49 protein-coding genes, 4 tRNA genes and 1 pseudogene (1 of these 54 cut by a window edge) are annotated in these 55,620 nt (G+C 73.3%); 25 read left to right on the forward strand and 29 right to left on the reverse strand.

Features of this window, described 5'->3' with window-relative positions:
- The first annotated feature begins 438 nt into the window (after positions 1-438).
- Together AC3ET3_RS01320 and AC3ET3_RS01325 are read left to right on the forward strand one after the other, a co-directional pair.
- Entirely contained in the window at positions 439-1,098 is a 660-nt protein-coding gene (locus AC3ET3_RS01320; protein ID WP_432136623.1) for a bifunctional DNA primase/polymerase, read from the forward strand.
- Between the two features lie 54 nt (positions 1,099-1,152).
- A complete protein-coding gene (locus tag AC3ET3_RS01325) occupies positions 1,153-1,752 on the forward strand; it encodes a hypothetical protein (RefSeq protein ID WP_435611471.1) in 600 nt (199 codons plus the stop codon).
- 369 nt (positions 1,753-2,121) lie between these two features.
- On the opposite strand, the gene AC3ET3_RS01330 is transcribed toward AC3ET3_RS01325, so the two are convergent.
- The 3 genes from AC3ET3_RS01330 to AC3ET3_RS01340 all read right to left on the reverse strand — a co-directional run bounded on the left by AC3ET3_RS01330 (position 2,122) and on the right by AC3ET3_RS01340 (position 5,060).
- Positions 2,122-3,087 (reverse strand): DUF5926 family protein, encoded by a 966-nt coding sequence (locus AC3ET3_RS01330; protein ID WP_432136625.1) that lies wholly within the window; start codon positions 3,085-3,087, stop codon positions 2,122-2,124.
- A 202-nt stretch (positions 3,088-3,289) separates the two neighbouring features.
- A complete protein-coding gene (locus tag AC3ET3_RS01335; RefSeq protein ID WP_435611472.1) occupies positions 3,290-3,853 on the reverse strand; it encodes an ATP-binding protein in 564 nt (187 codons plus the stop codon).
- A gap of 376 nt (positions 3,854-4,229) precedes the next feature.
- Positions 4,230-5,060, reverse strand: a complete 831-nt coding sequence (locus tag AC3ET3_RS01340) for a glycerophosphodiester phosphodiesterase (protein WP_435611473.1) — start codon at positions 5,058-5,060, stop codon at positions 4,230-4,232.
- Positions 5,061-5,277: 217 nt separating this feature from the next.
- On the opposite strand from AC3ET3_RS01340, the gene AC3ET3_RS01345 reads away from it, so the two are divergent.
- A complete protein-coding gene (locus tag AC3ET3_RS01345; protein ID WP_435611474.1) occupies positions 5,278-6,912 on the forward strand; it encodes a S1C family serine protease in 1,635 nt (544 codons plus the stop codon).
- Between the two features lie 312 nt (positions 6,913-7,224).
- Positions 7,225-7,309, forward strand: a tRNA-Ser gene (locus AC3ET3_RS01350).
- A gap of 71 nt (positions 7,310-7,380) precedes the next feature.
- Here AC3ET3_RS01350 and AC3ET3_RS01355 read toward each other — a convergent pair.
- Complete coding sequence (locus AC3ET3_RS01355; RefSeq protein WP_432136629.1) at positions 7,381-8,397, reverse strand: bifunctional DNA primase/polymerase; 1,017 nt, start codon at positions 8,395-8,397, stop codon at positions 7,381-7,383.
- A gap of 407 nt (positions 8,398-8,804) precedes the next feature.
- Between AC3ET3_RS01355 and AC3ET3_RS01360 the strand changes: the two genes are divergently transcribed.
- The 6 genes from AC3ET3_RS01360 (at position 8,805) to AC3ET3_RS01385 (ending at position 14,805) form a co-directional block, all read left to right on the forward strand.
- Positions 8,805-9,119 (forward strand): hypothetical protein, encoded by a 315-nt coding sequence (locus tag AC3ET3_RS01360; protein WP_432136630.1) that lies wholly within the window; start codon positions 8,805-8,807, stop codon positions 9,117-9,119.
- A gap of 333 nt (positions 9,120-9,452) precedes the next feature.
- The gene (locus tag AC3ET3_RS01365; protein ID WP_435611475.1) at positions 9,453-10,424 is read left to right on the forward strand and encodes a bifunctional MaoC family dehydratase N-terminal/OB-fold nucleic acid binding domain-containing protein; all 972 of its coding nucleotides are present in this window, start codon (positions 9,453-9,455) and stop codon (positions 10,422-10,424) included.
- On the forward strand, positions 10,411-10,818 hold the full coding sequence (locus AC3ET3_RS01370; RefSeq protein WP_432136632.1) for a MaoC/PaaZ C-terminal domain-containing protein: 408 nt from the start codon (positions 10,411-10,413) through the stop codon (positions 10,816-10,818). Before AC3ET3_RS01365 ends, AC3ET3_RS01370 begins: the two co-directional genes overlap by 14 nt.
- On the forward strand, positions 10,815-11,996 hold the full coding sequence (locus tag AC3ET3_RS01375; protein WP_435611476.1) for a lipid-transfer protein: 1,182 nt from the start codon (positions 10,815-10,817) through the stop codon (positions 11,994-11,996). The genes AC3ET3_RS01370 and AC3ET3_RS01375 overlap by 4 nt, the downstream gene beginning before the upstream one ends.
- 396 nt (positions 11,997-12,392) lie before the next feature.
- On the forward strand, positions 12,393-12,986 hold the full coding sequence (locus tag AC3ET3_RS01380; RefSeq protein WP_432136634.1) for a SigE family RNA polymerase sigma factor: 594 nt from the start codon (positions 12,393-12,395) through the stop codon (positions 12,984-12,986).
- Between the two features lie 163 nt (positions 12,987-13,149).
- The gene (locus AC3ET3_RS01385) at positions 13,150-14,805 is read left to right on the forward strand and encodes a long-chain fatty acid--CoA ligase (protein WP_432156520.1); all 1,656 of its coding nucleotides are present in this window, start codon (positions 13,150-13,152) and stop codon (positions 14,803-14,805) included.
- On the opposite strand, the gene AC3ET3_RS01390 is transcribed toward AC3ET3_RS01385, so the two are convergent.
- Positions 14,792-15,181, reverse strand: a complete 390-nt coding sequence (locus tag AC3ET3_RS01390) for a VOC family protein (protein WP_432156519.1) — start codon at positions 15,179-15,181, stop codon at positions 14,792-14,794. The genes AC3ET3_RS01385 and AC3ET3_RS01390 overlap by 14 nt on opposite strands.
- Positions 15,182-15,471: 290 nt before the next feature.
- Complete coding sequence (locus AC3ET3_RS01395) at positions 15,472-16,695, reverse strand: MFS transporter (RefSeq protein ID WP_435611477.1); 1,224 nt, start codon at positions 16,693-16,695, stop codon at positions 15,472-15,474.
- A 123-nt stretch (positions 16,696-16,818) separates the two neighbouring features.
- Between AC3ET3_RS01395 and AC3ET3_RS01400 the strand changes: the two genes are divergently transcribed.
- On the forward strand, positions 16,819-17,403 hold the full coding sequence (locus AC3ET3_RS01400; protein WP_432136637.1) for a TetR/AcrR family transcriptional regulator: 585 nt from the start codon (positions 16,819-16,821) through the stop codon (positions 17,401-17,403).
- 266 nt (positions 17,404-17,669) lie between these two features.
- On the opposite strand, the gene AC3ET3_RS01405 is transcribed toward AC3ET3_RS01400, so the two are convergent.
- Together AC3ET3_RS01405 and AC3ET3_RS01410 are read right to left on the reverse strand one after the other, a co-directional pair.
- Entirely contained in the window at positions 17,670-22,589 is a 4,920-nt protein-coding gene (locus AC3ET3_RS01405) for a hybrid sensor histidine kinase/response regulator (RefSeq protein WP_435611478.1), read from the reverse strand.
- Positions 22,590-22,975: 386 nt separating this feature from the next.
- Positions 22,976-23,389 (reverse strand): SSI family serine proteinase inhibitor, encoded by a 414-nt coding sequence (locus tag AC3ET3_RS01410; RefSeq protein WP_432136639.1) that lies wholly within the window; start codon positions 23,387-23,389, stop codon positions 22,976-22,978.
- A 317-nt stretch (positions 23,390-23,706) separates the two neighbouring features.
- Here AC3ET3_RS01410 and AC3ET3_RS01415 point away from each other — a divergent pair.
- The 3 genes from AC3ET3_RS01415 (at position 23,707) to AC3ET3_RS01425 (ending at position 24,402) form a co-directional block, all read left to right on the forward strand.
- Positions 23,707-23,797: transfer RNA gene (locus AC3ET3_RS01415), tRNA-Ser, on the forward strand.
- 190 nt (positions 23,798-23,987) lie between these two features.
- Positions 23,988-24,060 (forward strand) — tRNA-Arg (locus AC3ET3_RS01420).
- A 120-nt stretch (positions 24,061-24,180) separates the two neighbouring features.
- The gene (locus AC3ET3_RS01425; RefSeq protein WP_432136651.1) at positions 24,181-24,402 is read left to right on the forward strand and encodes a hypothetical protein; all 222 of its coding nucleotides are present in this window, start codon (positions 24,181-24,183) and stop codon (positions 24,400-24,402) included.
- A gap of 282 nt (positions 24,403-24,684) precedes the next feature.
- On the opposite strand, the gene AC3ET3_RS01430 is transcribed toward AC3ET3_RS01425, so the two are convergent.
- The 6 genes from AC3ET3_RS01430 to AC3ET3_RS01455 form a co-directional block, all read right to left on the reverse strand.
- Positions 24,685-25,026, reverse strand: a complete 342-nt coding sequence (locus AC3ET3_RS01430; RefSeq protein ID WP_432136652.1) for a DUF5713 family protein — start codon at positions 25,024-25,026, stop codon at positions 24,685-24,687.
- Between the two features lie 103 nt (positions 25,027-25,129).
- Positions 25,130-25,837: a ferritin-like domain-containing protein gene (locus AC3ET3_RS01435; protein WP_432156506.1), complete on the reverse strand. Its 708-nt coding sequence runs from the start codon at positions 25,835-25,837 to the stop codon at positions 25,130-25,132.
- Positions 25,838-26,016: 179 nt separating this feature from the next.
- Positions 26,017-26,403, reverse strand: coding sequence for a hypothetical protein (locus AC3ET3_RS01440; RefSeq protein WP_432136654.1), 387 nt, complete (start codon positions 26,401-26,403; stop codon positions 26,017-26,019).
- Positions 26,404-26,690: 287 nt separating this feature from the next.
- Positions 26,691-27,578 carry a GvpL/GvpF family gas vesicle protein gene (locus AC3ET3_RS01445; protein ID WP_435611479.1) on the reverse strand — a complete coding sequence of 296 codons (888 nt, stop codon included), beginning with the start codon at positions 27,576-27,578 and terminating at the stop codon, positions 26,691-26,693.
- 212 nt (positions 27,579-27,790) lie between these two features.
- The gene (gene gvpJ, locus AC3ET3_RS01450; protein WP_432156504.1) at positions 27,791-28,180 is read right to left on the reverse strand and encodes a gas vesicle protein GvpJ; all 390 of its coding nucleotides are present in this window, start codon (positions 28,178-28,180) and stop codon (positions 27,791-27,793) included.
- A 285-nt stretch (positions 28,181-28,465) separates the two neighbouring features.
- Positions 28,466-28,729: a GlsB/YeaQ/YmgE family stress response membrane protein gene (locus tag AC3ET3_RS01455; RefSeq protein ID WP_432136657.1), complete on the reverse strand. Its 264-nt coding sequence runs from the start codon at positions 28,727-28,729 to the stop codon at positions 28,466-28,468.
- 182 nt (positions 28,730-28,911) lie between these two features.
- On the opposite strand from AC3ET3_RS01455, the gene AC3ET3_RS01460 reads away from it, so the two are divergent.
- Positions 28,912-29,718: an ASCH domain-containing protein gene (locus AC3ET3_RS01460; protein WP_432136658.1), complete on the forward strand. Its 807-nt coding sequence runs from the start codon at positions 28,912-28,914 to the stop codon at positions 29,716-29,718.
- A gap of 23 nt (positions 29,719-29,741) precedes the next feature.
- Here the strand turns inward: AC3ET3_RS01460 and AC3ET3_RS01465 are convergent, their stop codons facing one another.
- Together AC3ET3_RS01465 and AC3ET3_RS01470 are read right to left on the reverse strand one after the other, a co-directional pair.
- On the reverse strand, positions 29,742-31,145 hold the full coding sequence (locus AC3ET3_RS01465; RefSeq protein WP_432136659.1) for an FAD-binding oxidoreductase: 1,404 nt from the start codon (positions 31,143-31,145) through the stop codon (positions 29,742-29,744).
- 449 nt (positions 31,146-31,594) lie between these two features.
- Positions 31,595-33,115, reverse strand: coding sequence for an FAD-binding protein (locus AC3ET3_RS01470; RefSeq protein WP_435611480.1), 1,521 nt, complete (start codon positions 33,113-33,115; stop codon positions 31,595-31,597).
- Positions 33,116-33,287: 172 nt separating this feature from the next.
- Here AC3ET3_RS01470 and AC3ET3_RS01475 point away from each other — a divergent pair, with 172 nt between their 5' ends.
- From AC3ET3_RS01475 to AC3ET3_RS01505, 7 genes are all read left to right on the forward strand, one after another.
- On the forward strand, positions 33,288-34,190 hold the full coding sequence (locus tag AC3ET3_RS01475) for a DUF2797 domain-containing protein (RefSeq protein WP_435611481.1): 903 nt from the start codon (positions 33,288-33,290) through the stop codon (positions 34,188-34,190).
- 321 nt (positions 34,191-34,511) lie between these two features.
- Positions 34,512-35,252 carry a response regulator transcription factor gene (locus tag AC3ET3_RS01480; RefSeq protein WP_432136662.1) on the forward strand — a complete coding sequence of 247 codons (741 nt, stop codon included), beginning with the start codon at positions 34,512-34,514 and terminating at the stop codon, positions 35,250-35,252.
- On the forward strand, positions 35,249-36,952 hold the full coding sequence (locus tag AC3ET3_RS01485) for a sensor histidine kinase (protein WP_435611482.1): 1,704 nt from the start codon (positions 35,249-35,251) through the stop codon (positions 36,950-36,952). Before AC3ET3_RS01480 ends, AC3ET3_RS01485 begins: the two co-directional genes overlap by 4 nt.
- A gap of 14 nt (positions 36,953-36,966) precedes the next feature.
- Entirely contained in the window at positions 36,967-38,343 is a 1,377-nt protein-coding gene (locus tag AC3ET3_RS01490; RefSeq protein WP_432136664.1) for a bifunctional glycosyltransferase family 2/GtrA family protein, read from the forward strand.
- A complete protein-coding gene (locus tag AC3ET3_RS01495) occupies positions 38,340-40,532 on the forward strand; it encodes a glycosyltransferase family 39 protein (protein WP_435611483.1) in 2,193 nt (730 codons plus the stop codon). The genes AC3ET3_RS01490 and AC3ET3_RS01495 overlap by 4 nt, the downstream gene beginning before the upstream one ends.
- 126 nt (positions 40,533-40,658) lie before the next feature.
- On the forward strand, positions 40,659-42,068 hold the full coding sequence (locus AC3ET3_RS01500; protein WP_432136666.1) for an MFS transporter: 1,410 nt from the start codon (positions 40,659-40,661) through the stop codon (positions 42,066-42,068).
- 265 nt (positions 42,069-42,333) lie between these two features.
- Positions 42,334-43,098 (forward strand): TetR/AcrR family transcriptional regulator, encoded by a 765-nt coding sequence (locus AC3ET3_RS01505; protein ID WP_432136667.1) that lies wholly within the window; start codon positions 42,334-42,336, stop codon positions 43,096-43,098.
- 205 nt (positions 43,099-43,303) lie between these two features.
- Here the strand turns inward: AC3ET3_RS01505 and AC3ET3_RS01510 are convergent, their stop codons facing one another.
- From AC3ET3_RS01510 to AC3ET3_RS01525, 4 genes and pseudogenes are all read right to left on the reverse strand, one after another.
- The gene (locus tag AC3ET3_RS01510; RefSeq protein ID WP_432156497.1) at positions 43,304-43,777 is read right to left on the reverse strand and encodes a PPOX class F420-dependent oxidoreductase; all 474 of its coding nucleotides are present in this window, start codon (positions 43,775-43,777) and stop codon (positions 43,304-43,306) included.
- A gap of 180 nt (positions 43,778-43,957) precedes the next feature.
- Entirely contained in the window at positions 43,958-46,447 is a 2,490-nt protein-coding gene (locus AC3ET3_RS01515) for an MFS transporter (RefSeq protein ID WP_488191818.1), read from the reverse strand.
- A 263-nt stretch (positions 46,448-46,710) separates the two neighbouring features.
- Positions 46,711-47,241 (reverse strand): annotated as a pseudogene (locus AC3ET3_RS01520) (MarR family winged helix-turn-helix transcriptional regulator); the annotation flags it as partial.
- Between the two features lie 194 nt (positions 47,242-47,435).
- A complete protein-coding gene (locus AC3ET3_RS01525; protein ID WP_432156495.1) occupies positions 47,436-47,642 on the reverse strand; it encodes a hypothetical protein in 207 nt (68 codons plus the stop codon).
- A 109-nt stretch (positions 47,643-47,751) separates the two neighbouring features.
- Between AC3ET3_RS01525 and AC3ET3_RS01530 the strand changes: the two genes are divergently transcribed.
- On the forward strand, positions 47,752-47,949 hold the full coding sequence (locus AC3ET3_RS01530) for a hypothetical protein (protein ID WP_432156494.1): 198 nt from the start codon (positions 47,752-47,754) through the stop codon (positions 47,947-47,949).
- Between the two features lie 56 nt (positions 47,950-48,005).
- Here the strand turns inward: AC3ET3_RS01530 and AC3ET3_RS01535 are convergent, their stop codons facing one another.
- From AC3ET3_RS01535 to AC3ET3_RS01555, 5 genes are all read right to left on the reverse strand, one after another.
- Entirely contained in the window at positions 48,006-48,416 is a 411-nt protein-coding gene (locus tag AC3ET3_RS01535) for a hypothetical protein (RefSeq protein WP_435611485.1), read from the reverse strand.
- 532 nt (positions 48,417-48,948) lie between these two features.
- A complete protein-coding gene (locus AC3ET3_RS01540; RefSeq protein WP_432156493.1) occupies positions 48,949-49,851 on the reverse strand; it encodes an RNA polymerase sigma factor SigF in 903 nt (300 codons plus the stop codon).
- A 455-nt stretch (positions 49,852-50,306) separates the two neighbouring features.
- Positions 50,307-51,140: an RNA polymerase sigma factor SigF gene (locus tag AC3ET3_RS01545; RefSeq protein ID WP_432156492.1), complete on the reverse strand. Its 834-nt coding sequence runs from the start codon at positions 51,138-51,140 to the stop codon at positions 50,307-50,309.
- A 283-nt stretch (positions 51,141-51,423) separates the two neighbouring features.
- On the reverse strand, positions 51,424-51,717 hold the full coding sequence (locus tag AC3ET3_RS01550) for a Dabb family protein (protein ID WP_432156491.1): 294 nt from the start codon (positions 51,715-51,717) through the stop codon (positions 51,424-51,426).
- A gap of 64 nt (positions 51,718-51,781) precedes the next feature.
- Positions 51,782-51,958 carry a hypothetical protein gene (locus AC3ET3_RS01555; RefSeq protein WP_432156490.1) on the reverse strand — a complete coding sequence of 59 codons (177 nt, stop codon included), beginning with the start codon at positions 51,956-51,958 and terminating at the stop codon, positions 51,782-51,784.
- A 557-nt stretch (positions 51,959-52,515) separates the two neighbouring features.
- Between AC3ET3_RS01555 and AC3ET3_RS01560 the strand changes: the two genes are divergently transcribed.
- The gene (locus AC3ET3_RS01560; protein ID WP_432156489.1) at positions 52,516-52,920 is read left to right on the forward strand and encodes a hypothetical protein; all 405 of its coding nucleotides are present in this window, start codon (positions 52,516-52,518) and stop codon (positions 52,918-52,920) included.
- Positions 52,921-53,121: 201 nt separating this feature from the next.
- Here AC3ET3_RS01560 and AC3ET3_RS01565 read toward each other — a convergent pair.
- From AC3ET3_RS01565 to AC3ET3_RS01580, 4 genes are all read right to left on the reverse strand, one after another.
- Positions 53,122-53,206: transfer RNA gene (locus AC3ET3_RS01565), tRNA-Ser, on the reverse strand.
- A 68-nt stretch (positions 53,207-53,274) separates the two neighbouring features.
- Positions 53,275-53,706 (reverse strand): tRNA adenosine(34) deaminase TadA, encoded by a 432-nt coding sequence (gene tadA, locus AC3ET3_RS01570; protein WP_435611487.1) that lies wholly within the window; start codon positions 53,704-53,706, stop codon positions 53,275-53,277.
- 65 nt (positions 53,707-53,771) lie between these two features.
- On the reverse strand, positions 53,772-54,299 hold the full coding sequence (locus tag AC3ET3_RS01575; protein WP_432156568.1) for a tRNA adenosine deaminase-associated protein: 528 nt from the start codon (positions 54,297-54,299) through the stop codon (positions 53,772-53,774).
- 355 nt (positions 54,300-54,654) lie between these two features.
- Positions 54,655-54,843 (reverse strand): hypothetical protein, encoded by a 189-nt coding sequence (locus AC3ET3_RS01580; RefSeq protein ID WP_435611488.1) that lies wholly within the window; start codon positions 54,841-54,843, stop codon positions 54,655-54,657.
- A 158-nt stretch (positions 54,844-55,001) separates the two neighbouring features.
- Between AC3ET3_RS01580 and upp the strand changes: the two genes are divergently transcribed.
- Positions 55,002-55,620, forward strand: partial view of a uracil phosphoribosyltransferase gene (gene upp, locus AC3ET3_RS01585; protein ID WP_432156486.1) — the 5' portion only. It continues 17 nt past the right edge of the window; only the first 619 of its 636 coding nucleotides appear in the window; the start codon lies at positions 55,002-55,004; its stop codon lies off the right edge, out of view.

A 55,620-nucleotide genomic window follows, 5' to 3' on the forward strand; every position in this document is an offset into this window, starting at 1 on the left:
ATGGCAAAGTTGGCTTGAAACTGCCTCGGGTGAGGCCTTATTGCGGTCGACTGGCCTTGCTCCACGGAGCGTCACAGCGGTCGTGATGGGTACGTACTCGGAGAAGGCCAGGGGCGGTTGACGTTCGCCCGGAACCTGGTGACGGACCCGGGCGTCATAGCCACCGACGACCGTGCCCCATCCTCCCGCGGCGGAGTCGGAAGAAATACGCGCGACGGCAAAACGCCAGACTTCGCCACCCTGCGCCACGCCCATGCTTTTGATAGACGCGTATGGACGGGGCCGCGGCAGAGGCAGCCAACGCTCGACCCATAGGGGTTCTCCCTGTCCGTGACAGGGGTGTGATGCGCCAACAGGTACGCACAGTGAAGTGATCGACACATGGTGTGATGTGGCCCACGGTGTTGCCAGCGGTGCAACGGAAAGGAACGAGCGCTCATGCGCGAGATCCTCAGAAGGCGACGCAGGCTCCTGCGCGGTGACGGGAAGCCTGAGTTGATCAGCGCGGCCCTGACCTATGCGACGGAATGGCGATGGCCCGTGCTCCCGGGCGTGGCGGCGGACCCGCAGGGCCGCTCCCGCTGCGGCTGCCCGGACCCGGAATGCACGGTGCCCGGCGCTCATCCCTTCGACCCCGGCCTGCTCGCGGCGACCACCGACGCCCGCATGGTGCGCTGGTGGTGGACCAACCGGCCGACGGCTCCGATCGTCCTGGCCACCGGTGGCACGGCGCCCTGCGCCGTCAGCCTCCCCGCCGCCCCGGCCTCCCGCGCGCTCGTGGCGCTGGACCGCCGGGGCCTGCGCCTCGGTCCGGTGGTGGCCGCGCCGACCCGCTGGTCCATCCTGGTCAAGCCGTACTCCATGGAGCAGTTGGGCGAACTGCTGTACGCCAAGGACTTCGTCCCCGGCTCGCTGCGCTTCCACGGCGAGGGCGGCTATCTCGCCCTGCCGCCCTCCGAGACCGGCCAGGGTGGCGTCCGCTGGGAGCGCGCCCCGCTGCCCGGCTCGGCCTCGCCCTGGGTGCCCGATGTGGAGGCCGTGGTGGACGCGGTCGTCGACGCCCTCACTCGTACGGGTGTGAGCGCGCCCGAGTTGTAGGGCTGTCCGGCGCGCGCGGGCGGGGGGCGCGGGCCGGCTGGCTATCGTCCGCCTATGCACCCTCGTCTGCCGGTCCTGCCGGCCGTGGTGGTCCTGGCCGTCGTGGCGGTCCTCGTACCGCTGGCGGCGGCGTCCCCCGTACCGGCGGACGCCGCGGGCGCGGGTCCTGCCGTCCGGACCCTCAGGGTGCCCTCCGGCTCCACCGCACTCGCGTCCGGCGGCGGGGTCTCCCCGGCGACCGATGCCGGGGCGGCCCCGGTGCCGGGCGGCGCCCCGCCGGATTCCGGCGACCGGGCGCGGGCGGCCGGTGGCCCGTCGGCCGACGGCACGGCGTCCCGCCCCGGACCCGGCCGCACCTCCGTCACGCCGGGCCTCGGTCCGGTGACCGCTATGCCGGGCCTCGGTCCGGTGACCGCCATGCCGGGTCCCGGTCCGGTGACCGCTGCCCGCTGCGGCCCCGAACTCACTTCGCCCGACGGCGTCGAGGCGCAGACCTGTGTGCTCATCCGGGGCGGCGAGACCTGGGCCCGGACCTACTATCGCAACGCCACCGGCCGCCCCCTCGACGCCGCGCTGGCCCTCCTGGCGCCCGGTGGACGCACGGTGCAGATGTGGTGCGTGGTGAGCGCCGACGAACGAACCGGCGAGCTGTGAGACCCCCCGAGAGCCGACGCGGGGAGCGCCGGAGCGGTACTCGGCGGTGACGGAGTTCGCCGACCCGGGCGCAGACACCCCGCTGCTGCTGCGTACAGGGAGCAACTCTGCGCCGGATGCGCGCAGTTGACATCCGGACCCGCTCTGTACACCGGCCCGGGCACGGAAAAACCCGGTTGCTGGCGACGGGGGATGCACCAGCAACCGGGCTACTGAAAAGGTAACAAGAGATCGGCCTCAGGCAAATTCGATCCCGCGTTTTCCGTCGGCTTTCCGGACACCCGCTGAGCGGCGCTTTCTGGCTCCGACTCACCTTGTGCGCCCGGGAGTTGTGAGCGGAGTCACCCCACCCGGTGCCTCCGGAGCGGATCAGCTGAGGGTGACCTGCCGATTGGTCAGACCCCCGCGCGCCCGGCGCTCGTCGGGCGTCAGCGGCGCCTGTGACGCCAGCGCGGCGGAAAGACGCTCCGCGAACTCGGCGGCGGGCTTCTCGATGTCGTCCGCAGACACCCCGGTCGGCAGGTCCCAGACCGGCACGGTCAGGCCGTGCGCCCGGAAGGAACCCACCAGGCGGGTGCCCTCGCCGAGGCCGGACCGCCCCGCCGCGTGCAGCCGCGCGAGAGCGTCCAGAAGTCGCTCCTCGGGGTGCGGCATGACCCAGCGCAGGTGGTTCTTCTCCGTGGTCTCGCACCAGTACGCGGCGTCCACACCGGCCAGTTTGACCGTCGGGATCGCGGCTGCGTTGGCCCGCTCCAGGGAAGCCGCCACCTCCGGCGACGCGTTCTCCGAGTCCGGCACCCAGAACTCGAAACCACTGTGCACGACCGGCTCGAAAACGCCCTCCGGGTCGAGCAGGTCCTGCAGCCGGGGACCGTCGGCGGGTGCCCGGCGCGCCTGCACCGGCGTGCCCGGCTCGGCGGTGAGGGCGCGCTGCAGCGTGTCGGCGAGGTCGCGGCTGATGTCGCCGGACGAGGTGTCGTTCTGCAGGCCGAGCAGGACCGAGCCGTCGTCGCGGCGCAGCGCCGGCCAGGCCATCGGCAGGACGGTGGCGAGGGTGACCGAGGGGACGCCCTCGGGCAGGCCCTCCTTGAGCGGCAGTTCGGCCGTGGCCGCCGGGACCAGCTCGCGCATGGCCACCCAGTCGCACTCGCCCGGCAGCCCCTCGAACGGACGCTGCACCAGCTCGGTCACCGCGTGCGCGGCCGCCCGCCCGTGGCACGCCTTGTAGCGCCGGCCGCTTCCGCAGGGGCAGGGCTCACGGGCGCCGACGACCGGGATCTCTCCGTCCGTGGTCCGCGGCCGCTGGGCCTTGGTCTGGGATCGCTTCTTGGCCATCTGGGTGTCTCCCGGGTACGGCTCGTCTGGTACGCCGGGAGCCTAGCCGCTCGAACGGAAGCCCACCGGTACCCGTGGCGGAGCCGCCCCCGGCCGGGTCTCGGCCGAGGCGGGGTGCGGGGTTCGGGCCGAAGCCGTGGTGCGGGGCTGCCGAGGCGCCGGCCGGGTGTCGGCCGCGGCCGAAGCGGGGCCGGCCGGGGCGTCAGCCGAGGTCTCGGTCGAGGTCCTCGAAGGCCTCCGCGAAGTCGAGCCCGGGTATGGACACCACCGGTGGAGCGGTGATCCGGGAGGCGAAGTCGTCGCGGCGGCGGACGGCGTCCCGGTCGTGCACGTCCCCGTGGACGACGACCCACACCGTGACCTCGCCGTGGATGTCGTCCCGGACGCCCCAGTCGGCCGCGAGTGCCGTGACGATGTTCAGTCCACGGCCGCCGTGCGCGGTGACGGACGGGGTGGCCGGGGCGGGGCGGGTCGGACCCCCGCCGTCGGTCACTTCCACGACCAGCCGGCCGCCCGGGTCCACGCGCCATGCGGCCCGGACGTCACCGTCGCCGGCCAGGGCACCGCCCAGCGGTCGGCCGTGTTTGCACGCGTTGCTCAAGAGTTCGGACAGGATCAGTACGGCATCGTCGACGACCGTTTCCGGGACCCCGCCGCCGCACAGCTGCGCGCGCATACGGCGTCTCGCTTCCCCCACGCCCGCAGGGCCATGGGGAACGGCCATGCTCGACGACGTGGGCACCTCCTGTGCCACCACCAACGCCACCCCCGAGACCTCCTTCGCCCCACGCCACGGTGTGGATGCCCCATTGGCCTGTACCGGAAACCGGCCAATCCATGTCCGGTGACGCGTTCGAAACGATCGAACACGGAGCGAACGCGCCGGAGCACACCCCGTGAGGGCGTGGCGGGATTTCGATGACCTGGCCGAAAGCCGTGGGTACGGAGAATGCTGTAGAGCCTCTGTGAGGGTCAAGAGGTATGCGTGGGACTTGAGTGCGCTTTTGGGACTTCTGTGATTTCGGGTGACGGAGTGTGCCGAGTCATACGCGGAGCTGATGCGTGGAGACCCCGCGCGGAGCCGGCACGGTACGGGGCGGGCGCGAAGCTGCGTCCGGAACGCGGAGCCGGCACGGTGCGGGTCACGCGCCGAGCTGATGCAGTACCGCGCGTGGCCGGTTGGTGATGATCGCATCCACGCCGAGCTCGGCGCAGAGCGCCACGTCCTCGGGTTCGTTCACCGTCCAGACGTGGACCTGGTGGCCGTTCTCCTTCAGCCGCTCCACGTACGCCGGGTGGTGGCGCACGATCCGGATGGACGGGCCCGCGATGCCGACCCCGGCCGGCAGCCGCCCGTCCCGCAGCCGGGGCGAGACGAACTGCATCAGATAGACCGTCGGCAGCGTCGGCGCGGCGGCCCGCACGCGGTGCAGCGAACGAGCCGAGAAGCTCATGATCCGGACGGGGGACCCGGCGGGAGTCGCGGGCGCGTCCAGGCCGAACCTCTTCAGCAGAACCAGCAGCCGCTCCTCGACCTGCCCGGCCCACCGCGTGGGGTGCTTGGTCTCGATGGCCAGTTCCACGCGCCGCCCGGCGTCGGCGACCAGCTCCAGCAGCCGCTCCAGGGTCAGGACGGAGGTGTGTTCCTCGGCCTCGGGCCGGACCTCCCAGTCGGGCTCCTCGTCTCGCGTACGGACCGCCTCCCGGGCCTTCCACGAGCCGAAGTCCAGCGCGGTGAGGTCGGCCAGCTCCAGCGCGGAGACGGCGCCGCGGCCGTTGGAGGTGCGGTTGACGCGCCGGTCGTGCACACAGACGAGATGGCCGTCGGCGGTCAGGCGCACATCGCACTCCAGCGCGTCCGCGCCGTCCTCGATCGCCTTCCGGTACGCGGCCAGGGTGTGCTCGGGCGCGTCCTCGGAGGCACCTCGGTGAGCGACGACCTGAATGGGGTACTGCTGCCGTGCGTGGGTCACCGCGTCATGGTGCCACTCGTGAGATGTTCCTAAGAAGCAGACAGAATGCCCGTAATGTCCCTTATAAGGACTGGCTTCACCCCCATGGCCACGGCTTATGGTGCTCTGACGGCCCGTGGGAAAAGCTGAGGCGTTGGTAGGCGACAGGCGTGAACAGGCGTGAGCGGCGCGGCCCAGTGCGACCGACGAGAACAGCCGTGGATCGAGGAGAAGAGCTGTGAGCACCGAGAACGAGGGCACCGAGGTACCCCCGGCCCCGTCTGCACCCCCCGTGCCGGTGGAATCTCCCGCGGTCACGGCACGGACGGACGAGACCGTGACGCGGTCCGGCATCGGCCCCGAGGGTCCGCACGCGCCCCGGACGCCGGAGACCACTGACGCGCCGACCGGCGCGACCGAGCCCAGTTCGGCGGCCCCGGCCACCCCCGCCCCGTCCGCCGCCGAGGCGAACTGGCCGCCGCCCAGCCCGCCGCAGCACCCGGCCCCGGGGGCGCCCCAGGGCGCCGGGCCGGACACGTCGAGCGCTCCCGCGTACGGCGCCGCGCCCGCCCCGCACCACGGGGCCCCGGCCGCCGGCTACGGGGAGACGGCGCACGGCGGTGCGCCGACCGCGGGTGGCGCCTGGCCGCCTCCGCCGGCCGCCACGCCGTCGTACTCCGACGCGGGCCACGGCGGCCACGCGGACGGCGGCTGGGGCGGCGGAGTCCCCTACCCCCAGCAGCCCGCGCCGAAGAAGAAGTCGGGCCGGGGCGGACTGATCGCCGGGGTCCTGGTGGCCGCCCTCCTCGCGGGCGGCCTGGGCGGCGGCCTCGGCTACGCGCTCGCCAAGCACGACGACAGCAGCTCCACCACCGTCTCCGCCTCCGACACCGGCGGCTCGGTCAAGCGTGACCCGGGCACGGTCGCCGCGGTCGCGGCGACGGCACTGCCGAGCACGGTCACCATCGAGGCCGAGTCCAGCAGCGGCGGGGGTGGCACCGGCACCGGCTTCGTCTTCGACACCGAGGGCCACATCGTCACCAACAACCACGTCGTCGCGGACGCCGTCGACGGCGGCAAGCTGACGGCGACGTTCCCCGACGGCAAGAAGTACGCCGCGGAGGTCGTCGGCCACGCGCAGGGCTACGACGTGGCGGTGATCAAGCTCAAGAACGCGCCGTCGGACCTCAAACCGCTCCCGCTCGGCGACTCCGACAAGGTGGCCGTCGGTGACTCCACCATCGCGATCGGCGCGCCCTTCGGCCTGTCCAACACGGTGACCACCGGCATCATCAGCGCCAAGAACCGCCCGGTGGCCTCCAGCGACGGCAGTGGCAGCAACGCCTCCTACATGAGTGCGCTGCAGACGGACGCGTCGATCAACCCCGGCAACTCCGGCGGCCCCCTGCTGGACGCGCACGGCAACGTGATCGGCATCAACTCCGCGATCCAGTCGACGGGCGGCGGCGGCTTCGGCGGCTCCGGCCAGTCAGGCTCGATCGGCCTGGGCTTCGCCATCCCGATCAACCAGGCCAAGTACGTCGCCCAGCAGCTGATCAAGACGGGCAAGCCGGTGTACGCCAAGATCGGCGCGTCGGTCACGCTGGACGAGTCGGGCGACGGCGCGAAGATCACCGAGCAGGGTGCGGGCGGCTCCGCCGCGGTCGAGCCGGGCGGCCCCGCCGACCGGGCCGGCCTCAAGCCGGGCGACGTCATCACCAAGTTCGACGACACGGTCATCGACAGCGGTCCGACCCTGATCGGCGAGATCTGGACCCACAAGCCGGGCGACAAGGTCACGCTCACCTACGAGCGCGACGGCAAGACCCACACGGTCGACGTGGTCCTCGGCTCCCGCACCGGCGACAGCTGACCAACGCCGGCCGCCGCCCACCCGCGCGCGTGGGCGGCGGCCGATGCCGCAGGGCCGGGGCGACATTCCCCTTCGCCCGCCCCGCGCGCCTGGGCGGCGTCCGGACCCGGGCCGCGCGCGGACGTGACCGCAGCCCGCAGCGCTGTTCCCCGCAGCGGACGTGCCCCGGGCCCCACTTGGGCGACGGGCTCGGCAGCGGTCGGCACCACCCCCTCGCGGCGGCGCACTGCGGGTCCAGTGGGGAGCACAGGCCTCACACACCGCCGGAGGCCGGTACTCTGTAGCCGTTCCGCCCCTGGTGGGCGGGGCACGGGTGGGTTGCCCGAGCGGCCTAAGGGAACGGTCTTGAAAACCGTCGTGGCGCGAGTCACCGTGGGTTCAAATCCCACACCCACCGCGGACTGCACCGCTCGTGCATGTCGTCAAGGGCGCTCCTCGTCGTAGGGGCGCCCTTCGTGTGTCCGGCGCTCACCGGCCAGGGGTGTGGACGTGGCCTCGCGTGAACCGTTCCGCCGACGCCACGGTCGAGGAGGCCTCGTGGTGGGTGAGGCCGGTGTGGCGGGCGGCGGTGAGGAGGGCGGGGGTGAGGGCCGGGCCGAGGCCGGTCTCGTAGGCGCGGCAAGCGGCCCAGAAGAGGCGGGTGTTGCGTTGGCCCTCGCGGGCGGCGAGGACGAACCGGACGAGGCCCTGCCCGTGTGCGCCCCCGGTGTACGCGGGCGCGGGACGGGGCGCGGGGGGCGGTGGGAGCAGCAGCCGCAGGAGGGCGCGCGGGCAGGGTGCCGGCGGGAGGCTCTCGGTGCCGGGGGCCGTGGTGTAGGTGCCGTGGGCGGTGCGGGAACCGGGGCCGACCAGGTAGCCGCCGGCTCCGCGGACGTCGATGCCGGGGGCGAGCCGCCCGGCCGAGTTGGGGATCACGGCCTCGGGCGGGCCGGTGAGCCAGAGGTGCCGGCCTCCGGAGGGGGTCAGTACGACGACCGTCGGCGGGATCGTGAACCGGTGACGCCGGGCCAGCGCGCGCAGGGCGGCCGGGGCGTCCGTGCCGGTCTTGGTGTCGAGATCGAGGCCGATGAGGTGGTGCGGGGGCAGTCCGCAGGCGATGCCGTACCCGGTGGCCCAGGGGGCGGCGGCGAACATCGCGCGGATGCGGGCGGGGTCGGTGGAGGCGTCGTACACGCCGTGGCCGAAGCGGCCGCACTCCCCCCGGCAGGGCGGGGCGGCGGGGGCCGGGGCGCGGCCGGGGGGCCGCGGCTCGCCGCGGTGCGGGGAGCGCAGAGCGGGGAGTTTGGTACGGGACAGGGGGATGACGGCCAGACCGTGCTCGGCGGCCGACAGCGCGTGGGCCAGGGCGAGGGCGGCGGCCTGGCGGGGGTGCCGGGGGCTCGTCGGCGCCGGTGCCCTCGGGCCGCCCGAGGCCTCAGGGGCCCCATGCGTCGCTGGTGTCCCAGCGCTCCCGCGGGTCCGGGAAGGCCGGTCGCTGGTGGCCATGCTTCATTTTCGTACGGATATTCGAATGCGGGAAGGGGGGTGAAGGTCCGGCGCGCCCGGATCGGTCAGGTTGGCCGGAAAAGTGCGGGAACGATTCGTCTCCTGTGTCGTCTGTCGGGTCAGCTCGTGCGACGCGCCCGGGGCGCAGGTGGCGTCCGGGAAAGGTGGTGAAGGGGGTTTCTCGACTTGTCCTCACGCTTGCGTGCGAATCGCGGCTTCCGGGGTGGTTCGCCGGGGTTTCGGTGGGCAATCCTGATCTCGCGACGTCGTCATCAAGCCAGGAGCGGACGGCCAACTGCCCTGGTGAAAGCCGTACTTCAGCACCCCAGCGGTGCGGCAGTGCGGCCGTGCAGCAGCAGTACCAGCACTACTCACGCACGCAGCGCCCCTTGTTCTGGAGGAACAACATGGCAAGCATCCGTACCGCCCGCGTCATCGCCGCCGTCTCCGCCCTTCCCCTGGCAGCCGCCCTCTTCTCCGGCGTCGCGGCGGCGGACAACGGCGGCTTCGCGGACGACGGATCGAACGCGGGTGTGGCGAGCGTCGTCGGCAGCGGTGTCGGGCACGACAACAACGGCAACTCGTCCACCACGCAGCAGAACGCCGTCGGCTCCGGTGCGAGCAACCAGAGCAACACCGCGCAGGTCAGCGGCTCGGCGTTCACCGCCATCAACCAGGGCAACAGCAATGTGGCCGTGAGCTTCGCGCCGTTCTGGTGGTGAGCCGAGGGGGCCGGCGCCCGGTGCTCCCGCCGGCCCCCCGCTCTCCTCGTCGGGTGTGCTCTGTGGGGTGGTAACGCGTCTGCGCGGCGGTGCTTCGGCATCGCCGCGCAGACGTTTTCGGCGGACTGCCCGGCGGACTGCCCGGCGGACTGTCTCGTGGATCGCCTGGTGGATCGCCTGGTGGGCCGCTCGGTGGGGCGTCTCCGGGCCCGCCGGCCGCTTCCGGCGGCCGGCACCGGCACGCTTGACAGCGTGTCGCACCTGACGGACAGTCAGAAACCGCGGTCGGCCGGACGGTTCCGGCGGAGGCCGCCGAGCGGGAGGAGCGCAGCCGTGCAGGACGACCTGGCCGTCCGGCTGAAGGGGTACGAGGGGCGGGCCGCCGTCGTCGCCGCGCCCGGCCGGGACCCCGTCGACGCCGCCATGATCCGCCACTGGTGCGAGGCCGTCGGCGACACCAACCCCGCCTTCACCGGCCCGGACGCCGTCGCCCCGCCCGCCATGCTTCAGGTGTGGACGATGGCGGGCCTGTCCGGCCCGCACGCCCGCACCCCCGCCTACGCCGGACTCCTCGCCCTGCTCGACGCGGCCGGCTGCACCTCCGTCGTCGCCACCGACTGCGAGCAGGAGTACGTCAGGACCCTGCGCCCCGGCGACGAGATCACCTTCGACACGGTCATCGAGTCGGTGTCCGACCGCAAGACCACCCGACTCGGCACCGGCTACTTCATCACCACCCGTACCGACATCCGCGTCGGCCCCGACCTCGCCGGCACCCACCGCTTCCGCGTCCTCAAGTACGCCCCGGCCGCCGCGCGGTCGGCTGAACCGGCTGAACCGGCTGAACCGGCTGAACCGGCTGAACCCGCTGAACGGGTGAGGCCGGGTGAGTCGAGTGCCCGGCGGCCCCGCCCGGTCGTCAACCGGGACAACGCCGGCTTCTGGGCGGGCGTGCGCGACCACCGCCTCCTCATCCAGCGCTGCACCGCCTGCCGCACCCTCCGCCTGCCCTGGCTGCCCGGCTGCGCCGCCTGCGGCGCCCCCGGCTGGGACACGGTCGAGGCGTGCGGCGCGGGCACGGTCCACTCCTACGTCGTCGTCCACCACCCCCGCCCCCCGGGCTTCGACCCGCCGTACGCCGTCGCCCTGGTGGAACTGGCGGAGGGGGTGCGGACGGTCGCCGGGGTGAGCGGGGTGCCGTACGACGAGGTGCGGATCGGCATGCCGGTACGGCTCGCGTTCCGCGCGTACGACGAGGAACTGGTGCTGCCGGTGTTCGAGGGGGTGCCCGATGCGGCCGGGTGAGGCGCTGGCGCCGCTCGAGATCCCCGTCACGCGCACGCTGATCGTCGCCGGCGCGCTCGCCTCGCGCGACTTCCAGGACGTGCACCACGATCCCGAGGCCGCCCGGAGCAAGGGCTCCCCGGACATCTTCCTGAACATCCTCACCACGAACGGCCTGGTCGGCCGCTATCTCACCGACCGTATCGGCCCGGCCGCCGTGCTGCGCCGCCTCGCCGTCCGCCTGGGCGCGCCCAGCCACCCCGGGGACACCCTGGTCCTCAGCGGCACCGTCGAGCGGGCGGACGGCGACACGGTCGTCGTCCGGGTCGTGGGCGACAACCGGCTCGGCCGCCATGTGACGGCGACGGCCACGCTGACGCTTCCTTCGGCGGCGGACGAGGAGCCCTCCCGATGAGCGCGCGCGGCACGGACGCCTTCGCCGGGCGGGCCGCCATCGCCGGCATCGGGGCCACCGACTTCACCAAGGACTCCGGCCGCAGCGAGCTGCGGCTGGCCGCCGAGGCGGTGCGCGCCGCCCTGGCCGACGCGGGGCTGCGACCCGCCGACGTCGACGGCATGGTCACCTTCACCATGGACACCAGCCCGGAGATCACGGTGGCCCAGGCGTGCGGCATCGGCGAACTGTCGTTCTTCTCCCGCGTCCCCTACGGGGGCGGCGCGGCCTGCGCGACCGTGCAGCAGGCGGCGCTGGCGGTCGCGTCGGGCATGGCGGAGGTGGTGGTCTGCTACCGGGCGTTCAACGAGCGCTCGGGCCGCCGCTTCGGCGCCGGCGTCACCCGGCGCGAGCCGTCCGCGGAGGGCGTCGCGCTCGGCTGGACCCTGCCCCACGGGCTGCTCACCCCGGCCGCCTGGGTGGCGATGGCCGCCCAGCGCTACCTGCACGTCCACGGGCTGACCCCGGAGGCGTTCGGGCACGTCGCGGTCGTGGACCGCCGGCACGCGGCGACCAACCCGGCCGCTCACTTCCACGGCCGGCCCATCACCCTCGCCGACCACGCGGCCTCCCGCTGGATCGTCGAGCCGCTGCGGTTGCTGGACTGCTGCCAGGAGACCGACGGCGGCCAGGCCGTCGTCGTGACCTCCCTGGAGCGCGCGCGGGACCTGCCGCACCCGCCCGCCGTCGTGGCGGCGGCCGCGCAGGGCGCCGGCCGCGCCCAGGAGCAGATGACCAGCTACTACCGGGGCGGCTTCTACGACGGTGACCTCACCGGCCTCCCCGAGACGGCCGTGGTCGCGCGGCGGCTGTGGCGCTCTTCGGGCCTGACGCCCGCCGACATCGACGTGGGGATCCTGTACGACCACTTCACCCCGTTCGTGCTGATGCAGCTGGAGGAGTTCGGCTTCTGCGCGCCCGGCGAGGCCGCCGCGTTCGTCGCGGCGGACCGGCTGCCGCTGAACACCCACGGGGGCCAGCTCGGTGAGGCGTACCTGCACGGGATGAACGGCATCGCGGAGGCGGTACGTCAGCTGCGCGGCACCTCCGTCAACCAGGTCCCCGGCGCCGCCCGCGCCCTGGTGACGGCCGGTACGGGGGTGCCCACCTCCGCTCTCGTCCTCGCGGCGGACGCCTGAGCACGCCGAGCCGGCCTCACCCGTCCCCAGGTGATTCCCGCAGCACCGCCAGGGACCCCGGACCCGCGGTACCTCCCCCGCGATCGCTGCACCCCGCAGCACCTCCGCGCCCCCGGACCCGCTGCACCCCGCAGCACCTCCGCGCCCCCGGACCCGCTGCACCCCGCAGCACCTCCGCGCCCCCGGACCCGCTGCACCCCGCAGCACTTCCGCGCCCCCCGGCCCCCGCAGCACCCTTGAGGGACCCTGGCGGAGCCCGCACACCCCCGAGGCCCCCCGGGGCCGCCCTCCACCTCCAGGAGGTGGAGCCGGCACCACCCCTACAACCTGAGGCGGACGTGGCTTCGGCACCTTGGGCCGATCCGACGCAGGGGGGTGCATACCTAGCGTGGAGCCATGACCACACCCGTCCGCACCAGCGCCCCGGAGGCGAAGACCGCGGTGGCGAAGACCCCGGTGGCGAAGACCGCGGTGGCGCTGTCCCCGGCGTACCCGTCCTTCGCGTCGTACGTCCAGGCCCGCCAGCCGGTGCTGCTGCGTACCGCCCGGTCGCTGACCGCGAACCCGAGCGACGCGGAGGACCTGCTGCAGACCGCGCTGGCCAAGACGTACGTCGCGTGGGAGCGGATCGAGGACCACCGGGCGCTCGACGGCTACGTCCGCCGCGCCCTGCTGAACACCCGCACCTCGCAGTGGCGCAAGCGCAAGGTCGACGAGTTCGCCGTCGACGAGCTGCCGGAGCCGGAGCCGCTGCCGGGGCAGGACGACGACCCGGCCGAGCGGCAGGCGCTGCACGACGCGATGTGGCGCGCGGTGCTGAAGCTGCCCGTCCGGCAGCGTGCGATGGTGGTGCTGCGCTACTACGAGGACCTCAGCGAGGCCCAGACGGCTGATGTGCTCGGCGTGTCGGTCGGCACGGTGAAGTCGGCCGTGTCGCGCGCCCTCGGCAAGCTCCGGGACGACCCTGAGCTGGGGCTTGTCCGGTCGTGACGAGGAATGTGCGGAAACGTCGGGCGGCGGCCGGCGGCCGTTCGCGGTGATCCGTCACTGATCGATCATCCATCCCTAGTGACATACCGCCTGGTATGTGCGCAGAATCAGCGCACTGTTACCACCGCGTAGGCAAAGTCGCCGTGTCGCCCGGGAGGACGCCGTGCTGAGCACCATGCAGGACGTACCGCTGTTGATCTCCAGGATCCTGACCCACGGGTCCACGGTCCACGGCACCTCCCAGGTGATCACCTGGACGGGAGAGGGCGCCCCGCAGCGCCGCTCCTACGCCGAGATCGGCGCCCGCGCCGCCCAGCTCGCCCACGCCCTGCGCGACGACCTCGGCGTCCGCGACGACGACCGGGTCGCGACCCTGGCCTGGAACAACGCCGAGCACGTCGAGGCGTACTTCGCGATTCCCTCGATGGGCGCGGTCCTGCACACCCTCAACCTGCGGCTGCCCGCCGAGCAGCTGGTGTGGATCGTCAACCACGCCGCCGACAAGGTGATCGTCGCCAACGGCTCACTGCTGCCGCTGCTCGCCCCGCTGCTGCCGCACCTGAAGACGGTCGAGCACGTCGTCGTCACCGGCCCCGGTGACCGCTCCCTGCTGGCGGGTGCCACCGCCCGGGTCCACGAGTACGAGGACCTCATCGCGGACAAGCCCACCACCTACGACTGGCCGGAGCTGGACGAACGCCGGGCCGCCGCCATGTGCTACACCTCCGGCACCACCGGCGACCCCAAGGGCGTCGTCTACAGCCACCGCTCCATCTACCTGCACTCGATGCAGGTCAACATGGCCCAGTCGATGGGGCTGACGGACGCGGACACCTCGCTGGTGGTCGTGCCCCAGTTCCACGTGAACGCCTGGGGCCTGCCGCACGCCACCTTCATGACCGGCGTCAACCTGCTGATGCCGGACCGCTTCCTGCAGCCCGGCCCGCTCGCCGAGATGATCGAGAGCGAGAAGCCGACCCACGCGGCCGCCGTCCCCACCATCTGGCAGGGCCTGCTCGGCGAACTGACCGCCCGCCCGCGCGACGTGTCCTCGCTCGCCCAGGTCACCATCGGCGGCTCGGCCTGCCCGCCCTCCCTCATGGAGGCGTTCGACAAGCTGGGCATGCGGGTGTGCCACGCCTGGGGCATGACGGAGACCTCCCCGCTCGGCACCATCGCCCGCCCGCCGGCCCACGCGGTCGGCACCGACGAGGAGTTCGCCTACCGCCTCACGCAGGGCCGCTTCCCGGCCAGTGTGGAGGGCCGCCTCACCGGCCCCGGCGGCGAACGCCTCCCCTGGGACGGCGAGTCGGCCGGTGAGCTCGAGGTGCGCGGTCCCTGGATCGCCGGCGCCTACTACAACGGCCCCGACGCCGAACCGCTGCGCCCCGCCGACAAGTTCAGTGAGGACGGCTGGCTCAAGACGGGCGACGTGGGGACGATCTCGCCGGACGGCTTCCTCACCCTCACCGACCGCGCCAAGGACGTCATCAAGTCCGGCGGCGAGTGGATCTCCTCGGTGGAGCTGGAGAACGCCCTGATGTCCCACCCGGACGTCGCCGAGGCCGCCGTCGTCGCCGTCCCCGACGACAAGTGGGGCGAGCGCCCCCTGGCCACCGTGGTCCTCAGGGAGGGCGCCACCGCCGACTTCGAGTCGCTGCGCGCCTTCCTCGCCGACGAGGGCAAGGTCGCCAAGTGGCAGCTGCCGGAGCGGTGGACCATCGTCGAGGCCGTGCCGAAGACCAGCGTCGGCAAGTTCGACAAGAAGGTGCTGCGCCGGCGGTACGCGGACGGCGACCTGGACGTCACCCGCCTCTGACCTGCCCGCGCTCCTCCAGTACGCAGAACGGGTGCCCGGCCGGGTCCAGCAGCACGAGCCACCGCTCGCCGCCCGGCTGGGGCCCCGGCCTGGTCGCCCCGAGCTCCAGCAGCAGCGTCTCCGCCTCGGCCAGGTCGGGCACCTCGAAGTCGAGGTGGAACTGCTGGGGGGCGGTCGGGTCGGGCCAGCGCGGCGGCGTGTAGTCGTCGACGCGCTGGAAGCCCAGGGCGAGGCCGTCCTCGCGCAGGAGACCGGCGAAGTCGGCGTCGCTCCCGGGGTGCGGCGCGTAGCCGGTGGCCCGCTCGTAGAAGGCGGCCAGGGCCACGGGGTCCGGGCAGTCCAGGGTCACGGCGGTGAGTCTCATCCTCGGCGGCACGGGCAACTCCGGTTTCTGCGGCGGGCGTTCGCGGTTCCGGCCACCGTAGTGACCGGTTCGGGGTCCGGCGACCGGGTTTCGGCCGGCAGCGGGCTGCCGCGGGGAGCCTCGGGGGTCCCGGGGAGCCGCGGGGAGCCTCGGGGGTCCCGGGGAGCCGCGGGGAGCCTCGGGGGTCCCGGGGAGCCGCGTGGAGCCTCGTGGTCGTGTGGTGCCGGGTCCGGCGGCCTCGGGCTCTCGCGCCTCGCGGTCTCGGGCTCTCGGGCTCTCGCGTCACCGGTATGCCGGGGTCCTCACCGTCGTACGGCCGTCGCCCCCCACCCGATCAGCAGCCACACGCCGGCCACCGCCGTCACCCCGCTCCAGCCCCAGTGCCCGTAGGCCGGGCCGGCCGCCGCCGAGGCGAGGGCGCCGCCGGCGAAGCCGGAGACGACGTACGCGGTGTTGGCGGTGGCGGGCATGGCGGTGGTGGTCAGGGCGAGCGTCTGGTTGGCGACGTGCGACGCGACCAGCGCGGCGTGGATCGCGACGGCGGCCACGAACAGGGCCACCAGTGCGTGGCCGCCCAGCCAGAACAGCGGTACGGACCCGGCGGCCAGGAGGTACGCCGTACCGACGACCCTGGCCGCGCCGAAGCGGTCCACCAGACCGCCCGCCAACGGCGCCACCGCGCTCGCCGTCAGCCCGAACAGGCCGAAGAGGCCCGCGGTCGCGGTCGACAGGCCGTACGCCGGCCCGGTCAGCAGCAGCGTCAGCGACGTCCACAGGGCACTCCACGCGCCGAACATGCCGGCCTGCCGCAGGCTCGCGCGCCACAGGTCGGGCGAGCGGCGCAACAGCCCGGGCAGCGCCGCGAGGCCGGAGAACAGCGGCCCCCGGCCTCGGCGCCCCTCGGCGGGCAGGGCGAGGGCGGTCGCAAGGCCGAGGGCGAGGGTCAGCGCGGCCGAGCCCGCGAACACCCATCGCCAGCCGAACGCCTGTCCGGCCAGACCGCCCAGCACGCGGGCCGCGACGATGCCGGTGAACAGCCCGGCGATCACCGCCGCCACATGACGGGCCCGCCGGTCGGCCGGGGCCCGCTCGGCGATCAGCGGGACGAGCAGCTGCGGCACGACGGTCGCGGCGGCCGCGACGAACACGGCGGCCGCCAGCACGGCCGTCCCCGGCGCGAGCGAAGCGGCGACCAGCGCGCCGGCCGCGGCCGCGGACAGCGCGGCGACCAGGGTGCGACGGCTCAGCCGGTCCCCGAGCGGGGCGAAGAACAGCAGCCCGGCCGCGTACCCGAACTGGGCCACCGAGGCGATCCAGGTCATGGCCGACGGCGTGGTGCCGAAGGCGCGGGCGATCAGCGGGAGCAGCGGGGCGGCGAGGTAGATGTTGGCGGCGGTGACGGCGGTGCACAGGCCGATGAGGAGGAGGAAGGGGCCGCCGCCGCGGACGGCAGGCGGTGGGGGAGGGGCTGTGCGGGCGCGGATGCGGGCCGGGGCGGTCGCGGTCGGGGACGTGGGAGACGCCATGGGTGCGGTCACTCCTCCGAAGTGGTAACCAACCAGTTGGTTGGCGCTGGGGGGAACAGTCTGCGGCGCCCGCCCATTCCCGTCAACCAACTAGTTGGTTGACGGTGGCGCTACCCTGTGCCCATGGCAGCAGTCAGGGACCCCGAGGCGACCAAGGCCCGCATCTTCGACGCGGCGGTCACCGAGTTCGCCCGGCACGGCATCGCGGGCGCCCGCATCGACCGCATCGCCACCGAGGCCAAGGCCAACAAGCAGCTGATCTACGCCTACTTCGGCAACAAGGCCCAGCTGTTCACCCAGGTGCTGGAGAAGGCGATGCTCCGCCTGGCCGAGGCCGTGCCCGTCGACCCCGACGACATCGAGGGCTGGATCGACCGGGTCATGGACTACCACGTCGCCCACCCCGAGGTGCTGCGCCTGCTCTTCTGGGAGGGCATGGAGTACGGCGGCACCGTCGAGCTGCCCGACGAGAGCGAGCGCCGGGAGCACTACCGCCACAAGATCGACGCCCTGCGCGACGGCCAGGCCCGCGGCGTCGTCACGGACGCGATCCCCGCCCGTGACCTGCTCTTCCTGCTGATCGCCCTGGCCAACTGGGCCGCCGTCGTCCCCCAGATGCGGCGCATCGTGGTGGGCGCCGACGACGCCGACCAGCAGCGCCTGCGCGCCTCGGTGAAGGAGGCGGCGCGCCGACTGGTCGCCCGCTGACGGCTGACGGCGGACGGCTGACCGCTGACGGCTGACCGCCTTGCCGACGCCGGGCGCCCGGCCCGGGGGTGGGACGCGCCTCGCGGCGCGTCGCGCCGGCCGGTGGTTAGGGCCGTGGCGGGGAAGGCCGCGGTGGTGCGGTGCCGCGCCGCCGACGCGCCGGTCGGCTCGGCCACGGTGGTCCCGGTTCGGCCATGGCAGTCCCGGTTCGGCCGGTTCGGTCCCGGTGCGGCCGGGTCGGTCGCGGTTCCGGTGGTTTCGGCGCGTCAGTTGGTGCCGATGCGGGAGAGCAGGTCCACGATCCGGCTCTGCACCTCGGCACTGGTCGACCGCTCGGCCAGGAACAGCACGGTCTCCCCGGACGCCAGCCTCGGCAGGTCCACCGGATCGACGGCGGCGGTGTAGACGACCAGCGGGGTGCGGTTGAGCTGCCCGTTCGCCCGCAGCCAGTCGACGATCCCGGCCCGGTGCCGATGCACCTGAAGCAGGTCCATCACCACCAGGTTCGGCCGGAACTGCCCCGCCAGCGTCACCGCGTCCGTGTCACTCGCGGCCCGTGCCACCTGCATCCCGCGCCGTTCCAGCGTCGCGGTCAGCGCGAGCGCGATCTCGGCGTGCTCCTCGATCAGCAGCACGCGCGGCGGGTGCTGCTCGCTGTCCCGGGGCGCCAGCGCCTTGAGCAGGACGGCGGGATCAGCACCGTACGCCGCCTCGCGCGTCGCCTGCCCCAGCCCGGCCGTGACCATCACCGGCACCTCGGCGGCGACCGCCGCCTGCCGCAGCGACTGCAGCGCGGTGCGGGTGATCGGTCCGGTGAGCGGGTCGACGAAGAGCGCGGCGGGGAAGGCCGCGATCTGGGCGTCCACCTCCTCGCGCGAGTGCACGATCACCGGCCGGTACCCGCGGTCGCTCAGCGCCTGCTGGGTGCCGACGTCCGGTGCCGGCCAGACCAGCAGCCGACGCGGGTTGTCCAGCGGCTCCGGCGGCAGCTCGTCGTCCATCGGCTGCGGGGGCGGCGGATCGGCGACCTCCACGGCCCCGCCCGGCCCGTCCAGCGGCTCGGGCCCCTCGGCGGCGTTCTCGTCCGGCGCCCCTATGGCGTACGACCGTCCGGCCCCCTCGGTGCCCGGCACCGGCCGGGGCTGTCCGCCGAGGGACGGGTGCGGGGGCTGCGGCTGGGCCGCCGGGGGCAGCGGGGACGCCTGCGGCGCCGGCGTCTGCGCCTCAGCGGGCGCCGGCGCCTGCGGCGCCTGCGGCGTCGGAGTGGCCGGTACGGCGGTCTGCTCGCCCGTCGGGTGCTGACGCGCGGCCGGGTCGGGCGGCGTCCCCAGCTTCCGGCGGCGTCCCGAGCCGCCCGGCGCGTGCGGCGCGGGCGTCGAACCGCTCGGCACCGGGTGCGGCGTCGGCGCGGCACTTCCGAGGGTGCCGCCCTGCTGCCCGGGGCGCCCGACCTGCTGTACCTGCGCCGCCTGCCGGGTGAAGGGCACCCCCTGCCCGAGCGTGCGCACGCTTATGGCACGGCCCTGCGTCGAGTTCGGGTCCATCGGTGGGACCGGCGGGACCGGCGCGAGGGGCGCGGCGGGAGTCGCCGCGGGGGGAGCCGTGGCGGGCGGCGGCGTGGGCACGCCCTGCGTGCCGGGGGCGCCCGGGGCTGCCGGGGTGTCGGGCGATGCCGGGGCGGCCGGCGGTGCCGGGGTGGCCGGACCGGCCTGGGCGGCGGACTCGGCCGGGAGCGGCTGTGCCGCCCGGGAGCCGGTGGCGTTCTCCGGAGGCAGCGGGGTTCCCGGCGCGGGGGTGCCGCCCTGCACCGGCCGCGCCGCGGGGATCGCCTCGGCGGGCAGGGGCTGGGAGGGGGTGGCGTTCGGCGGGACGGGAGCGGCGGGCGCCTGCGCCTGGTCCTGGGGACGGCTCTGCGGGGGGAGAGCCTGCCCGGGCATCGGCGCGGGCCCGGCTCCCACGGCGGGCTGCACACCCGGCGCCGCGCGGTCACCGCCCTGCGGCGGAACGACGACTCCCGGCTGAGGCCCCGGCACCGCCTGCGCCGGAACCTGGGCCTGGCCCTGGGCCGGAACCTGCATCTGGCCCTGGGCCGGAACCTGGATCTGAGGAAAGACCTGGACCTGCCCGGGAAGCTCCGCCTGCCCGGGGACGGGAACTCCCCCCGGCACGGGAGCCTGCACGGGAGCAAGGGCCTGCCCGGGAAGCGGGGCCACCGGAGCCTGACCCGGGAGCTGCGGCTGCCCGGGGACGGGAACCTGCCCAGGCGCGGGGGCCTGCCCGGGCGCGGGGGCCTGCCCCGGAATCTGGGCGTGCCCGGGAACGCCCTGCCCGGGAGCCTGCCCCGGTGCAGCGGCTCCTTCCTGACCCGGCCCCGCCGCGTCGGCGGTCTGAGGCGCTGCCTGAGTGGCGGCCCGGCGGCGGCGCCCGGTAGGCGCGCTGGTCGGGTGGGGCTGCGGCGGGGTGTGGTCGGCCGACTGGTCGTGCGGAACGGCGTCGTGCCGACCGTGGTCGTCAGGGGAGGACCCGTCTGCGGAGCCGGGCACGGGAACCCCGGCCCCACCCGGTACCCCGGCCCCACCCGGTACCCCGGGCTGTGGCGGAACGGGCGCGCCCGGCACCGGGGGAACGGGCATCGGCGGTACCGGCGCCGGAACAGCGGGGCCGGCCTCGGGTGCGGGCACGGCGGCCTGGTCGTCACCGCCCGCACCGCGATCCGCCTCCGCCGGGGGCAGCGCGAACACCGTGCGCGGTGCCGCTTCCTGCGCCTCGGCGCGCTCCTGGGCCGCGGCGAGCGCACGCCGACGACGTCCGGTCGGCCGGCCCCCCGCCCCGTCGCCCTGCTCCTGCCGCTGGACCTCGCCTTGTCCTTGTCCTTGTCCTTGTCCCGGTCCCTGCCCCTGGCCGGCGTTGTCACTCGCGACGGCGGGCAGGGCGGGCGGCAGCGCGTGCCGTTCCGAGGACGGTCCCTGCGGGCCCGTTCCCTGGTCCGCGGCCCGCAGCGCCCGTCCGCCGCCGGGCGCGGGCACGCCCTGCGGCGGCACGGCGCTCCCGAGCCCGGTACCGGAGGCGGCGGCGCCGGCGGCGTGTTCGGCGGCGGTGACCACGGCACCCTCGGCGACCCCGGCCGCGTCGGCACCGCCCTCGGCGGGCCGCCCGCGCCGCCGCCCCGTCCCACCGGAGGCGGGGGCGGCCGCACCGGCCGCGCCGGAGAGGGCGATCTCAGCCCCCGTGGACGGCACCTCTTCGGCGGCGGCGGCCCGTCGGCGCCGCCGCCCCGTGGGCGCTGCGCTCCCGGCCCCGGCCTCGGCGGGGAGCGCGCCCTCGGCGCCGCCCGCCCCGTCACCGCCGTCCAGGAAGGCGTCCGTGGAGGCCCGCCGGGCCCGCCGACGCCCGCCACCGGCCGGGTTCTCGCCGGCCCCGCCCGCCCCGGCGGGGCCCGCAGCGCCGACGGCACCCTGGGGGACCGCGCCTTCCCCGCCCACGGTCTCGACGGCGTGCGTCCCCGCCTCGACCGGTACGGCACCCGCGCCGCCCCCGAGTGGCACCTCCAGCACGAACGCGCTGCCGCTCATGCCCGGCACCTCGTGCGTCTGCAGCACACCGCCGTGCGCGCGCACGATCCCGCGCACGATCGGCTCGTGCACCGGGTCGCCGCCGGAGTAGGGCCCGCGCACCTCGATCCGTACGACCTCACCGCGCTGCGCCGCCGCCACGACGACCGTGTTGTCCATGTAGCCGCCCGCCGAGACGGGCGCGTTCCCGGTGGCGTCGACACCGGCCACGTCGGCGACCAGGTGGGCGAGGGCGGTGGCGAGGAGCCGGGCGTCCACCTCGGCCTCGATGGGCGGCGCGTGTACGGCGAACTGCACCCGCCCCGGACCGATCAGCTCCACGGCGCCGTCGACCCCGGCGGCGACGACCGCGTCCAGCATCACCTTCACGCGGGAGACGTTCTGCTCCCCGGCGTCGAGCGACTGGTACCCGAGGACGTTGTCGATGAGGGTGGTGATCCGCGAGTACCCGGCGGACAGGTGGTGCAGCACCTGGTTGGCCTCGGGCCACAGCTGCCCGGCGTCGTCGGCGGCGAGTGCGGCCAGCTCGCGGCGCAGCTCGTCGAGAGGCCCGCGCAGGGACTGCCCGAGCAGGGTCAGCAGCTGCTCGTGCCGGCCGGCGAGAGCCTCGTAACGGTCCTTCTCGCGCTCGGCGAGTGCGGCGTACCGCTCCTCCCCGGCGGCCAGCTCCTCGGAGTGCCGCTCCCGCAGTTCCTCGGCCTCGGTGACGTGCTGCTGGCGCAGCGCGGTGAGGTCGGAGGCGTGCTCCTCGGCGAGCCGCTCCAACTCCTCCGCGTGCCGCTTCTCGATGTCGGCCTTCTCCTCGGCGAGCGTCTCGTAGGGCCGCCGGTCCGTGAAGGTCATGACGGCGCCGACGAGCTGGTCGCCGTCGCGCACCGGTGCCGTCGTCAGGTCGACGGACACCTTGTCCCCGCCCTTGGACCACAGCACCTGTCCGCGCACCCGGTGCTTGCGCCCCGAGCGCAGGGTGTCGGCGAGCGGCGACTCGTCGTACGGGAAGGGCGAGCCGTCGGCGCGCGAGTGCAGCACGAGCGTGTGCAGCTCCTTGCCGCCGAGGTCGCTGGCCCGGTAACCCAGTATCTGGGCGGCGGCCGGGTTGACGAGCACGATCCGCCCGTCGGTGTCCGTGCCGACCACGCCCTCGGAGGCGGCCCGCAGGATCATCTCGGTCTGCCGCTGAGAACGCGCCAGCTCGGCCTCGGTGTCGACGGTGCCCGTGAGGTCCCGCACGACGAGCATCAGGAGTTCGTCGCCGCTGTGGCCGTAGCTGTCGTAGGCCTGCTGGCTGTTCTCCAGGTTGGCGCTGGTGACCTCGACGGGGAACTCGGAGCCGTCGGTGCGCCGGGCGATCATCCGGGTCGGCTTGGTCCGCCCCCGCGGGTCCATGTGGTCGGGCCGCCGCATGGAGCCCGGGATGAGCTTGGAGTCGAACTCCGGCAGCAGATCGAGCAGCCCGCGCCCGACGAGCGCGGTTCCCGGCGTCTCGAAGGCCTCCAGGGCGATGGTGTTCGCGTTGACGACGGTCCCGTTCGCGTTGACCAGCAACAACGCGTCGGGGAGCGCGTCCAGTATGGCTGCGAGGCGAGCAGCGCCTCGGGACGGCCTGCTGCTCACGAGACGCTTCCTCCCTGTTACCGCACCTTGCCGACCACTCGGGCCGCTCGGGCCATCTTGCCAACCGGGCCGCGGGGTGTCACGGGAGGGAGTCTAAGGGCTGGGGTTACGCCGGGGCGGCCGGATGAGAGGGACCTCGCACGACGAAGTGACCCAGAACGTATGAGCGGCACACCCCACCCGCAGGGGCTCCGCGAGACCTTCGCGGAACGGGCGGGATTTCTGCGGCTACGGGGACGGCGCACCCGAGAGGCGCAGGCTCTGAGGCGTTGTGGTGTGCGGGATGTGGCGACCGGGGGCGCTGACGGGCGGCATGCTGTGTTGCGGCGTGGTGAACCGGGGCGTGCTGCGTCGGGCGCACTGCGTCGGGCATGCCACGATGGGGCCTACTGCGTCGGGGCGTGCTCCGTGTCGGGGCGTGTCCGCAGCGCGGGCAGTACGGGCACCATCCGCTCCCACCGCTCGATCTCGCACCCGTTTCCCCGCCGGAACACGGCGTCCACGGGCCGCCCGGCCCACCACCCCGTGACATGCGCGGTGACCGGCCCCCCGTCCTGCAAGGTGCACACGCTTCCCGTCGGCACGGGCGCGAAGGGATCGGCGCCCCACACGGTGTTCCGATCGAGCCGGGCACAGGAGGCCTCCGCGTCCGGATGATCACCTCCCGCGGGGTGGCAGTACAGCTCACGCGTCCCGTCGAGCCCGAGTTCGCCGGAGTCCCGCACGGCCACCACGAGCCGGTCCCCTTCCCCCGGCTCGCCCGCCGCCACGGCCCCGCCGAAGGCCGGCCCACCGGACACCCCGGCGCACAGGACCGCCACGACACCGGCGAGGACCCGTCCCCGCCCCCGGATGCGATCACGGGCATGGACAAGGGCATGGAAGCGAGCACGGTCGTGGGCACGGGCATGGAAGCGAGCACGGGCGCGACGCAGAAACACCACCTCGGACATGCCCTGCCCAACGCGCGAGCGCCCCGCGCGTTGCGCCGGATTCCCCGCAGGGTCCTTTGCCCTGCGGGCCACCGTCCTAGTACCGTGGAGCCCGATTGGTGACACCGCGCTCGGCTGTGTCATCATCTGCACGCACCACTCGCACACACGCGAGCGGCTGTGCTGGAGGCGTCGCCTAGTCCGGTCTATGGCGCCGCACTGCTAATGCGGTTTGGGCCTTAAAGCCCATCGAGGGTTCAAATCCCTCCGCCTCCGCCGTCCAGGAGCCCCGGTCCCCGTGACCGGGGCTCCGGCGTTTCCCCGATCACCCGCCTCAGACGGTGTTTTCGCAGCTCACAAGGGGTACGGCAAACGGATTTCACATGTCGGCGGCAGTCATGTAATGTTCTTCCTGTCGCCGCGAGCGGGCCGGAAGGGCCGGAAGCGAAGGCAAAAAACAGAACAAGCACTCGTAGCTTAATGGATAGAGCATCTGACTACGGATCAGAAGGTTGCAGGTTCGAGTCCTGCCGAGTGCGCACAGATCAGAGGGCCCCGGTGATCACCGGGGCCCTCTGGTTTTCGGCTGTACGGCACCGGATACCCGCATTGTGCCGACGGCCACAGCGAGCCGGGGCCGCGCAGGCGCATACTGAACCATGACAAAGCCTGCGGCACCCAAGCGTCATCTGCCCACCAGCCCCTTCAAGGCCCCGGTCGCACCCGTCCCGAAGCACTTCGCCGTGGGTGATCAGGTCACCCACGACGTGTACGGTCTCGGCCGGGTGATCGACATCGAGGACGGCATCGCGGCGCTGGTGGATTTCGGCTCGGCGCAAGTGCGCGTCTCCAGCCCGTACGCGAAGATGACCAAGCTCTAGGAAAGCCGTGCCCGATCGGGGCACGCCAGGCTCCCCAGGGGACCTGTGACGAAAGGCAGACCTCTCATCGACCCCAAGAAGCTGTTCTCCGCGCCGGAAGGGCAACAGCCCCGCCGTTCCGCCCCCGTGTCACCGCGTCCGACGACGAGTCCCTTCCAGGCACCGGACTTCGGAGAGGACGAGGCCCTCTGGACCGAGGACGTGCAGGTACCCGCGCCGGTCACCCGCTCGGCGCGGCGCAGGGCTGCCTAGCGGGGCACGGGCCGCCGGATCTCGGGTCGCTCACCAGTCCCGGGTGGCGACCAGCTCCTCCACGTCCGCGTCCCTGAACCCGTAGGCCGACGCGACGAACCAGAAGTTCTCCGCGATCTCCTCGCGGGCGACGGTCTCGATCTCGCTCCCGGCTTCGTCGAACGCCGCCTCCAGCAGGTTGAACTCCTCCGTCGCCGCCCGGGTCAGCGCGTACAGGCCCGCCAGGTCCGACGGCCGCTCGGCCTCGATCCGCTCGCACAGCCGCACCAGGATCTCCCTTCCCTGGTCGACGACGTGATCCGGGTAGTACGAGTCCGAGTACAGCCGCCCCAGAAAGGCATGCCCCGCCACCTGCGCGTTCGTGATCGGCATAGTGCCCCCACCCTCTTGGAAGAACCGACGTGCCGATCATGCACGCCCCCACTGACAACGACGTCGCCCGTGAGTTCGCGGAGGTGAGGTGACGCCGCACCGGTCATACCCGGCCCAGGACGGCCGACGTCACGGTGCCGGAGGTCGTCATCACGTCGCGTATGAAGTGGCGGCGGGTGGTGCCGAGGTGGGGGAGGGCCTTGGCGTGGTCGATGGTGACGATGACCGTGGTGGTGAGCAGGAGCAGGCGCCAGGCGGTCATGAGGGGGCGGCGGAGGGCGCGGGGGACGCCGGTCAGGGAGGCGCGGAGGCGGTCGCAGTGGAAGGGGACGTGGCGTTCCTCGTCGGCGAGGATGCGGGCGGCCACGTCGGAGGTCAGGGGGTCGGGGGTGCCGTCGCGCAGGGCCCGGTAGTAGCGCAGGGCCACCACTTCGGCGATCAGGAGGACCAGGAGTTCCACGCGCAGGCCCATCAGACGGCGCAGTCGTACGAAGGCCGTGTCGGTCCAGTGCCCGGTGAGGGTCGGTACGCCGCCCGCCGCCAGGAGGCGGGCCAGCAGGCGGGCGTGGTTCTGTTCCTCGGCGACGAAGAGGCGGGCCGCGCGGGCGTAGTCGGGGTCGCCGGCCCGGTCCGCCTTGCTCAGGAGGTTGGCGCCGTCGCCGTCCTCGCCGATCTGGAAACGCTGGATGCCGGCCCACACCGCAGCGGGGAGCGTCGCCCCCTGATCCCAGTCGGGGTCGCCCAGGGCGGCTCTGCGGTCCCGCTCGTCCTCGAATCGTCGTACCCACTTGCCGAAGTCGGTGCCGCGCACTCGGTCGCCCTTTCCGGGGCACGGCCGCCGCGCCCTCGGAAAGGGACGACGCCGGCCGGAGGGTGAAACGTTCCCCCGGGGGCACGGGGGCACGGGGGCACGGGGGCACGGGGGCACGGGGGCACGGGGGCACGGGGGCAGGAGGGGGCCGAGGGGGCCGAGGGGGCCCAGGTCGAGGTTCAGGTCTTCGAGGGTGAGGTCGTAGCGGCGCAGAGGTTGGTCATGGCCTGGTGGAGGGCGAGCAGGGTGAGGACCAGTTTGACCAGGTCGCGCTCCACTGTGCCGGGGTCGGTGCCCAGGCGGCGCGCGGAGGCCCGGCCCCGGGCCAGGTCGTCGTCCGGGCGGGCGGGCAGGAGCGAGAAGGCCCGGCTCGCGGCGTCGGACAGCTCGCGCAGGCGGTCCGGTGGTTCGTCGTCAGGGGGGCGCGTCATGGTCGTCCATCGGGGGCAGCAGGTCGGGGGCAGCAGGTCGGGGGCGTCCTCACGGACGGACATCACCAAGGCGCGCAGCGAGACGCGTACGAGGTCGATGTCGGCGATCGAGAGGACCAGGTCACCGGTCAGCACGACGCCGCCGCTCAGGAGCCCGTTCCAGGAGGTCGATCAGGGCCACCTGCCGCTGGCTGATCGGGGGGTCGGGGGGTGCCTCATGGCCGCCGGGGGCCTCGTAGCCTGTGGGGGCCTCGTGACGGCCGGGGGTCTGGTGAGCGGCCGGGGGTCTGGTGACCGGCCGGTGCTTCGTGACCGCCCGGGGGCGGGTTCGGCGGGGCCGTCGATGCCGGCTGAGCTGTCGTGCCCGGCAGACCCGGCGTACCGGTCGGGCTCGCCGCGCTCGGTGTGCTCGCCGTGCTCGGTCACCGGTGCCTGGCCTCGGGGCGGGCCGGGAGCACGGCGAAGGAGTACGGGGCCCAGGGGCCCGTGATCTCGACACGTATGCCCGGCAGGTCGTCGGCGGCGTGGGCCACCCGGTCGCGGAACTCGTCGGAGAGGCGGCGCGGGACGAGGTAGGCGTCGTTGGCGACGTTCTCGCCCGGGGGCGTACGGGAGGTCTTGCGGGAGGTCTCCTGCGCTGCGGCCCCCTCTGCCTCGGTGGCGCGGGTCAGGGGGCCCTGCTCGGGGCGGTGACGGGCGTGTTCGACCGCCAGCTCCCTGGCCTGTTGCTCGGTGCGGCGGACCGCCTCCCGGGCGACCCGCCCGGCGTCCTCGCGGGTCTGGCGCTGGTGGCGGCGGTGGCGCAGGTAGGCGCGTCCCGGGGCCGCGTCGTCGACGGAGGCGTCGGCAGAGGCGTCGGCGGAGGCGTCGGCAGAGGCGTCGGGGGGCCGGGGCGTCGGCGGGGCTTCGGCGTAGATCTTGACGCCCCACTCCACGTGGTCGGCGAGACGGTCCAGAGAGGCGTTGAAGGCGGCCTCGTGGGCGTGCAGCATCTTCCGGACGCGGTCGTCGTCCAGGTACACCGTGGCCAGGCGGAGGGGCAGGACCGAGGTGCGGGCCGCCAGGGTGTCCACCACCAGGTGGTGGGCCCTGGCCGTCGCCTCCAGCCACCCGAGGTCCTCCAGACGGACCTGCAGGGCGGCTTGGGAGAACGCCTCCTCGGGTACGGCGCTGACCGCCGCGGCCAGGGAGCCCGACGTGACCATGGTGACGGGGGCCTGCGCCACGCCCCGCACGGCGGCCAGGGCACGCGGGCGGGGCGCTGCGTTGGCGTGCAGCACCGCATAGGCGTAGGTCAGTTGTCCGGTCACGGTTCTCGGCCTCGGTCGTCGTGGTTCGCGTGGCCACTGTGATCACTGTGGTCACTGTGGTCGTCGGTGTCCTCGTGGGGCCGCTTCTTGCTTCTGGTGCGCCGGGGTTCCGTGTCCGGGGCGCGTCCGGCCGTGCGGAGGCGGCGGGCGGGAGTGCACGGTCGCCCTCCGGAGCCCGGTGATCGCGTAGACGTAGAGGGGCATCGGGTCGCTCACTCCTCCGGGTCCTTCGACGTGCAGCGGCGCTCCGGACGTCCCTGGCACCGTTCGCGCGACGACTCACGCGACGACTCACGCGACGACTCACGCGACGATGCGCGCTCACGGGTCTCGCCCTCGTCGAGACCTTCCTCCCGCCCCTGACGTACGGATTCCGTGACCGCCTCGACCGCTCCGGTGAGCGCGCCCTTGGTCTTGCTGGCGACGACCGCCCGCGCGTCGACCTTCACCAGCTCGATGCCCACCAGGGAGACGCGGGCGAAGGCGTCGATGACGAGCCCTCGGTCGAGGACCAGTTCCAGTACGTCGTATAGGTTGCCCGAGCCGCCGCCGCCCGCGGGCGCGGGGACACATCCACCGTTGCCTTGTGGCACCACACTCACGGGGTCTCTCCCTTCGGCGAAGGGGCAGCCGGTTCAGCGGTTGTCCGGTCCGGTGGTTGTGCGGTCCGGTGGTTGTGCGGTGGTTACCTCCGTTGTGCGGCAGGTCCCACCGGTGGTCCGGCCGGGCGGCGGCTAACGGCGGTCCGGCCGCTCTTTTCTGGGGCGCGTGTGTAACGGCGTCCGCGTTCGTATCCCAGCAGTTTCCCTCGCCAGGACCTCGACGTCGGCCTCCCAGCCCAGCGGCCCTGCCGCACCCCCTTTCGGGTCGGGTCGGATGGCGCCCGGTCAGCGCCGGAGCTTCGCCTTGGCGAGCATGCTGACGCCGAGTGCCGCGAGGGCGATCTGGATGAGCCACTCGACCCAGTCGACGCCGTCGGTGTCGGCCACGCCGAGGCCGGCCGCGATGCCGGTGCCGATCAGAGCGGCCACGATGCCGATCGCGATCGTCCACAGGAAGCCGATGGGCTGGCGGCCGGGGATGACGAGCCGGCCCAGCACACCGATGACGATGCCGATCACGATCGCGCTGATAATGCCTGAGATCTCCATGGCAGGTATGCCACCCCTTTCACGTCGGTGGCGGCCGAGTACCCGTTCGATTCAGTAACACGCTGCCTGCGTCGGCACCGCGCTGCCTGCCTCGGTGCCGCGCCGTCCGGGCCGGTGCCGCCCCGGCCGTGGCTCGGTGCCGCACTGCCGGCCCGCGCCGCGGGGACCGTAAGGTGGCGCGGGTGGACAGCGCATCGGATCTGCATCTGCCGACGGACGACGACATGGAGCTGATCGGGCTCGCCCGGCGGATCGTCGAGGAGAACGGCGACGGGGAGACCCACACGGTGGGTGCCGCCGTGCGGGACACGCGGGGCAGGGTGTTCGGCGGCATCAACGTCTACCACTTCACCGGCGGGCCCTGCGCGGAGCTGGTGGCGCTCGGGAACGCCCGTGCCGCCGGGGCGCGGGAGCTGACGGCCATCGTCGCCGTCGGGGACCGGGGGCGCGGGGTGCTCGCGCCGTGCGGCCGGGACCGGCAGGTGCTGCTCGACCAGCATCCCGGGATCCGGGTGCTGGTGCCGACGGCCGAGGGGGTGCGCGGCATCGCGGTGACCGGTCTGCTGCCGTACGGCTACGTGCGGGCGGACCAGGAGCCCGCCGGGGACGACGCGGCCGTCGGCGGGGAGACTCCCGGCGGCGGGGCAGGGCGGCCGGTCCTCCACTTCCACCGGGACTACCTCGACGCGGTCCGCGCGGGCCGGAAGACGACGACCGTGCGGTTGCGGGACCCGGCCGCCCCGGGCCCGGCGGACACCGGCCCGGTCGACCTGGTCTTCGAACGGGACGAGGACCTCGTACTGCCGGGGATCGTCACCCGGGTGGACCGGAAGAAGGTCGGCGAACTGACCGAGCGGGACGCCGTCGCGGACGGCTTCCGCGACCTCGCGGAACTGCACGACCGGCTGCGGTACCACTACCCCGGCATCCGCCCCGACGACGACGTCGCCGTCGTCCACTTCCACCTGGCCGCCGGGTCGGCTGCCTGACCCGGCGGCGGGCGGGCCCGCGCTCACGCCGGGACCGCCGCCGGCGGGACGTTCTGGTTGGCGTGGAAGAAGTTGTGCGGGTCGTAGGAGCGTTTCACGGCGCCGAGCCGGTCGTAGTGGGTGCGGAAGGTGGACCGGACCCGCTCCGGACTCTCCGCCTCACCGAGGAAGTTGACGTAGGAGCCGCCCATGGAGTGGGGGTGCAGGTCGGTCCAGTAGTCGACGCACCACTGGCGGATCAGGCCGGCGTTGCCGGGATCGGGGTCGATACCGCCCACGACCCCTGACCACACGGCGTCCCGGTAGGCCCAGGCGGTGTCGTCGGGGCCGGTTCGGTGGGCCGCTCCGTCGACGGGGTAGAGGTGCATCGTCGACAGGTCGGTGGGCAGGCCCTCCCCGTAGCGTTCGTGCACGGCGACCGCCTCGTCGGGGATGGAGTCGAAGAAGTCACCGCGCCAGTACCACTGCAGTCCCTTGGGGATCAGCTCGTCGAACATGCTCTGCAGCATCGGGTAGGGCATCGGGGTGGCGAAGTGGAAGGCCGGTGGTGCCGGGTCGTTGACCACCGACAGGGTCTCCTCCAGGCGGCCGGACTCCAGGTCGCCGGTGTAGCACCAGACGACCGCGCACATCTTCTGCCCGTGGATCGGCTCCGGGAAGGGCGGGCCGGGCGGGACGACGAGGACGGCGAAGAAGCCGTAGAGGTCGGTCGGCGCGGCGGGCAGGAAGTCCCGGTACCAGCGCAGCACTTCCCCGGTGCGGTCGATCGGCCACACGGTCACCCCGACTCCGACGGTGTGCACGGGGTGCAGCCGGAACGTGAACGACGTGACGACGCCGAAGTTGCCGCCGCCGCCCCGCAGCGCCCAGAACAGGTCGGGGTGCTCCTCCTCGGAGGCGGTGACGAAGCTGCCGTCGGCGAGGACGACGTCGGCGGAGAGCAGACTGTCGATCGTCAGCCCGTACTTGCGGGTCAGATAGCCGTGACCGCCGCCCAGGGTGAGCCCGCCCACCCCGGTCGTCGAGTTGATCCCGGCCGGCACGCCGAGGCCGAAGGTGTGCGTCGCGTGGTCCAGGTCGCCCAGCTGGGAACCGCCGCCGACCTGGGCGGTACGGGTCTCGGGATCGACCCGTGCCCAGCGCATCGGGGACAGGTCGAGGGTGAGACCGCCGTCGACCAGGCAGAGGCCGGGGCCGCTGTGTCCCCCGCCGCGCACGGCGAGTTCGAGGCCCTTCTCCTGGGCGTGGGCGAGGGTGGCGCGGACGTCGGCCACGTCCACGCACTGGGCGAGGGCGGCCGGGCGCCGGTCGATCATGGCGTTGTAGATTCCGCGGGCCTCGTCGTAGTCCGCGTCCTGGGGTGCGACGACTCTGCCGCGCAGCGCCGAGCGCAGACTGTCGAGGTCGGTTCCGTCGATGGTGCTCATGTGGGTGCCCCTCGGTCGTTCCCCGCCGCTGTTCCCGAGCCCCTGTGTCCCGGAGGCCCTGTGTGCCCGGGCCGGCCCTGGAAACCCCGAGTCCCGGTGCCCCGGAGGGCCCGAGTCCATGGGGCGCCGAGTCTCCGAGGGCCGGAGTCCCGGTTTCCCGGTGGCCCTGTGTCGCCGAGTCCCCGAGTCTCCGAGGCCCGGGTTCATGGGGCCCGGGTTCATGGGGCCCGGTCGGTCCCGCCCCTCCCGTCCAGTGTGGCCCCGGTCACATGATCGTGCGAAACGGGGCGACGGCGCGCGCTCATCCGCCGCGGTGCGCGGCGGGTGCCGTGGCACGCCGGGGCGGGCGGCCTCGGCCGGCGAGGTGCGGCGGGCGGTCGGCGGCCCGGGGGAAACGGGGCCGCCGACCGGGTCCGGTGGGTCGGGAAGGGTGGGTCGGGCCGGGTGGGTCAGAAGACGCCCTGACCCGGGGTCAGCAGGTTGCGCGGGTCGTACGTCCGCTTGGCCGCGGCGAAGCAGGGCCAGGCCGAGTCGAAGTGGACGCGCCAGTCTTCCTGGGTGAAGGGGATGCTGCCCACGGGGTACTGGGTGCCGCCGGCCGCGACGGCGGTGTCGTAGGCGGCGCGGTTCGCCCGCAGGACGCGGTCGATGGTCGCGGTGTCCTCCGGCGGAACGGCGCCGAGCACGTCGAAGAGGTACGGGACCGGGTCGTCCGGCGCCCGGAACAGCGGCGTGGTGAGGCGGTCGCGGCGGATGGGGTAGAGCTGGATGACGCCGGGACCGAAGTCGGCCGGGTCCAGGTTCTCCAGCACCGGGCCGCTCAGCGCGGCGGCGGAGTCGCCGGGCAGCAGCAGGTTGAGCCAGGGGTGGGCGTGGGTCCACACACCAGCCTGCTTCAGAGCCTCGATGACCGGTGCCAGCCGGTTGACGAAGTCGAAGTAGCCGAGGTCGGCCGCCTCGACACCGGACGGGACGGGGCGCAGGCCGCTCAGCAGGGCGGCGTCGTCGGGCGCGGGACCGACCGGCGGGCCGTAGGCGGCGGCCTCCAGCACGTAGACGCGGAAGGCGCCCTCCGCGTCGGCCTGCACCTGGCCCGCGACATAGTCGAAGCGGCCGTCCTCGACGAGGGTGCGCTGGTCCTCGACGTACGTGTCCAGGTCGTCGTACGTCAGCGTGTAGTGCCGTACGGTCTCCGGCGCCGGGATCAGCCGCAGCGTGGCCTCGACGATGATCGCGCACTGGCCGAGGCCGGCCAGGACCGCGCGGAAGAGGTCGGCGCGGCGGTAGGGGGAGCAGCGGACCAGTTCACCGGCGCCGGTGACGACCTGGAGTGCGGTGACGTTGTCGACCTGGGCGCCGTACCGGTGGGCCTGGCCGCCGAGGCCGCCGACGGACAGGGTGCCGCCGACGGACAGCTCGATGTAGTCGGTGAAGACCGGCGGGGTCAGACCGTGGGCCAGGGTGGCGCGGACGACGTCGCTCCACTTGGCTCCGGCGCCGACGGAGACGGTGGTGCTGCCGGGGCCCAGTGGACCGATGGCGGCGAGCGGCCCGGTCTCGATGACGAGGCCGCCCTCGACCTGCGCCTGGCCGGACGTGGCGTGGCCCTGGCCGCGCGGCGCGAACGGCACGCGGTGCTGGTTGCAGAAGCGGACCATGGCGACGACGTCGCGCACCGAGCCGGGGCGCAGCACGGCGGCGGGGCGGCGGTGCACCATGTGGCCGTAGTCCTCGGCCGCGGCGGCGAGCGCCGAGTCGTCCATGGTGAGTGTGCCGTCGAGCCGGGGGATCCCGGCGAACCGCGTGTCGGTCGTGGCCGCGGAGTCCGTGGTGGTGTCGGAGTCCGTGGTGGTGTCGGAGTCCGTGACGGCCCAGCTGCGCGTCGACGGGTCGAAGCCGATCACGGCGGCGCCGGTGACCGTGACGCCGCGCAGAAGGGTGCGTCTGGAAGGTGTGGCTGAGCGGGACATGGGTGGTCTGCTCCCCCCTCGGAAGCGATCTGAATGATCAAATCCGCGCCAGCCTAGGCCACTTGTGGGCATTCGGTGAAGGCTCGTCAGGCCAGGTGTGACCCAGTCGCCATGATCGAGGGGGCCGGGTTGTCGGTGGCCGCCTCTACGGTGGGGGTGACGGTGGTGAGTGATGGCACAGGCATGGAAGTGCGCGGGGCTGCGCTGGTCCGCGGGGAGCGGGCCGTCGCTGGTGTGGGAGCGGGGGCGCAGCAGTCCGCTGACGCGAGGCGGGCGGGTGGCGTTCGCGCTGTTCGCGGGTGAGGTCAGACGGTGCGGTGGTGCGCGCGGGCATCCGTGCCCGGTCCGGGCGGCCGTCCCGGCGCGCGGCACGGGCGGGCGGTGCGAGGAGTGCGCGCGGCTCGACCGCGCCCACTCGGTCGCGGCCGACGGCATCGTCGACGACCCCCGGCCGTATCACGTCTACCTCGCCTGGTTCGGGCCCGGCATGGTGAAAGTCGGCATCACCGCCGTCGAGCGGGGCGACGCGCGGCTGCTGGAGCAGGGCGCCGTCTGCTTCAGCCGGTTCGGCACCGGTCCCCTGATGGCCGCCCGGCGCACCGAGGAGGTGCTGCGGACCGCCCTGCGCGTCCCCGACCGCGTCCCCTACGGCGACAAGCGTGCCGTCCGCGGCGACCTGCCCGGCGACGAGGCGGCCCGCGCGGCGGAACTCGCCGAACTGCACGCGCGCGCCCTGGCCCTCGGCGGCCTGCCGGATTCGCTGACCCCCGAACCGTTCCGGCCCGTGGACCACCTGCGCGTCTTCGGACTCGCGGGCGCACCGGCCGCCGTCGGCGAGGTCACCGAACTGGTGCCCGGCGGCGCCCTGGCCGGCGAGCTGGTGGCCGTCGCCGGTCCGGACCTGCACCTCGCGGTGGAGGGCGCCGACGGCGGCGGCAGCCACGTCGTCGTGCTCGACACCCGGCTGATGACGGGCTGGGACCTGGTGCCCGCACCCGCGGCGGAGACGCGGCTCGCCCTTCCGGTACGGCGGTTCCGGCGGGAGGGGGCGGGGAGGCAGGACGGGCTCTTCTGAGGCGGTCGGGGACAAGGCGGTCGGGGACATCGGGGGCGCTCTTCGCAGCAGCGGGCGGGGACGGGGGAAGTGCTCTTCGCAGCAGCGGGCGGCGGGCCCCGGGCGTTGACCGTCCCGCGGTGGCCACCGCCCCGTGACGGCCAACACGGCTCGCGCCGGGCCACCGGCCCGCCGGTCGGCGCCGCCGATCGCGGCACGCGCTCCCCACCCCGGCCGCCCCAGGACGGCCCAGGAGCCCGCTGAGAACACCCTGTGGATTTCTCAGACGAATCACAGGTTCCCGAAAGTCTCCTCTCAGAGCCCCCCGACATCGTGTCGCGCATGACCACGACCTCGCCCCAGGGGCGCACCGAACTGCTGAGGCCGGACGGGAGCCCCGTCCGAGTCCTGGTGGTGGACGACGAACTGTCGCTCACCGAACTGCTGTCCATGGCCCTGCGCTACGAGGGATGGCAGATCCGGACCGCGGGCGACGGCCAGGGCGCCGTGCAGGCCGCGCGGGACTTCCGGCCCGACGCGGTCGTCCTGGACATGATGCTCCCGGACATGGACGGGCTGGCCGTCCTCGGACGGCTGCGGCGGGACCTGCCGGACGTGCCGGTGCTGTTCCTGACCGCCAAGGACGCCGTGGAGGACCGGATCGCCGGGCTCACGGCGGGCGGCGACGACTACGTCACCAAGCCGTTCTCCCTGGAGGAGGTCGTGGCGCGGCTGCGCGGCCTGATCCGGCGCTCCGGCGCCGCCGACCGCCGCTCCGACTCCGTCCTCGTGGTCGGCGACCTCACCCTCGACGAGGACAGCCACGAGGTGTCCCGGGCCGGTGACTCCATCCACCTCACGGCCACCGAGTTCGAGCTGCTGCGCTTCCTGATGCGCAACCCGCGCCGCGTCCTGAGCAAGGCGCAGATCCTCGACCGGGTCTGGTCGTACGACTTCGGCGGCCAGGCCAACGTCGTCGAGCTGTACATCTCCTACCTGCGGCGGAAGATCGACGCGGGGCGCGAGCCGATGATCCACACGCGGCGCGGGGCCGGATACCTGATCAAGCCCGCCGCGTCATGAGCGGGCGACGGCGACCGCGTACGCGGCGGCGGGGACGGCAGCCGCGCACCCTGCGGACGCGGCTCGTCGTCGCGGCACTGACGCTGATCGCGGTCGTGTGCACGGTGATCGGCACGGTGACCACGCTCGCCCTGCGCCAGCACCTCGTCGAGCAGCTGAACGGCAAGGTCCGAGAGGTCGCCATGCGCGCCGCGGGCGGGCATGTGATGGACCGGCCGGGCGACCTCGCCGCCTCGCTTCCGGCGGACGCCAGGGTCGACCGGCTCGTCACCCAGGGCCCCGTCCAGCCGAGGATGATCGCCGCCTACGTCGAGAACGCCACGATCACCAGCGCGGCCGTGGCCGAGCAGAACAAGTTCAGCAACGGCGCCTACAAGGGCATGAACGCCGTCGAACTGACCGCCGCGCAGAAGGCGGCGCTCGCCTCGGTGCCGAAGGACCGCCGCCCGCACTCCGTGGACGTGCCGGGGCTCGGCGAGTACCGGGCCCAGTACATCACCAGCCCCGACGGCGGCGAGTCGTACTACGTGGCCCTGCCCACCGACGACGTGGACAGCACCGTCAGCACGCTCGTCCTCGTCGAGATCAGTGTCACCGCGGCCGGACTGGTCGCCGCCGGGATCGCCGGTTACGTGCTGGTCGGCGTCGCCACCCGCCCCCTGCGCAGGGTCGCCGCCACCGCCACCCGCGTCTCCGAACTGCCCCTGCACACCGGCGAGGTCAACCTCAGCGAGCGGGTCCCGGAGTCCGAGTGCGACCCGCACACCGAGGTCGGCAAGGTCGGCGCCGCCCTCAACCGGATGCTCGACCACATCCACGGCGCGCTGCACGCCCGCCAGCAGAGCGAGACCCGGGTACGGCAGTTCGTCGCCGACGCCAGCCACGAACTGCGCACTCCCCTCGCCTCGATCCGGGGCTACGCCGAGCTGACCCGGCGCGGCAGGGAGGAGGTCGGGCCCGACACCCGGCACGCCCTCGGCCGCATCGAGTCCGAGGCGGGCCGGATGACACTGCTGGTGGAGGATCTGCTGCTGCTGGCCCGGCTGGACGCCGGCCGGCCCCTGCGGTTCGAGGGCACCGACCTGGTGCCGCTCGTCGTCGACACCGTCAGCGACGCCCGCGCGGCCGGCCCCGGCCACGTCTGGCGGCTGGCGCTGCCCGACGAACCCGCCCAGGTCAGCGCCGACGCGCCCCGGCTGCAGCAGGTGCTGGTCAACCTGCTCGCCAACGCCCGTACCCACACCCCGCCCGGTACGACGGTCACCGCGCGCGTGGCCCGGCGCGGCGCCTGGGTGTGCGTGGACATCGAGGACGACGGCCCGGGCGTCCCGGCCGAGCTGCTCCCGCACGTCTTCGAACGGTTCGCGCGCGGCGACTCCTCGCGCTCCCGCGCCTCCGGCTCGACCGGCCTCGGCCTCGCCATCGTGCAGGCCGTGGCAGCCGCGCACGGCGGCGCCGTGACCGTGGACAGCGTGCCCGGCCGGACGGTGTTCACCGTGCACCTGCCCGCACTCGCCCCCGCCACGGCTCCCGTCTCCGCGTCCGTCTCGGCTCCCGTCTCCGCGTCCGCCACGGCTCCCGTCTCCGCTTCGGCCTCCGCTTCCGCCTCGGCCGCGCCGCAGGCGGCGCCGGAGACCGGCCGGCCGCGTGACTCACAGGCACACCACAGGGCCGCCACATGGGCGCGACAGGGCACCTGACGAGAGTCGACGACATGCGAACCGACTCTTCTCCCGGCACCCTGCCGGCGCGGGAGCACCTCCCGGCCGCGCCAGCCGGCACGCCAGTCCTGGACGTAGTGGTCCCCGTCTACAACGAGGAGAAGGACCTCGGGCCGTGTGTCGAACGACTGCACGAGCACCTCGTCCGCACCTTCCCGTACCCGTTCCGTATCACCGTCGCCGACAACGCCTCCACGGACACCACCCCGGAGATGGCGCGCCGGCTGGCGGCACGGCTCCCCGAGGTCCGGTCCGTCCGCCTCGACCAGAAGGGCCGCGGCCGGGCCCTGCGGGCCGTCTGGTCGGCCTCGGACGCCCCGGTCCTCGCCTACATGGACGTGGACCTGTCGACCGACCTCAACGCGCTGCTGCCGCTGGTCGCGCCGCTGATCTCCGGCCACTCCGACCTGGCGATCGGCTCCCGCCTGGCCCGCAGCGCCCGCGTGGTGCGCGGTCCGAAGCGCGAGTTCGTCTCCCGCTCCTACAACCTCATCCTGCGCGGCTCGCTGCAGGCGCGGTTCTCCGACGCCCAGTGCGGGTTCAAGGCCATCCGGCGGGACGTGGCACGTGTGCTGCTCCCCCTGGTGGAAGACACGGGCTGGTTCTTCGACACTGAGATGCTGGTGCTCGCCGAGCGGGCCGGCCTCCGTATCCACGAGGTGCCGGTCGACTGGGTCGACGACCCGGACTCCACGGTGCACATCGTGAGGACGGCGACCGAGGATCTGAAGGGGGTGTGGCGCGTAGGGAAGGCGCTGGCCACCGGTTCGCTTCCGCTGGACCGGCTGACCAGGCCGTTCGGCGACGACCCCCGCGACCGCGAGATCATGGACGTACCCAAGGGACTGGCCCGGCAACTCGTCGGGTTCTGCGTGGTCGGCGGTCTGTCCACCCTGTTCTACCTGCTGCTCTACAGCGGCTTCCGGCTGTTCAGCGGCTCGCAGATCGCCAACGCGCTCGCCCTGCTGATCTCCGCCGTCGCCAACACGGCCGCCAACCGCCGGCTCACTTTCGGGATGCGCGGACGGGACGGCGCGCTGCGCCACCAGGCGCAGGGCCTGGTCGTCTTCGGTATCGGCCTCACCCTGACCAGCGGCTCCCTGGTCGCCCTCAGCGCGGCGACCGACCATCCCTCGCACGCCACCGAGCTGGGCGTCCTCGTCGCCGCCAACCTCGCCGCGACGGTGCTGCGCTTCCTGCTGCTGCGCATGTGGGTGTTCGGCGAGCGGCGCGAGAGCGCCGAGCCGGTCACGCCGCCCACCCGGTTCCGCGCCGGTGACCTCGCGGACGCCGCCCGGCAGGACGCCACGGTGCGCCTGCAGCCGGTTCGCCCCCACGACCACGACGCCGACCGGGGGGACACCCGATGACCACGCAGATCGCCCCCGGCGCTCCGGCCCCCGCCACCGCGGCCCCGCAGTCCGGTGAGCCCCGGCCGCCCTTCGTACGGCGTGTGTGGCGCGGCCGTCCCGAGGACCCGCGCTGGGTCCGCCCGGCCTTCCTCGCCCTGCTCCTGGCCACCGGCCTGCTGTACCTGTACAACCTGAGCGCCTCCGGCTACGCCAACTCCTTCTACTCGGCGGCCGTCCAGGCCGGCAGCCAGAGCTGGAAGGCGTTCTTCTTCGGCTCGCTGGACGCGGGCAACGCCATCACCGTCGACAAGCCGCCGGCCTCCCTGTGGCCGATGGCGCTGTCGGTGCGGATCTTCGGCCTGAACGCGTGGGCGATCCTCGTGCCCGAGGTCCTGATGGGCGTCGGCACGGTCGCGGTGGTGTACGCCTCCGTACGCCGCCGCTTCAGCCCGGCCGCCGGCCTGATCGCGGGTACGGTCCTCGCGCTCACGCCCGTCGCGGCCCTGATGTTCCGTTTCAACAACCCGGACGCCATGCTCGCCCTGCTGCTGGCGGTGGCCTGCCACCTCGTGGTGCGGGCACTGGAGGACGGCCGGACCAAGTGGCTGCTGTGGGCGGGTGCGGCGATCGGCCTCGCCTTCCTCGCCAAGACCCTCCAGGCGTTCCTGATCCTCCCGGCGCTGGCGGCCGTCTACGCCGTCTGCGCGCCGGTGCCGCTGCGCAAGCGGCTCGGGCAGCTGGCCGCCGCGACCGCCGCGCTGGTCGTCTCCGGCGGCTGGTGGGTGGCGGTCGTCGAGCTGTGGCCGGCGTCCTCGCGCCCGTACGTCGGCGGCTCCCAGAACAACTCCTTCCTGGAGCTGACCTTCGGTTACAACGGTCTCGGCCGCCTCAACGGCGAGGAGACCGGCAGCGTCGGTGGCGGTGGCGGTGGCGGTGGCGGTGGCGGCGGTGGCGGCCGGTGGGGTGAGACCGGCTGGGACCGGATGTTCAACTCCGAGATCGGTGGCCAGATCTCCTGGCTGCTGCCCGCCGCGCTGGTCCTCCTGGTGGCGGGTCTGGTGGCGACCAGGAAGGCCCGCCGTACGTCCGTCACGCGCGCCTCGCTCCTCGTCTGGGGCGGCTCGCTGCTGATGACGATGGCCGTCTTCAGCTTCATGGCGGGCATCTTCCACCAGTACTACACGGTGGCACTCGCCCCCTACCTGGCGGCCGTGACCGGCATGGGCGCCGGCCTGCTCTGGGAGCGGCGCCGCGAGACCTGGGCGTCCCTCGCCCTGGCGGCCGCGGCCGTCGCGGCGGCCACCTGGTCCTACGTCCTGCTCAACCGCACGCCCGACTACCTCCCGTGGCTGAAGTGGCTGGTCCTGGTCGGCGGGCTGACGGCCGCGCTGGGCCTGGTCTTCGCGGGCCGTGTCGGCCGGCGGCTCGTGCTCGCGGCCGCGTCCCTGGGGCTCGTCGCCGCGCTGGCGGGCCCGACCGCGTACACGGTGAGCACCCTGCGCGAGGGCCACAGCGGCTCGATCGTCACGGCGGGCCCGGCGGGCGCGTCCAGGATGGGCGGCGGTCCGGGCGGCGGCATGCGGGGCGGCTTCCCCGGTGGCGGGATGCCCGGCCAGCAGGGCCAGCAGGGCCAGCAGGGCCAGCAGAACGGCAACGGCAACACGCAGGGCAACGGCAACGCCCTCCCGGGCGGTGGCTTCCCGGGCGGTGGCTTCCCGGGTGGGGGCATGCCGGGTGGGGGCATGCCGGGTGGCGGTATGCCCGGCCAGAACCAGCAGACCGCCCCTGGCGGCCGGACCGGCGACGCCGGCCGGGCGGGCGGCGGCATGGGCGGCCTGCTCAGCGGCGCCAACGTCTCCGACGAGGCGAAGAAGCTGCTGGAGACGGACGCCGACCGGTACACCTGGGTGGCGGCCTCCATCGGCTCGCAGAACGCGGCCAGCTACCAACTCGCCACCGGCGAGGCGGTCATGGCGATCGGCGGCTTCAACGGCACCGACCCGTCGCCGACCCTGGCGCAGTTCCGGCAGTACGTGGCGGAGGGCCGGATCCACTACTTCATCGCGGGCGGCTCGATGGGCCGCGGCGGCAACGGCAACGGCAACGGCACCTCGGCCCAGATCAGCGAGTGGGTCCAGGCCAACTTCGAGGAGGTGACCGTCGGGTCGGCGACCTTCTACGACCTGACGCAGAAAACGAGCGGCTGACCGGGCGAACGGTTCGCCGAGGAAGGGGAGGGCGGTGGCCGCCGGACGCGGCCACCGCCCTCCGCGCGTCCGGTGATCCGGTAATCGACTTGTACACCGTATAACTGCCCTTCTACGGTGTACAACATGTCCAGCCCGACGACCCCCCAGACGCCCCCCGCCCCTCCGGCCGCCCCCGCTACCCCTCAGGGCCACCCACAGCGCTGGGTGATCCTCGCCGTCATCTGCCTGGCGCAGCTGACCGTGCTGCTCGACAACACCGTCCTCAACGTCGCGATCCCGACCCTGACCCGCGAACTCCACGCGCGGACCTCCGACATCCAGTGGATGATCAACGCCTACTCGCTCGTCCAGTCCGGTCTGCTGCTCACCGCCGGCAGCGCTGCCGACCGCTACGGCCGCAAGAAGATGCTGGTCGCGGGTCTCGCCCTGTTCGGCCTCGGCTCGCTGGTGGCCGGGCTCGCCGACAGCACCGGGCAGCTGATCGCGGCCCGGGCCGGGATGGGCGTGGGCGGCGCGCTGCTGATGACCACCACCCTCGCCGTCGTGATGCAGATCTTCTCCCCGGCCGAGCAGCCCCGGGCGATCGGCGTCTGGGCCGCGGTGAACTCGCTCGGCTTCGCGACCGGACCGCTGATCGGCGGTTTCGTCCTGGACCACTTCTGGTGGGGCGCGATCTTCCTGATCAACCTGCCGGTCGCGGCGCTCGGCCTGGCCGCCGTGGTCACCCTGGTCCCCGAGTCGAAGAACCCGCGGGGCGACCGTCCCGACCTGCCGGGCGCGCTGCTGTCCACCGTCGGCATGGCCGCCCTGGTCCTCGCCGTCATCTCGGGTCCGGGCCACGGCTGGACCTCGATGCGGGTGCTGGCGAGCGCCGGGGTCGCGGCGGTCGTCCTCGCGGCCTTCGCCCTCTGGGAGAGCCGCGTGCCGTACCCGATGCTCGACGTGCACTTCTTCCGCGACCGCCGGTTCACGGGGGCGGTGTCCGGGGCGGTGCTCATCGCCTTCGGCATGGGCGGCGCGCTCTTCCTGCTCACCCAGCACCTGCAGTTCGTCCTGGGATACGGCCCGCTGGAGGCCGGTCTGCGCACGGCCCCGCTCGCGCTGACCGTCGTCGCCCTCAACTTCTCCGGCCTGTCCGCGAAGTGGTCGGCCCGGCTGGGCACCCCGGTGTCCATCACGCTGGGCATGGTGCTGATGTCCGGCGGCCTGGTGTCCATCGCCCTGGCAGGCCACGGCTACGGCGCCACGCTGCTCGGCCTGGTCCTGATCGGTGCCGGTGCGGCAGTGGGGAGCCCCGCGATGGCTCACGCGATCATGAGTGCGATTCCGCGGGAGAAGGCCGGGGTCGGCGCCGGGATCAACGGCACGCTGGCGGAGTTCGGGAACGGCCTGGGCGTGGCGGTGCTCGGCGCGGTGGCCTCCGGCGGGCTGGCCGCGGGGTTGCAGCGGGGGCAGTTCGTGGGGGCCGCGGCGGTGCTGTGCGGCGGGGTGCTGGCGGGGGCGCTGCTGCGGAGGGCGGCGAAGGGCGCCTGACCGGCGACCTCCGATGCGAAGGGCGCCTGAGGTCAGTGACGCCTGAGGTCAAAGACACCTGTAGACGAAGGCGCAGGAGGAGAAGGCGCAGGAGGAGAAAGGCGCAGGAGGAGAAAGGCGCTCGCCGAGGCCGGAGATTCGCTCCACGGGGGTGACCGGCACCGGGAGACCTGCGTGGTGGTCGCGGGCCTGCCTGGGCCCCCGGCGGGCCGGCCGCGGCTTAGCATCTTTGATCAGTGACCCTGATCTGACGGAGGTGTGCCCCATGGGCGCCCAGGCCAAGCGAGCCGCGCAGGACAGCGTGTGGCTGTCGGGCAAGGCGCGGCGGGGGCGGTCGGGCGGTGGCGGACAGCCCTCGGGGCTCGACCGGGAGCGGATCACCGGCGCGACCGTACGGCTGCTGGACGCCGAGGGGCTCGACCGGTTCTCCATGCGGCGGCTCGCGGCCGAGCTGAACGTCACCGCGATGTCCGTCTACTGGTACGTCGACACCAAGGACGACCTGCTCGAACTCGCCCTCGACGCCGTGTTCGGGGAGGTCCGCCTGCCCGACCCGCAGGCCCCGGACGAGGACTGGCGGCAGCAGCTGCGCGCGCTGGCCGCCGAGTACCGGGCGCTGCTGGTGCGCCACCCCTGGGTGTCGCCGCTGGTCGGCCGGTACCTCAACATCGGGCCGAACAACCTGGCGTTCGCCCGGGTGGTGCAGCGGGTGGTCCGCCGTACCGGGGTGCCCGCCCGGCGCATCACCAGCACCATCGCCGCCGTCTTCCAGTTCGTGTACGGGTACGGCACGCTGGAGGGCCACTTCCAGACGCGCAGCGCGGCCTTCGGGATGAGCCACGACGAGTACTTCCAGCACGCGCTGACGCAGGTGACCGAGGCGCCGGCGGTCGCCGAGGTCCTCCAGGAGTCCAGGGAGATCATGGAGGCCCGCGGCGGCGACACCGTGGCGGAGATGATGGACCGGGACTTCACCTTCGCCCTCGACCTGCTGATCGCGGGCATCGAGGCGATGGTGGACCGCGGCTGACCTGCGACGGAGGCTGCCCCCGGCCCCGATTCCCCTCCGGCCGAGGCTCCCCCTCGACCGCGGCTTGCCCCCGGCCGAGGCTGCCCCTCCAGCCTCGGCCGTCTACGCCCGTCCGGCCCCTACGCCCGTCCGGCCCCTACGCCCGTCCGGCCCCTACGCCCGTCCGGCCCCTACGCCCGTCCGGCCCCCACGCCCCTCCGGCTGCCTACTCCCGTCCGGCCGCCAGCCGCGCCGGGAAGCCGCCGGTCGCCACCGGCCCCCACCGCACCGGCGTGATCCGGATGATCGACTTCCCCTGCTCGGCCATGGCCGCCCGGTACTCGTCCCAGTCCGGGTGCTCGCCCGCGATGTTGCGGTAGTACTCGACCAGCGGCTCCACCGAGTCGGGCGCGTCGACGACCTCCGCAGTGCCGTCGATCTGCACCCACGGGCCGTTCCAGTCGTCGCTGAGCACCACCACGCTCACCCGCTCGTCCCGCTTGGCGTTACGGGTCTTCGCCCGCTCCGGGTACGTGGAGACCACGATCCGTCCCGAGTCGTCGACCCCGCAGGTCAGCGGCGACGCCTGGGGGCCGCCGTCAGCGCGCCGGGTGAGCAGCAGGGCCCGGTGCCGGGGCCGTACGAAGTCCAGCAACTCGGCCAGGGAGACCCGGGTGTTGGTCGCGATGTTCGGTGCCATGGTCTCAGCCTAGGGGGAGCGTCCCGCTCCGCACCGCCTGGACGGCGGATCGTCGCGGTCACTCCCCTGTCCGGACGTACGTCCTCCGAGCCGCCGTGGTGATCGGTCGTGAGAACCGGCCCGGGGCGGGGCGCGCGCTCCGCTCAGCGCGTGCCCGCCCGCCCCGGGCCGGGGCCGGAACTACTCGCCGGGGTGGGCGAGTTCGATGTCGTGGCCGTCGACTCCGGCGCCGGACACGGTCAGTGCCGTGGTCAGCGGCGGATAGCCGGTCGCGATGACCGAGTACTCGCCGCCGTCGAGGTCGGTGAAGGCGTACGCCCCGTCGGGCCCGGTGGTGGCCGTGCCGGCCACGTTGCCCGCCGCGTCCACCAGCGTGACCCGCGCGTCGGCCAGCGGCCCGTGCGGCGCCCGTACGACGCCCTGGACCCGGGCGCCGGTGTCGAGGTCGACCTCGATCCGGGTCGCCCCGGTGGCGCCCACCTCCACCGGCAGGGCGCGCGGCCGGTACCCGGCGGCGTTCACCGCGACCGTGACGGTGCCCGGCATCGGCTCGGCGAGGAGGAACTCACCGTGCTCCCCGCTGGTCGTGGCGGCCACCAGCTCGCCGCGCACGTCCGTCACGACGATCACCGCGTCCTTGACGGGCTCCCCCGCCTCGGCGGCCCGCACCACCCCGGTCAGTTCGCTGGTGCCGGTGAGCAGGATGTCGTACGCCACGGGCTGCTCGTCGGGGACGACGACGGTCGATGCCTGCGGCCGGCACCCGTCGGCGGCGGCGATCAGCACGTACGATCCCGCGCCGGGCGCCCGCAGCGTGTACACCCCGTCGTCGTCGGCCAGCGAGCGGTCCAGCCGGCCCCCGGTGAGCGAGATCAGCGTGACGGCGGCCTGCCCGACGGGCGCGTTCTCCGCCCCGCGGACATGGCCGCGGACATGGCCCCGGACCGGGACGCCGGGGGTGGCGGCGGCCGGGGTGGCGGTGGTGGCAACGGTGGCAGCGGGGGCGGTGGCAGCGGTGGCGGGGGCGGTGGCAGCGGTGGCCGCCTCCTCGACGGACGGGGTTCCCGCGGCCAGCGCGCCCGCGGCCACGGCTTCCGCGGCCGGGCTCGCCGAGGCCGGCGCGACGGAGGTGCCGGTCGCCGGCTGCTCCTCGGCCGCCTGGGCCAGCGCGCCGGACGTCCGCAGGGGGACCTCCTTGATGAAGAGGGTGACCAGGAAGGCGAGCAGGGCGATCGGCGTCACGTACAGGAAGATGTCGGCGATGCCGTGCCCGTAGGCGCTCTCCAGCCAGGTGCGGACCGGGGCGGGCAGCGCGTCCATGTCGGGCAGCTGACCGGAGCCCGACGCCTTGGCGGCGGCGGCCCGCGCCTGCGGGTCCAGGGTCGTGATGGTGTCCTTCGCGTAGTGGGTGATCCGCGTCGACATCACGGAGCCGAGCGCGGAGACGCCCATCGCGCCGCCGAGGGAGCGGAAGAAGGTGACGACCGAGCTGGCGGCGCCGAGCTCGTGCGGGGCGACCTGGTTCTGGGTGGACAGGACCAGGTTCTGCATCATCATGCCGATGCCGAGGCCCATGACCGCCATGAACAGCGCGATCTTCCAGTAGTCGGTGTCGTACCGCATGGTGCCCAGAAGGCCGAGACCGGCCGTCAGGAGCACGCCGCCGGAGACCAGCCACCCCTTCCACCTGCCGGTCTTGGTGATGACCTGCCCGGAGACGGTCGAGGAGACGAACAGCCCCGCGATCATCGGGATGGTCATCACGCCCGACATGGTCGGGGACTTGTCGCGGGCCAGCTGGAAGTACTGGCTGAAGAAGACGGTCCCGGCGAACATCGCGACGCCGACGAACAGCGAGGCCAGCGAGGCCAGCGTGATCGTCCGGTTGCGGAAGAGGTACAGCGGGATGATCGGCTCGGCGGCCCGGGTCTCGACGAGGAGGAAGACGGCGGCCAGCGCCAGCGCCCCGCCGACCATCGTGTACGTCTGCCAGGACAGCCAGGCGTACTTGTCGTCCGCGAAGGTCACCCAGATCAGCAGCAGGCTGACGGCCGCGGTGATGAAGAAGGCGCCGGCCCAGTCGACCTTGACGCGGCGTTTGGTCTCCGGCAGGTGCAGGGTCTTCTGCAGCACGAAGAGAGCGATCAGCGCGAAGGGCACGCCGACGTAGAGGCACCAGCGCCAGCCGAGCCAGTCGGTGTCGGTGATGACACCGCCGACGAGCGGGCCGCCCACGGTGGCGACGGCGAACGTGGCGCCGAGGTAGCCGGAGTAACGGCCGCGCTCCCGCGGCGAGATCATCGCGGCCATGATGATCTGGGCGAGGGCGGTGAGACCGCCCGCCCCCAGGCCCTGGATGACCCGGGCACCGATCAGCATGCCGGGGTTCTGGGCGAGACCGGCGAAGACCGAGCCGATGATGTAGACGACGAGCGCTATCTGGACGAGTGCCTTCTTGCTGACCAGGTCGGCCAGCTTGCCCCACAGCGGTGTCGAGGCCGTCATCGCCAGCAGCGCGGCCGTCACGACCCAGGTGTAGGCGCTCTGGCCGCCGCCGAGGTCCTTGATGATCTCGGGCAGGGCGTTGGAGACGATGGTGGACGACAGGATGGCGGCGAACATGCCGAGCAGCAGCCCGGAGAGCGCCTCCATGATCTGCCGGTGCGTCATCGGGGCGTGGGGGCCGTGGCCCGCCCCGTGCTTGGCATGAGCCCGCACACCGGCTGGTGTGGTCGTTGCCATGGACTTCCTTCTCTTACGTGGTCGCGGGTGTACGGGGTCTCCGCGTCGGAGGCGGAGGGCACCGCGTCCGGCGGTGGGGTGGTCGGTTACGCGTCCGGGGGAGTCGTGCTCGGGGACGTGGCCGTGGGTCCGGTGGTGGGGAGCGCTTCCGGAGTGGTGGTGGGGGGCGCGTCCGGGGGCCCCATGGTCGGTGTCGGTGTCGGTGTCGGTGTCTGTGACGGTGACGGCGGCGGTGACGGCGGTGTGGTCCGCGGCGCGGGCGCTGGTGCCGGCGCCGGCGGCCGTCCGGTGGTCCGGCAGTCGCCGAAGCTCGCCCTGAGCCGGGCCATGAGCCGGGTCAGCTGGGCGACCTCGGCGTCGCTCCAGTCGTCCAGGCGCTCGGCCAGCATGCGCGTGGTCCGCCGGGACAGTTCGTCCACCTGGTCCAGGCCGGCCGGGGTGAGGTGCAGGATGCGGCTGCGCTTGTCCGCCGGGTCGGGGGAACGGTCGATCCAGCCGCGCTCGGCGAGGTGCGCCACATGGCGGCTGGTGACCGACAGGTCCACGGCGAGCAGCTCGGCGAGGTTGCTCATGCGCATGGCCCCGTGCCGGCTCAGCAGCGTCAGCACGGCGGCGGAGCCGGCCGGGCAGTCGGCCGGCAGGGTCCGTCCGAGCTCCCGTTTCACGGCACCGAACGCGCTGAACTGACGGATCAGCTCCTCGTACTGCGCCTGGCCGGTCATCGCGCGCCCCTTCGTCATACCCCCGAGCTTTCGTTGCTTAGGGCAACCATAGGACCGTTTGGTTGCTACAGGCAAATAAACCGGCGCGGGGTGGTGCAAAAAGTTGGCAAAGGCAAGTGTTGCGCCCGGGAATGAACCCGCTGTTGAAAGCGCCGACAGCGGCCGCACCGGAAGCGGAACGGCCGCAGTCCTGGTCAGTCGTCGTCGGAGGACGAGTCCGGGAAGGAGGAGCCGGACCGCTTGGAGCCACCGCGCCCCGCCGAGCGCACCAGCTCGCCCACGCCGAGCGTCACCGAGCCGACGGCCCGAGCCCAGCGGGGCCCTCCGCGCTCCGCCCACACCACACAGGCGCAGCCACCGAGGACCACCACGAGAACCCCGGCCAGAACGAACATGACCATCTGCTTCCCCCTCGTCGCGGCCACCCCGTGCGGGTGGCCCACCCCATTCTCGCCCCCTCGCATCCCCCCGCTTGGGGCATGCGCCGCCTCTTCGCTAGGGTCTCGGCACATGGCTAACACCCAGGGCCCGCAGGGCAACTACGACCCCGCCGGCAGCACCCAGATGTTCCGCGCGTTCGTCGACGAAGGCGCCCCCGAGGCCTCCCGTCAGGCCGCCGCGCCGAGCGGCCCGCGCATCGGACTGATCGTCGGCATCGTGGCGGCGGTGGCGATCGTGGCGGCGGTCGCCTGGCTGGCGCTCAAGTAGCACCCCGCCCGACGCCCGACACACGCCCCCGGCCAGGCTCCGCACCGGTCGGCGGTTCAGGCCCAGTCGACGGCGACGACCCGGGTCTCGACGCGCATGCCGAGAGGGACCCGCCAGGAGTCGACGCAGACCAGCCAGGTCCGGCGGCCCCGCGCGCCGGGGGCGATGGGTGCGGGCAGGGGGCGGGTGGACGTGATCGTGGCCCAGTCGATGCCGATCGAGTCGATGATGTGGGTCCCGAGGGTCACCTGACCCGAAGTCACGGCCGTTCCACCGGAGTTGTGGAAGGTCAGGGTGACGTTCTCGCAGTTGCGGTCGTCCGTCGGCGTGCGCAGGGGCGGGTCCGTGGTCAGCAGCGCCGGCTCGGGGGCGGACGTCTGCTCCGGAGGCGGCGTCCGGGTCTCGCCGGGAGGGGCCGGGGGTCGCGCGGACGGTAGGGGCCCCGGCGGCGGCGAGGCCGCCGGCACGGTACCGGCACCGCCCGGCCGATCCCGAGCCGCCGGCCCGGCGGCCCCCGCGCCCGGCCGGCCCGCGACCGACGGCCCGGACGGCACCGCCTTCGGTGCGCCCGTATGCGGACTTCGCGAAGTCGGATCCTCTGGCGGCGACTTGAGGCCCGCCCGTGGCGAAGGCAGAGGTGCCAGGCTCACCCCGCCCGTGGGACGGCTCCCGGCCGCCGGCGGCCCTCCCGCCGTGTCGGTCGAGGCGTAGGAGCGGGCCGGGTCGTGGGGTACCAGGACGTATGCGGCGGTCAGGGCGGCGGTCGCGCACAGAGCCGCCGAGGCGGCCAGGGCGGCTGCTCGACGGCTCGGCGGCCGGGGGCGGGTCCGGAGTGGACTGCGCATCCCGGCAGTGTGGCTGACGTACCGTCAGGAATAAAGGGGGCGGACGGCCAGGACCGGCCGCGGTGGACCGGCCACCACGGACCGGCGGCGGTGGACCGGCCACCACGGACCGGGCCGGCAGGGGCCGGGCCGGCAGGTGCCGGCCGGTCGGGCTTCAGTCGCTGATCAGGCCCTCACGGAGCTGGGCCAGGGTGCGGGTCAGCAGGCGGGAGACGTGCATCTGGGAGATGCCGACCTCCTCGCCGATCTGCGACTGCGTCATGTTCGCGAAGAAGCGCAGCATGATGATGCGCCGCTCGCGGGGCGGCAGCTTGGCCAGCAGCGGCTTGAGGGACTCGCGGTACTCGACGCCCTCCAGCGCGCTGTCCTCGTAGCCCAGCCGGTCGGCCAGGGAGCCCTCGCCGCCGTCGTCCTCGGGGGCCGGGGAGTCGAGGGAGGAGGCGGTGTAGGCGTTGCCCACGGCGAGGCCGTCGACCACGTCCTCCTCGGAGACGCCGAGCACGGTGGCCAGCTCCGTCACCGTGGGCGAACGGTCCAGCTTCTGCGAGAGTTCGTCGCTCGCCTTGGTCAGGGCCAGGCGGAGTTCCTGGAGGCGGCGCGGAACGCGGACCGACCAGGACGTGTCACGGAAGAAGCGCTTGATCTCGCCCACGACGGTCGGCATCGCGAACGTCGGGAACTCCACGCCGCGTTCGCAGTCGAAACGGTCGATCGCCTTGATCAGGCCGATCGTGCCGACCTGGACGATGTCCTCCATCGGCTCGTTGCGGGAGCGGAAGCGGGCGGCGGCGTAGCGGACCAGGGGGAGGTTCAGCTCGATCAGCGTGTCGCGGACGTACGCGCGCTCGGGGCTGTCCTCGTCGAGGGCGGCGAGCCGCAGGAACAGGGAGCGGGACAGGGTGCGGGTGTCAATGGCCCCTGTCGTCGGGAGGGTCGGGGCCGGCGCGGCCTCGAGGACCGTGACGTCGTCGAGCGCGTCGGGCTCGACAGGCGCAACGGGCTCGGTCTCGCTCTTCATGAGCGTGAGCACCTTGGAGCTGCCCTGTTCTGCGGACATGCCACCCCCTCTGGGTCGCGGGACGGTCGCGGCGAACGCTCTCCGAGGAGGAACGTCAGCCTTCACCTGAATACCGGAGCCTGAGCCCCGGCAAACGCGCTTCCGGCAGAATGTCACATGTCGGCAACGCGCTGTAGTGACATGTCGACATGTGAGTGACGAAACAGCCCTGGAAACAGGCGGTGTGACGGTTTTTCAGCCCGAATTTGTCGGGAACCGGCCGCGTGGGCGATTCGTTCGGGCTGGTGACGCATCGAGCGTGCGTGCGGGTGCCCTGCGGCCCCCCATCGGTCGCCCCTGTCCGTCGCCCCCGTTGGTCGCCCCCGTTGGTCGCCCCCGTCCGGTCCGTCGCCTCCGTCCGCCGCCGTCCGGCCTCCGCCCGCTCCGTCGCCCCTGTTCTGTCGCCCCTGTTCTGTCGCCCCCACTGTCCGCGGACGGCTCGAACTCGTCTGCGGCTAGGCGTCGATGCGGTTCGCCGAGCGCAGCCGCTGGAAGCTGCGGGCCAGCAGCCGCGAGACGTGCATCTGGGAGACGCCGAGTTCCGCGCTGATCTGCGACTGGGTGAGGTTGCTGTAGTAGCGCAGGAGCAGGATTCGCTGTTCGCGTTCCGGAAGCTGGACCAGGAGATGGCGGACCAGGTCGCGGTGTTCCACCCCGTCGAGGGCGGGGTCCTCGTAGCCGAGGCGGTCGAGCAGGCCGGGCAGTCCGTCGCCCTCCTGCGCGGCCTCCAGGGAGGTGGCGTGGTAGGAGCGGCCCGCCTCGATGCAGGACAGCACCTCGTTCTCGCTGATCCGCAGCCGCTCGGCGATCTCGGCGGTGGTCGGGGAGCGTCCGAAGGCCGTGGTGAGGTCCTCCGTCGCTCCGTTGACCTGTACCCACAGCTCGTGGAGCCGGCGCGGTACGTGGACGGTGCGGACGTTGTCGCGGAAGTACCGCTTGATCTCGCCGACGACGGTCGGCATCGCGAAGGTCGGGAACTGTACGCCCCGGTCCGGGTCGAACCGGTCGATGGCGTTGATCAGACCGATGGTGCCGACCTGGACGACGTCCTCCATGGGTTCGTTGCGGGAGCGGAAGCGGGCGGCGGCGTAGCGAACGAGCGGCAGGTTCGCCTCGATCAGCGCGCAGCGCACCCGGTCGTGCTCGGGGGTGCCCGGCTGGAGCTCCTTGAGCTGGGCGAAGAGGACCTGGGTCAGGGCCCGGGTGTCGGCCCCGCGGCGCTTGGCCGGGACCTCCGTGGCGGGCGCCTCGGGGGCCTCCGCCTGGGGCGGCGCAGTACTGGCCGACATGGTCAACGCCACCTCTTCATCGGTCACTCGTCGGTCGCTCGTCGGTCACTAGTCGGTCAACGCGGCGGTCAACTCAACAACTCATCCGTCAAAAGCGGTCATAGCATCACAAGACATGTGCACTGTGTGCAAGCACCGCATAACGCCGTGTTGATGGACGTGTGGGAGGGGCGGCGAGTCCGGGCCGGAGACGCGTGGAGCCCCCCGCCGGCGTGCGGTGCGGCGGGGGGCTCCACGGAAGCCGGGGTCGGACGCCGGGCCGCGCGGCCTGTGCGGCCCGCGCTCAGAACTCGTAGTCGGCGACCACCCAAGTGGCGAACTCCCGCCACAGCGCCACACCCGCCTGGTGGTCCGGGTGCTCCAGGTACCGCTTGAGAGCGTCCGCGTCCTCGACGGCCGAGTTGATCGCGAAGTCGTAGGCGATGGGCCGCTCGCTGATGTTCCAGCCCAGCTCCCAGTGGCGCAGCTCCTCGATCCGGCCGCCGAGCGCCCGGAAGGCCGCCTCGCCCTCCACGACCCGGGGGTCGTCGCGGTGGACCCCCTCGTTGAGCTTGAAGAGGACGAGGTGGCGGATCATGGGCACTCCCAGTGTCTGCGGGGGGCGCGGCCTTCCCGGCCGCCCTGTCCGCGGCCCGCCGCGCCTACTTGGCTCCGTCGGCCAGCCAGGTGAAGAACTCGCCGACGGCCTTCGCCGCGTCCGATATGCCCTCGAACCCTATCTGGACGTAGTCCGCGGCCTTCTCCGGGTCCGTGATGATCACGTACAGCACGAAGACCACGAGTACGTAGACGGCGATCTTCTTGGCGTTCACCGCCACGGCGGCCTCCCCTTGCGACTGATGTGCCCCCCGGGCCCCCTGTTGCCGCCCGTGAGTGTAGCTTTCAGCCCGCGCACATCGTATGGAAGGACCTTCGGCTTACGATCCGGGGCCGTTCGGCTCGCCGCGGCGGCTTCCGCGGAGTGCAGGATGGAGACGTGGCCGGGCGGGTCTGGCAGGAGTCCGCCGGGTTGCACGACCAGCCCCACTGCGGGGTGCGCGTCGCCGCTTTTCCCCCGTAACGGACGCGCACTTGAGGGCCAGGTCACCAGAAGGGCCCCGTCCGACGGACGGGGCCCTTCTCGATGAGCGGTAGCGGAGGGATCTGAACCTTCGGCGACTTGCGCCACACTCACTTCCGAGGTCTGTTCGTGCTGGGCAGGGCATGATCCGGGGCTGTTCATCCCCGTTCATTCGGGTACTCCGGCCCGCGTCGGGAACCCCTGTGAACGGGTCCGGACGGGGCTGAATGAGACGGAAACCGAGACGGAGGGGACGTGCGCCGACCAGTCCGTCAGGGCCTGTCCGGCGGATCGTGGGGCTGGCAGACTGCGCCCGTGAGTTACAGCATCTTCCTGCTCCGGTTCGTCGACGGCGAGGCCGTCACCCTGGACGCCGAACGCTTCCGGCAGATGACCGAGCCGTACGTGGTGGCGGGCGGCCCGGAGGAGGGCTTCTCCCAGCTCCGGGCGGAGGACGGAGGCGAGGCAGATCTTTACCACGCGTCCCGGGACGACGATGGGATGTCGTGCGTGACGGCGACGCACTTCGCCCGTGGCGCGATGATGGGCATACTCGCCCGGCTGGCGGCAGCCCTCGGGGCTTCGGTCGTGCCCCAGGACGGCGACGCGCTGATCTTCCATGAGGACGACCGCCGCCGTCTTCCTGCCGACTTGCAGGAGAAGGCGGTGGTCATAGACGCAACGGCGGACGCGTTCCAGGCGGCATTGGAGGCGTTCTGAGGGTCTTCGCTCCGACGGCTGCCAGCCCTTCTCTGCCGTGTGGTCGATGTGTCCGGGCGTATCCAGCGCCGGGATCACGGCCACAGGGGCACCTCGTACATGAGGTGCGGTTCGTCCGACTCGGGAGGGACGAAACGACGGAAAGTGAGACGGACGCCGAAGGAGCGCCCGGTTCGATGAACCGGGCGCCCCTTCTATCTGCGGTAGCGGAGGGATTTGAACCCTCGGTGACTTGCGCCACACTCGCTTTCGAGGCGAGCTCCTTCGGCCGCTCGGACACGCTACCGAGGGAGACCTTACAGCACCCCGGGTGGTGCTCGGAAATCGATAGGCGGGCGGCTGCGGCCGGCCCGGTCAGCGGTCGCGGAAGAAGTCGGTGAGGAGGCGGGCGCAGTCGTCCTCGAGGACGCCCGCGATCACCTCGGGGCGGTGGTTGAGGCGGCGGTCGCGCACGACGTCCCAGAGGGAACCGACGGCGCCCGCCTTGTCGTCGCGGGCGCCGTAGACCACCCGGTCCACCCGGGACTGGACGATCGCCCCCGCGCACATCGTGCACGGTTCCAGGGTGACCACCAGGGTGCAGTCGGTGAGCCGCCACCGGCCGAGCCGCTCGGCGGCCCGCCGCAGGGCGAGCACCTCCGCGTGGGCGGTGGGATCGCCGGTGGCCTCGCGCTCGTTGTGCCCGGTGCCGAGGACGGTCGTGCCGTCGGCGGCCAGCACCACGGCGCCGACCGGGACGTCCCCGCCCCGGCCGGCCAGCCGGGCCTCGTCCAGGGCGAGCCGCATCGCGGCCCGCCAGCGGTCACGTACGGGATCGGGTGCCGGGCGGCTCCCGTCCTGGTGCGTCGGATTCAGCGGACGGTCTCCAGGACCTCGGAGGCGCCCAGAGCGTCGGCGATCTCGCTGAGCGCGTCCGTGGACAGGGCCTTCAGCTCCTTCTCGCTGACGCCGAGGTCGTCGAGGATCTCGGCGTCGCCGACCGGGCCGTGCGGCACGGCCTCGGCGGAGCCGCCGGTCCCCTCGTCGTCGGGGTCCTCGTCCTCGCCGTCCTCGGTACCGTCGAGGTCCAGCGCGTCCAGGTCGTCGTCGTCACCCGGCTCACGGCCGAGCAGTTCGTCGGTGAGCAGGATCTCGCCGTACGAGCTGCGGGCGGCGGCAGAGGCGTCGGAGACGTAGATGCGAGGGTCGTCCTCGCCGTCCACGCGGACCACGCCGAACCACGAGTCCTCCTGCTCGATCAGCACGAGCACCGTGTCCTCGTCCGGGGACGCCTCCCGGGCCAGGTCGGCGAGATCCGACAGCGTCTCCACATCGTCGATCTCTGTGTCGCTCGCTTCCCACCCGTCTTCGGTGCGCGCGAGCAGTGCGGCGAAGTACACCGTGACTCTCCCACTGGTCATAGGTGTGCCGGTCGGGGGTCCCCCCGGCGGAGGTTACGGGCGGAGAGAGCTCAGCTCCGAGCCCCACCCACTCGGAATCGTGGCAGAAACAAGGCGTTCAGGGGACGTCTTCGGCTCCCTGTGTCCGGTGGTTTCGTTCGCATGCTCCGGGCGCCCCCAGGGCATCCGGGTGACACGTGCGCAACCGACCTCACCAGCACACTCGTTGCCGCCAACTGGGGATCGTACGCGGCTTTGCGGTGCCGCCGCGCGGGCCCGGCTCCGAGAAGCCCGTGAGAAGTCCGTGGGACGTCCGCGCCCCGGTGACCCTTCCCGGTCGGCGGCTCCGGCGCGGCTACCAGCGGAAGGTGCGCATACGCATCGCGTGGCGCAGCCGGGCGGCCTTGGCGCGACGGGGCTGCACACGGTCCCGCAGGGCCCGCGCCTCGGCGAGTTCCCGCAGGAACTGGGCGCGGCGACGCCGGCGCTCCGCGTCCGTCTCGGCCGGGTCGGGAACGTCGAACCGGTCAGGCGTGTCAGGCATAGGCAGCACCACCCCGTCGGCACGGGCTCGGCACCCGGTCCGTTCCTCCCACCTTCCCCCGGGCGGTGGGGTTGATGCCAGCGTTCGGAGCAATCACGGGCCAGCACTTCGCCCTCCGTGAGGACGTTGGGGTATTCCGCCCGGTTACTGTTGTGGACATGCGTCTCCACGTCGTCGACCACCCCTTGGTCGCCCACAAACTCACCACGCTGCGCGACCGGCGCACGGACTCCGCGACCTTCCGTCGCCTCGCCGACGAGCTGGTCACCCTGCTCGCCTACGAGGCCACCCGTGACGTGCGGACCGAGCAGGTCGACATCGCCACGCCGGTCGCCGAGACCACCGGTGTGAAGCTCTCCCACCCGCGCCCGCTGGTGGTGCCGATCCTGCGGGCCGGGCTCGGCATGCTCGACGGCATGGTCCGGCTGCTGCCGACCGCCGAGGTGGGTTTCCTCGGCATGATCCGCAACGAGGAGACGCTGGAGGCTTCGACGTACGCCTCCCGCATGCCGGAGGACCTCTCCGGCCGTCAGGTCTACGTCCTGGACCCGATGCTGGCCACCGGGGGAACCCTTGTCGCGGCGATCCAGGAACTCATCAGGCGCGGCGCGGACGACGTCACCGCCGTGGTGCTGCTGGCCGCCCCCGAGGGCGTGGCGCTCATGGAGCGGGAGCTGGCAGGGACGCCGGTGACGGTGGTGACGGCGGCCGTCGACGACCACCTCAACGAGCACGGCTACATCGTCCCGGGCCTCGGCGACGCGGGCGACCGCCTGT

The organism is Streptomyces sp. bgisy159 (genome assembly GCF_057707805.1).

Bases quoted from the DNA above. Each gene is read 5' to 3' on its own strand.
- AC3ET3_RS01320 (WP_432136623.1), top strand. From the start codon at position 439: ATGCGCGAGATCCTCAGAAGGCGACGCAGGCTCCTGCGCGGTGACGGG.
- AC3ET3_RS01325 (WP_435611471.1), top strand. From the start codon at position 1,153: ATGCACCCTCGTCTGCCGGTCCTGCCGGCCGTGGTGGTCCTGGCCGTC.
- AC3ET3_RS01330 (WP_432136625.1), bottom strand. From the start codon at position 3,087: ATGGCCAAGAAGCGATCCCAGACCAAGGCCCAGCGGCCGCGGACCACG.
- AC3ET3_RS01355 (WP_432136629.1), bottom strand. From the start codon at position 8,397: ATGGCCACCAGCGACCGGCCTTCCCGGACCCGCGGGAGCGCTGGGACA.
- AC3ET3_RS01360 (WP_432136630.1), top strand. From the start codon at position 8,805: ATGGCAAGCATCCGTACCGCCCGCGTCATCGCCGCCGTCTCCGCCCTT.
- AC3ET3_RS01370 (WP_432136632.1), top strand. From the start codon at position 10,411: ATGCGGCCGGGTGAGGCGCTGGCGCCGCTCGAGATCCCCGTCACGCGC.
- AC3ET3_RS01375 (WP_435611476.1), top strand. From the start codon at position 10,815: ATGAGCGCGCGCGGCACGGACGCCTTCGCCGGGCGGGCCGCCATCGCC.
- AC3ET3_RS01380 (WP_432136634.1), top strand. From the start codon at position 12,393: ATGACCACACCCGTCCGCACCAGCGCCCCGGAGGCGAAGACCGCGGTG.
- AC3ET3_RS01395 (WP_435611477.1), bottom strand. From the start codon at position 16,695: ATGGCGTCTCCCACGTCCCCGACCGCGACCGCCCCGGCCCGCATCCGC.
- AC3ET3_RS01400 (WP_432136637.1), top strand. From the start codon at position 16,819: ATGGCAGCAGTCAGGGACCCCGAGGCGACCAAGGCCCGCATCTTCGAC.
- AC3ET3_RS01425 (WP_432136651.1), top strand. From the start codon at position 24,181: ATGACAAAGCCTGCGGCACCCAAGCGTCATCTGCCCACCAGCCCCTTC.
- AC3ET3_RS01430 (WP_432136652.1), bottom strand. From the start codon at position 25,026: ATGCCGATCACGAACGCGCAGGTGGCGGGGCATGCCTTTCTGGGGCGG.
- AC3ET3_RS01455 (WP_432136657.1), bottom strand. From the start codon at position 28,729: ATGGAGATCTCAGGCATTATCAGCGCGATCGTGATCGGCATCGTCATC.
- AC3ET3_RS01465 (WP_432136659.1), bottom strand. From the start codon at position 31,145: ATGAGCACCATCGACGGAACCGACCTCGACAGTCTGCGCTCGGCGCTG.
- AC3ET3_RS01470 (WP_435611480.1), bottom strand. From the start codon at position 33,115: ATGTCCCGCTCAGCCACACCTTCCAGACGCACCCTTCTGCGCGGCGTC.
- AC3ET3_RS01475 (WP_435611481.1), top strand. From the start codon at position 33,288: ATGGCACAGGCATGGAAGTGCGCGGGGCTGCGCTGGTCCGCGGGGAGC.
- AC3ET3_RS01480 (WP_432136662.1), top strand. From the start codon at position 34,512: ATGACCACGACCTCGCCCCAGGGGCGCACCGAACTGCTGAGGCCGGAC.
- AC3ET3_RS01485 (WP_435611482.1), top strand. From the start codon at position 35,249: ATGAGCGGGCGACGGCGACCGCGTACGCGGCGGCGGGGACGGCAGCCG.
- AC3ET3_RS01490 (WP_432136664.1), top strand. From the start codon at position 36,967: ATGCGAACCGACTCTTCTCCCGGCACCCTGCCGGCGCGGGAGCACCTC.
- AC3ET3_RS01495 (WP_435611483.1), top strand. From the start codon at position 38,340: ATGACCACGCAGATCGCCCCCGGCGCTCCGGCCCCCGCCACCGCGGCC.
- AC3ET3_RS01500 (WP_432136666.1), top strand. From the start codon at position 40,659: ATGTCCAGCCCGACGACCCCCCAGACGCCCCCCGCCCCTCCGGCCGCC.
- AC3ET3_RS01505 (WP_432136667.1), top strand. From the start codon at position 42,334: ATGGGCGCCCAGGCCAAGCGAGCCGCGCAGGACAGCGTGTGGCTGTCG.
- AC3ET3_RS01510 (WP_432156497.1), bottom strand. From the start codon at position 43,777: ATGGCACCGAACATCGCGACCAACACCCGGGTCTCCCTGGCCGAGTTG.
- AC3ET3_RS01515 (WP_488191818.1), bottom strand. From the start codon at position 46,447: ATGACGCACCGGCAGATCATGGAGGCGCTCTCCGGGCTGCTGCTCGGC.
- AC3ET3_RS01525 (WP_432156495.1), bottom strand. From the start codon at position 47,642: ATGGTCATGTTCGTTCTGGCCGGGGTTCTCGTGGTGGTCCTCGGTGGC.
- AC3ET3_RS01530 (WP_432156494.1), top strand. From the start codon at position 47,752: ATGGCTAACACCCAGGGCCCGCAGGGCAACTACGACCCCGCCGGCAGC.
- AC3ET3_RS01540 (WP_432156493.1), bottom strand. From the start codon at position 49,851: ATGTCCGCAGAACAGGGCAGCTCCAAGGTGCTCACGCTCATGAAGAGC.
- AC3ET3_RS01545 (WP_432156492.1), bottom strand. From the start codon at position 51,140: ATGTCGGCCAGTACTGCGCCGCCCCAGGCGGAGGCCCCCGAGGCGCCC.
- AC3ET3_RS01550 (WP_432156491.1), bottom strand. From the start codon at position 51,717: ATGATCCGCCACCTCGTCCTCTTCAAGCTCAACGAGGGGGTCCACCGC.
- tadA (WP_435611487.1), bottom strand. From the start codon at position 53,706: ATGCGGCTCGCCCTGGACGAGGCCCGGCTGGCCGGCCGGGGCGGGGAC.
- AC3ET3_RS01580 (WP_435611488.1), bottom strand. From the start codon at position 54,843: ATGCCTGACACGCCTGACCGGTTCGACGTTCCCGACCCGGCCGAGACG.